Below are 57,671 nucleotides of genomic sequence, written 5' to 3' on the forward strand. Positions count from 1 at the left end.
TATGACGTCTGGCTTCAACATCCTCGCCAATCTTATTGCCTCTCTTCCATTGGACGCTACTTCGATGACTTTGATGTTCTTATCTAATTCAACCAAGCTTTTTATTGCCCTTTGCATTAGTGGTGAATCATCAACTACCAAAACTTTTATGGGCTCTTTATCATCGTTATAAGAACTGCGGTACAAGGGATCACCCTCTTTTCTTCGACCTTTTCTCCTTCTTAGCTTGAGAGCTGTGTTTTTCTATCTCTTTTATAATTAAATCTTTGAAACTGTTAGTTGAAGAGATGACATTTTTCGGATTGATTAAAGGAACGGTAAAGCCTCTTAGTTGCATGAATCCTCTAATTAGCTTTTCTTCGGACTGCATCATTGACGATGTAGTGATTAAACTTGGCTGTGTTTTAAATATGCCTTCGAGCTTGTCTGCTAAGATTCCGACCTTGAACTCGCCGTTTCTTAGTATGATTACTCTTTTGTTTTCTTTGAACTTTTCGTCCTGCAGTTCTTCGATTAATCCTTTGTTGCTTTCAAGCAGGTCGAGAACTATTACGTTCTCCTGCCTATAATTCATTACTCCGAGTACAGCGCTTGGCGCATTGTCAATAGGAGTTATCGATGAAAGTTTCGAGATTGAATCCACGTAATCTGATTCCAACCCAAAAAGTGAATCAGCGATCTTGAAGGCTAAGACGGATATCTCTTCAACTGCTTCCTTTTCATGACTCTCAGTGAATTCAACAAAGTACTGCTCATATTTTTTTAGCAGTGCATCCATACTGAGGATTGGTATAGCCTGCTCCTGTTCTAAGATGACGCCCAAAAGCTCATTTTCATTGCCAATCAAATAAGATTTCCGGTAATAAGTCAAGAGGAGAAAAAATAGAAAAATAAAAAACCTAGTCAACTCTTTGACTTTCAATAACTTAATATTTCACTTTCATTCTTCACATACTTGATTTCGTTCTTTTTACCTATTTCATCGGTACATACGGTACGTTGTTCTTTAGTAAATAATACACTAAATTTACTAATTTCCTTGCAGTTAATATTAGCGCTCTCATGTGTTTGTGTGTTGTTGCTTCTGCGTACTTTTTGCGATAATATTCTTTGTATACAGGATCGTATGTCTTTACTCCGTTCGCTGCCATTACTAGGTATGTTCTTAGATACTTGTTCCCTTTTTTCGTTAGTTGGTTGTTTTCTGATTTGTAATTTCCACTTTGATTGATTGTCCATACAAGCCCTGCGTATGATGCTAACGCTGAGGCTTTTTCGAAACGATTGATGTCTCCTATTTCGGCTATAATTCCAGCTGCAGTTATTTCTCCTATCCCTTTGACTGTTGTTAGTGTGTTCGGAATTACTTTAAGTAATTTACTTATTTCTTTCTTTACTAGTTCGATTTGTTTTTCATAGTGCTGTATCAAATCGATAGTGGAAACAATAGATATTCTCAGAGTGTTTGAAGGATTAACAGACAACCTCAAGGCATCTTTAGCAAGAGTTTGGAGTTTTTCTGCTAAGACTTGTGAAGAGACATTGTGTCTGGAAATTTTCGCAATATATTCAAATAACTCTTCAATTGGCATGTTTGCGATTTCTTCGATTGTATAATCTTTAAGCAGGCATTCGAAAGTCTTATTTAGTTTAAAGTCAAGTTTAGGGAAATAAAGAGAAACATACGAATAGAGCCTAAGTTTCAATCGAGCGATATCTTCGTTGAACTTTAAATAAAGTCTGGTGAGATTACGAAGCTCAGAGATGATATATGAGTTATTGACAAAAGGGACTAAAGACTCAGGAAATTTAGAAGCGATAGAGAAAATAAGTTCAGCATCGATTTTGTCAGTTTTAGGACGATTGAGAATTTTGCGATAGAGCTTAATGTTATCAGTTTTAACCCAAAAGACAGGTACGTTGTTTTGAAAGAAGAAGTTAGCGACATTAAAAGAAAAAACACCAGTTGATTCAAGGACAAGAGAAAAATCGGAAGAAGAAGCAAAAGCTTTGTTAAAAAGTTCAACAATGCCTTGAGGAGAGTTCTCAACAGTCCCACTACCGATGAAATCAGAAAAGAAAGAAAGATAGTTCTTTGAGACATCAATAGCTAAAATAGCCAAAGGAATCACCTCCGGATTGAGTACAGCCTTACAACCTCGCGGTACATAAGAAAACGAGGCAAAACATTTTCCGGCAAGTAAAAAGCTGTACTCTAGTTAGGCAATCTTATTTAAGAGAACAAAGTCTCAAGGAGGGGCAACCTGAAACTATTTTACCAGAGGTGTTAAAAAATATGCATTCAATTTTCAAAGACCAATTTTAATTTTTACCGAACTTATTATACGAGGAGGGTAGTAGATATCCTCTGGCATAAGCTTTACAACGCGCTCTACTTTACTGACTCCTATGCCAAATAATTTATTACCATTTCTGATAATCAAGAACCTTTTTTGTGTTTTATCAGTTTTACCTGCAAGCAAATATTCAGAACTTACGACTGGTACTAACACACCGTCAAATTCAATTTTACCGATCACTTCTTTTGGAGCGTTGGCAACAGTGTGAACTTTTGCGTCCTTGATTATGTACTGAATTTCTGAAGAGCTGACAGCATAACTATTCTTGCCTGATGAAAAAATTACGAACTCGTTTTCAGAAGTTTTTTGGAGCACTTCTTGCTCTGCCTTAATTATTTTTCCTTCCGCAAATTTTTCCTCTTTCATGTATTTTTTAAACAAGCTTTGAACATTCAATATGTTTATAACCACACCTTTTTCGACGTACTGATGCGAAACTATTACCCCTTCTGGTTCATTAGAGTGTTTCAAATTGTTGCCTTCTACCTCCATTATGCCTTTCACTCTGTCGACAATTATCCCTATTTCAAGACCTTCGTTGTTCAATATAACTATTCTTGCGTTTTGAAAGTTCTCCTCTCCACCCACAGCTTTTTCCGAATCTTTGATGAGTATTTTCAAATCGACTACTATCAGAATTTTTCCGTAATAATTTACAAGCCCTGCAACTTCTTCTGTTGCGAGTGGTAACGGTGTTATGTTTGATATTTGAGCAATGCCTGAGACAAAATTCAAAGGAACGGCAAAATCATTTTCTTCTAAAGCAAATACGAGCATCTTCTCAGAGGGCATCTTTTTCCCTCCTACTTAACTATCTTTCGCAAGTTCTCAACGACATCAATTATTTCTTCTGAAACTTCATTTATCACATCAAGACCAGCGAGTTTGTTATTCATTGCCAGAGAGGCTTGCTCAATAGAGAATGCTGAATCTACAATGGCTATTTTCAGTTGTTCGAGCGCTTTGTTGCTTTCCTCTATTGCAGAGTTCACCGAATTCAGCTCGCTGCTCATAGCATTAAATGCGGTGTCAAGTGAAGTTATCTTTTCCTTGAGATCTTCAGTGTATTCAATTGCAAAATTCGACTTCTCAATTTCCTGTTCAGTTTCTTTAATAGAAGATTCTAACAAGTCCCATATTTTCGAGGCTGTTGGCAGGATCTTTTGGAGATGATTTTTCATTTGTTCGGCATTGTTTTCAATTTCCAAAGCCAAATTTCGAATGTCGTTGGAGAGAACGATAAAGTTTTTCTTGTACTCTCCTGCCCTCGAGGCTTCAATGAAACCGCTGACGGCAAGTGTACCTGTCTTTAGTGCGATTTTATCTATCTTCGCGAGTATTCTTTCAACGTCATCGAAGTATGTCCTTATTTTTCCGATGCCTTGAAGGAGTTTATCCAAAATATCATTTATATTAATTAGTTTTGCACTAAGATCTTGTACGGCGGAGAAATTTGCCTCTACAAATCTCAAGAGTTCTGGTATCATTCCTTTATCATTGTTGACCATTTTCGTTATGTCAGTAGATTGATTCACAAGTTTTCCAGCTATATTTGAAAGTTTTTCAACCATCTGACTCAAGAACGAGGACGATTTAGTAAGCTGATTAAGAGCTGCTCCAACTTGATGACTCGATGTTGAAATGTCCTGAACATAATCGCGCAATTCCCTTGCCGCGTTGGAAAGTTTCTGAGTTAGTAAAGGCAGATTTTTCGATGACTTTAACTTGCCCGAGAGAGAAAGCAAATTCTGTGAGTATTTGTTAAGGTTTGCAAAAGTTTTCACCTCTTGATTGAGCGCTGTTGAAGATTGTATAGTAGCACTTGCTATCTGCGATGCCTGTAGCTCAACTTCGAGGAAATTCCTCAGCATTTGATCAGACAGTTCCTTTACGAGATCAAAATCCTCGTTTTGCTTTGAGATGCTGGAAATGAGATCCTGAAATTTGGTTGTTATCTCATCTAAGATTTGTGAAATCGCATCGCCTGTCTTTTTCAAATCTTGGGTAGCACTTGTCAGACTTTCACTGTTGTTTGCTATATCATTTGATGCCTTTTGCAGATTGTCGAAGACTGATTTTGCGGTCTCTGCCTGCTTTTCCGCTTCTTGGGCAAGATTTCTTATTTCATCGGCGACAACGGAAAAGCCTGCCCCCACTTCTCCCGCTCTGTTAGCTTCTATTGCTGCATTCAAAGAGAGGATAGTTATGTCATCCGCTATGTCCAAAACGTCGCTAAGAATATGCGACAAATCAGCCAATTCTCTGCCAAGCGTACTGACAACGTTTAGAATCTCTGTGTTTCTTTTATTAATTATGTTAGCGGTTTTAATTATGTCTTGGATATAAAATGACGTGTTTTGCGATAACGTTTGCGAGTTCTCAGCATCTTCTTTAATTTTGGAGAGAGAGGCTTTTATACTTGCTACCGATTTGTTTATTTCGTTAACTGCTATCTTTGATTCTTCGGCTGTGGAAGCGTATTCTTGAGCCATTGTTGCCAACTGTTCCATTGTTTTTTGTATTTGTTGTATAGCTGCTGCGGATTCTTCGACAGTTGAGCTTAATTGCTCCGCCGCCCATATGATGCGCTCAGCAAAGGCTGTCTGTCTTGCACTCAATTTACTCTCCGATAAAGTTGTTTGCGCTTTCTGAATAGTTTCGCCGACATTCTCAGGTTTTTCCGTGCTAAGTTCTGATGGTTGTACATGAACATCTGCTATCTTCTTCTCACCATCTGGTACCTCGAGCCTCTTTTTATCCATGGTTGCCCTCCACCTCCGGTATTCTATCCTTATTTCTCAGTGACAAAGTCAAGAACTGCCAGAACCTGTCAGGATCAAGAATCAAGGCTACTGTTCCATCGCCGGTAATCGTCGTTCCGCTATAGAAGTTTCCCGGACTGCCGTATGGAAGTTCCATTCCAACATATTCGCCTTCTTCTATTATCTTATCCACAGTTAGCGCAAACCTGCTTTTTTCTGTTTTGACAATCAAAGCGTAGTATTTGCCACGTTTATCAAACGTGCTTTGCGTAGATGGACTACCTGAACTGCTGAGCAAATCTCTTGCTGAGAAGATAGGTATTAATTCCGTCATATATCTGATGAATTGTTGATTCTTGTACGAATGGATGTCTTTGATGTGGATGTTCTGTACGGCCTGGAGGTATTCCATTGGGATGGCGAATTTTCGATTTTCAACTTTAAATATCAGTGCTTTAATGTAGAGTGTATGTAGTGGTATTTTTAAACTTATTTTTGAACCCTTGGAGGGGATCCAGTCAAGATTGACCTGCCCGCCGATTTTGTTCATCGTTGACAATACTATATCCATTCCGTATCCGCGTCCGGAGATCTGACTGACTTGATCCTTTGTTGAAAATCCGGGAAGGAATATTAAATTCGCTACTTCCTTCTCTGAAAGCTTATCTGCTTCTTCCTTGCTAATAAGGCCTTGTTTCACGGCTTTTTCTTTTATCTTTTTCGTGTCAAAACCTCTCCCGTCATCGCTTATTTCAATCATTGCGAAGTTACCACTGTAGCTCGCAGAAATCTTTACAGTACCGGTTTCTGGTTTGCCGAATTGTTTTCGTTCTTCAGGATACTCTATTCCATGATCTACCGCATTCCTGAGCATGTGCGTTATGGGATCCACAAGTAACTCTACGATATCTCTATCAACCTCTACATCTTCACCTTCAACAATAACTTCTATTTTTTTGCCCAAGTTTTTAGCGAGCTCTCGTGTTGTTCTACGGAATTGGTTAAAAAGGTATCTTAACGGTATCTTTCTGACATCCAAAGCTACATTCGACAATTCGTACGTAAGCCTCGAAAACTTTCTCTCGAAATTCTCAATAACTTCTGCTGCATTATCAGTAAAGTGGCTTGTTCTAATAAGATGTCTGAGTTCGTTTTTCATCGTGATGAATTCACTTGCAATTTTGTAAATCTCGTAGATTTTAGTTTTTGCCACCCTTATAGTCTGGAGTTCTGAAGAGATTGGTGATTTTGGCTTTTCTGACTCTATTCGCGTTTTAGGTGTTTCTTGACGCTTTTCAGGTGCGATTCGCGGAGCCTCTTTGAGAATTGTATTCAGTTGTTCTAACGCACCCTTTACATCGCCTGAATCTAAGTGTTCCTTTATACTTGAAACGCGCAATGCTTCTTCTTTTCTGCCAAGTCTTTCAAATGTTTCGCAAATTGTTTCCGCCAAACTCAATGCGATTCGGGAAGTTTCTGATTTTTCAATCGGAGTTTTTGAATCAAAATTGTTCAAAAGATTCATAAGCTCTGAAATCAGGTCATTTATCTGCGATTCTGATAAAGCTTCAGTTACTTTATATGGTTGTACTTTTGGTTTCTCGTGTTCTTTCTTACTGGTTGTTTCTGACAGTCTTTCCAGTAAAACGTTAAGTCTCTCGGTTTCTTCAAAAGGTGTATCGGAAGATATGGCGTTCTGAAATTCTACAATAATATCGACTATTTCATAAAGAATTTCAATATCAGCATTTTCACCCAACTGAATTTTGCTCGACACGTACGTTTCAGCCAAATGCACTAATTCTTGGAGATTTTTGATGTTTTCTAACGACTTTATGATGTTTCCGATTTCTTGAGATAGGGAAAGTACCAACCTTGCACCACCTTTTATGCTGTGAAAAGTTCTCATGATAGAGTGGGCTACGTCCTTTTCAAATGTCTTTTCATAATCCTGGATAAGTCGATCTAATTCCTGTATTCTATCTTCAAGCTCGTCTAAAAAATCTTTAAGAGTACTTTGTGCGAGTTCATGCTCGAATTTTTTCTCCTGTGTACTTGTTTGCTCTTCTTGTTTGCCTTCTGTGTTAGTGTTCTCTTTAACATTTTCCTCATCCTTGCTGTAACTCTCTTCTTTTTGTTCCGAAGGCTCTTCGTTTAGTGATTTTGCCTGAGTCAAAAGATTGCTGAGTTGAAAATTCTCTGGTTTTATCTCTATAAATTCTGTGCTTTCGCGTACTATATCCTCAAGCTGAGAGCATATTTTCCGCACTTCGTTAATGCTGTCAAACATAAAATCGATAAGTTTGTGTGTTGGCTCAACGCCTGAATTAAGAACGTCTTTCAGTGAGCTCTCAATGAAATGTGAAAGTTCTACGACATCTTGCAATTGTAGGAAACCTACAACGCCCTTAATAGTGTGGAAAGCCCTTATCAAGTCAGTCAGCTGTGATTCAGACCACTGGTTTATTACTATTATCTCTTCTGCTTTTGAAAGCAACGTCTCCACCTCTTCAATTATTGCACGAACTATCTCAAATTCTTCTTTTTGGAATTTCATCCTTTTCCTTCCTCCAATATTTGTTTTACCAATTCTATGATGGAGTCTGGTAGAATTGGTTTTATTACGTAGGCACTTGCACCAGATTCCATGGCAACTCTTTGTTCATTCCTTTCATCTACAGTGGTAACAACTATTATCGGTAAATTAAGCGACAGCTCTTTTCGTATTCTTTTTATCATAGTTATGCCGTCGAGTACCGGCATGTTTATATCGGTGATTATACACCTTATTGATGAACTCTGTGGGTGTGATACCAATATTTCAATAGCCTGTGAACCATCCACGGCTTCTAAAACCTCATAACCTGCGAATCTAAGTATATGCGCAAGGTAGTTTCTTGTAGTTTTGGAATCATCGACAATCAGGATTTTAGAGCTCATCTGTCATCACCATTCCTGTAGGTTTTTGATAAACAACCACATTGTTTATCCTTCTTGTGTTGAAAGAAGTGGATATCCGCGCCAAAGACTCTACTTGACTTAAGAAGAGAAAGCCTCCCGGAACAAGCATTCTGTAAAATGTTTGGATGACATCTTTTTTGGATATGTCAGAGAAGTATATCAGAACATTCCTGCAAAATATGAAGTCATAGTTTTGACCAAGCATTAACATTCTTTCAGTGTCCATAAGGTTAACCTTGTAGAACTTTACAAAACGCTTTATTTCGCTATTTAAGACATAAGAGTTTCCATCTTTGAAAAAATACTTCTCCAAATATTTAGACGGTACATTCCTAACATCTCGTTCTTGATAAACACCTCTTACCGCCTGTTTTAATACGTTATCATCAATATCAATTGCATCGACCCAATAGGAAAAATCATCTTCTAACATTTCTCTCAAAATGATTGCAAGTGTGTAGGGTTCTGCGCCATTCGAACAGCCAGCCGAAAGGACCTTGAATGTTCTATTGCCGTTTTCTATTAATTCCGGGATACAATACTCTGCAAATGTTTGAAGCTGTGGAAATTCCCTAAAAAAGTATGTTTCATTGATGGTGATGCTCTGTATCAATTCATTAAGCTCACTTTTATCTTTATCCAAGAATTTTAAATATTTGAGGTATTCCCTGAAATCATCGATTCCAAGAACTTTTAGTCGTTCTTGCAACTTCAAGTTTGTTATGTACAGCTGTTCGTCATTGATGTAGATTCCACATTTCTGATAAACGATATCCCTTATTTCCTTAAATTCTCTGTAGCCAAGTTCCAAAGTCATTCACCCCAGGAGAATATGTTTGAGAAACTAATAGTCACTTTCTAAGTTATGCAATGCCCGCATTGCCGCTACGTACAATGCAGCTTGTTCAAAGCCTTCAAGATTCTTTGATGCATCCTGGATTATTTCAAGTATTCTTGGCTTTACATGTCCGCATGATTTTAGGATGTCTGAATTTGCTGATCCGATAAAATCTAAGACAGCTACGACGATGTATTTGTCTTTGTTATCAAGGAGTTCTGAAATATTTGAAATTAAGTAATCGGGTTCTAAATGAGCCATTAACCGTACAAGTTCGTATTTATTAACAGAAGGCGTTTGCTCAGAGTTGAGTAATTCGCAAGTGTATTTTATAAGCTTCAACTTCTCTGGCTTGTCCAATGAAGCGGCATACTTTGAGGTGTATGATTTGAGGAAGTCTATTAATTCCTTGTAATAAATGTCCTTCTGCTCGATGGCCTTTTCAATGAATTCGATGTCTTCTTTTCTTGATATGGCGCTCAAAAAACGCAAAAAGGAGGGGAGTATTATTGGGGTATAAATATCTATCGGAGAGATTATCGATGGGAGTTTTGTAAAGCAGGTTTCGTCGCAGATTTTCTCAAGTGATTCTAAAGCTGTAGATATAAGCATCGGTTCATTTATTCGGTTCATAACGTCTATTATTTTGTCTACATACTTTGACTCGTAGTATTCGCCTATATATTCGACAGCAGCTATAACGTTGTTCAGCTCCGGATCATCTAATCCTTTTGCAATTATTTCTACCGCATCAGGACTTTGCGTCATGTTTAATATATCGAGTGCATGTTTTCGAATATGCTTGTTTGGATGCTCGACTAATTTTTCCAATGCTTCCCTCGAAGCTGGCCAGATTTGGGCTAATATAACCGACCCAACATTCCTCGCATGTGCATTTTCCGAGAAGAGTAAGGTTGCTACTTTATCCGCTATGTCAGGCGACTGAATCTTGGAAAGGATCAAAGAAGCTCGTTCAATGAGAACTCGTGGACTATCTGAATTTAGTATATTGAGTAGGAAATCTATATCATCGTCCACGTAATTTTGCGTGATAATGTTTTTTTCTATTTTATCAAGCTTTTGAAATGTACCTTCTTCATAGGGGAGCATCCTATCCCTCCTGGGTGTTGAAAGTTCACATGAATATTATATCACTTTTTTATTTGTAAATACAGCTTAACAAAGAGTGCTTTTTTATGATGTATGGTAAAATTATTCAGTAGAATATGTATTCTAATTCAAAAGGTGTGAGTGACTATGAACAGGTACTTATTGCTCGTTGTTGTAGTGATCTTTGCTTCATCTACATTTTTTCCTTACAATGTTTCATTTAAGAACTCCGTCGTTACTTCCGGCGGTCCGGTGACAATGTTGGAACTCACCGAGGCTTCAGACACTGATGTACCACCAGAAGTGCTTGAAAAGATAATCGTTGCATACTTGCCAGTTGGCAATTCGATATTGCTAAACAAGAGATATCTCGTGAATCTAATAAAAAAACGCGTCGGAGTTGTTGATGCTGTAATTGATGACGTGCCTGTCTTTGTACAAGCGAGGGCAACAGAGGTCAATCTTGAAGGCAGACAACAGGATATTTTAGATAGTCACTCATTACCTCAGAGAGTCATAGAAGAGTTATCAAAACACTATCCCAAAGATACCGTTTTCAAGTTGAAGAGCCAGACAGGTCAGTTGTTAGAGCACGATAGTTATCAAATTTCCGTTCAAGTTTCAAACAAAGCGTATCCGTTTGTTAGGGTGACATTCAAAAAGTCCGGCCGGACGGTTGGTTATGTGACTCTACAGTATGATGCTATCTTAATTAGGAAGGTGGCATCTGTAAATAGAAAAGTAGATAAGGGAGAAATTATAGGTGTAAACGATGTAAAGTACGTTGAGGTCAATGTTTTAACCTTAAATAAAGTCCCTGTTTTTGAAGAAGATTTGCCACTCATGACTGATAAGGTCTTTCTCAAAGACGAGATTTTGGATCAAAGGTATATGAAAGATGTCCCGATTATCGTCAAAGGTCAGCTTGTTAAAGCTTATAGTGTTGTAGGTGGAATAATGGTATCAACGTTAGTACAAGCTTTAGAGCATGGGTATGTAGGGAACGTAATTAGATTGAAGAATTTGGATAATGGGGCAATAATAACAGGTACTGTGAAAGAAGACGGAAGTGTGAGCGTTTTGGAGGTGAAGTGACTCGTGAAGAAGATAAACTATCTAAGTTTTGTTGTTTTCTTTATTCTGTTTACATCCGTTGGTTTTTCAACATCTCTTTACACGTCATCCACAAATCCTCAGTTTCAAAATCTTTTAGGTACATACAAACCTTCAAAAGTTGGCGACTACGTAACTATAGCCGTTTATGAATCGCCGAGGATTTCAACTTCCTCGCAAGTTAATTCTCTTACCGGTGCGTTTATAAATGCCATAAACACTGGGACAAAGCTCGTCGGACTCGACCTGAGCAAGTATTTGCCAGCTAATTCATCGAGCACAGACAAGAGGGACAACAAGAGCCAGGCTAATGCTGTCATCGAATTAACCGCAGTCGTCAAGGAAGTGGACGCGACTGGTAAGATGTTTTTAGAAGGTAGAAAGCAGATTAAGGTGGGAAATGACCTAAGAGAGATAATAATTACCGGCTGGGTGCACCCACAGGCGATAAAACCGGGAAATATAGTAAATTCAACAGACCTCATAAACGCACAAATTTGGGAAAACGGAAAGGTTGTTTTCCAGGATGACCCGCAGCAGAGTTCTTGGCTTGGTTTGTTACTCTCTGCCATCGCAGGTTTGTTCAAGTAAGAATAGTAAGGACAAGGAAGTGATAGGTGATGAGAATGAAAAGGACGGTAGTTGTAATTCTAATCGCACTACTCAGCATATCGACAATTTTTGCAGCAAATGTGAGGATAAAAGACTTTGCAAAATTCCGCGGTGCAAGGGATAACCAGCTTTTTGGTGTTGGACTTGTTGTCGGTCTAAACGGTACTGGTGATAGCGGTACTTTGAATTCAACACTCCTGGCGAATATGATGAAAAATTTTGGCATAAGTGTGAATCCAAACGACTTAAAAACGAGGAACGTCGCTCTTGTCATGGTCGTTGCTGATATACCACCGTTCTATAAATCCGGCATGAGGCTCGATGTTGAAATAGCAAGTATAAATGATGCGAAGAGCTTGAGAAATGGGATTCTTGTTCAAACACCGTTGTACGGTGCTGATGGAAATGTATATGCCGTTGCACAAGGTCCAGTTTCGGTTGGTGGCGAAGAAGTTAAAGGGACTGCAAACCTTCAAAAGAGATTTCCGGTTGTAGGCTACATACCGGGTGGTGCTATAGTTGAAAGAGAGATACCAATGAGCATCGTTGATGCTAATTCTATTACGATACTTTTGGATAGACCTGATTTTACAAACGCTGCAAGAACAGCTGTGGCAATAAATACAAAATTCGGAGTTAATATTGCAAAAGCAGTCGATGCAGCGAGCATAAAGGTGAATATACCGAACGTATTCGCTGATGATGTGATTTCTTTCTTGGCGCTCTTAGAAGAGATAGAAGTTCCACTTGATACAATCGCACAGGTTGTAATTAACGAGCGAACTGGGACAATTGTCTTCGGTGGGGACGTGAAGATTTCTGATTTCGTACTTTCTTATGGTAATTTCGTCGTTGTTATATCCAACGGTCAGATAGGCGACAAGCAGGCAACGATTGGAAACCTTGTTACAGCGCTTAAATCACTCGGCGCAACACCACAGGATATTATCGCAATCGTCCAGGAACTGTACAAAGCAGGTGCGCTCTTTGCTCAGCTGAAGATTATGTGATGTGAAACTCTCTGTTATTATGGAGGGAGCGGAAAATGGGAATTGATATAAAGAAAATAGAGCAACTTACAAAGAATTTCAATTCGCCAGAATATCAAAAACAGCTCCGGAAGGTCTCCGAGGAGTTTGCTGCTTGGTACGTGTACGAGGTATTCAAAAAGATGTATGATACAGTACCAAAGAGTGGACTTTTACAGGAAAGCTTTGGCGAGCGCTGGTTCAGAGAGATGCTCTTGCAACAGTACTCACTAAAAGCTGCAAGAACAGACTTAAAGGACTTGTCGGATATGATATACAGAAGCTTGGGCGGTAAGACCTTGAGCGAAGATGTTAACTCGGCTAAGAGTTTCGAGAATAAAATGAATATGTTAAACGCCCTGAACTCTCTGATTTCTCAAAATAAGGAATCTGGAGAGTGACGGCGAGCTGAAAAGTGTGAACTCACCTGAATTTCCTATCACTACGTACTGACTTCCTATCCTGTTAAGTGCACTTCTCAGCAAGTATGCCTTTGTCTTCACTGAAAATTCAGCATTTACCTCGGCGCTGACTGAACCTTTGTATGCAATTGAGCCTTGCTGAGAGACTACAACGATTTCATCATGCCTTGAGTACACCTCTACATCGGAGAACCTTCCTGAGATGAGTGAACGGCGCAGAAGCCTTTGGATTTGTTCTTTGTACACGCGTGCGACAGGTACAATACTCCGCACGACTTCCCTAATTCTATCAGGTGTCCGTTCGGGTTTATCTCCACACATCGTGTAAACATCACCGCAGTATATAAGAAGCTTATCTGAATTTGGGTTATAAGAAAGCTCTATACTATCGGTTTCTTCTGTATCTAATGCTTTTAGAAGATGTCTCGTTGAAACGTATGGAATGCTCAGAGAGAACCTTTCTGGTTTTTCGCCCGTACCATCAGATTGCTCATTTATAGGCCTATTTTCAATCTTTGAATATGCAATCAACCCAAGATGGCTTGATACAATCTCAAGTCGGTCAAAAGCGTAGAATAAATCGGTATAGTTACCTTCTTCAAGAAAGCATGAAACAAAATCAAGCTCAGAGAGGATACGCTTTTTTTGGAAAACTACTTTGTTCTCAAAGCTTGGTAATTTAATCTCTTCTTGTATAAAGTTCATTCTCAGGCGCAAAAGCTCATTTTGGGACTTGAGTGTAAGTATTCCATCTTGGAATGACAACGTGAGTTTACCGTTCAGTTCAGATACGAACTGTTTCACAACATCGAGTGGTATCTCGAACGGATGGAGTGATTTGTAGAAAAATGTGGTGAGAGGGAAGAATCCGGTAAAGCAACCATCTGAAGCTTTCAGATAAAGCTTCTCATTTTCCGCAAAGAATGTGAGCTTTCTCATAGAAGGCTCAAGTGTGCCGCAAACCTTATCTGCCTTTTTGATAGCTTGCCTGATTTGTTCTGAGTCGACCTCGATTATGTAATTTCCCACCTATCTCACCACTTGCTCACCACTGAATTCCTACCATTTTCTTCACCATTCATCTCCAATCATTTCAAAGAGATTTGGCGACGGTTCAAGTCCCAGTCCATCGTTTTTGCCGTCTTCAAGCAATGCCATTCCAGCACGGGCTATCATTGCGGCGTTGTCTGAGCAAAATTCAAGAGGAGGAATGAAAAAGTTAAATTCCAAAGTGTATTCAGCAAGTTTCTCGCGAAGGCGGCTATTCGCAGCAACGCCACCTGCGAGGACTATATTTTCTATTCCGAAATCCTTAGCTGCTTTTGTGGTTTTGTGCAACAACACATCGATCATTGCTTCTTGAGCACTTGCTGCGAGGTCTTTAATCGGAAGTTCTTCAATCCCTGCATCCTTTAATCTCTTGATTTCGTAGAGCACGGAAGTTTTCAACCCGGAGAAGCTGAAGTCGTAGTCGGGATCGTACATCTTCGGTCTTGGAAATCCAAAAGTCTTTGGATTACCATCTTTTGAAATCCTGTCGATTTCTGGACCGCCAGGATATCCAAGTCCAAGCAGCCTTGCAACTTTGTCAAAAGCTTCACCGACTGCGTCATCTACGCTTCTACCGATTATCTTTATGTGCATCGATTCATTGACTTTCAGTATTAACGTATGCCCTCCCGAAACCATCAATACGATGTACGGAGGTCTGAGTTCTGGGTAAGCGAGATAATTGGCATAAACGTGTCCAACGATGTGATTCACACCAACAAGAGGTTTGTTGTATCTTATAGCGAGTCCCTTGGCAAAAGAAACGCCAACAAGGAGTGCACCGATAAGTCCAGGACCTTTCGTAACTGCTATTCCATCGATTTCATTGATGTCTATTTGTGTTTCTTTCACGAGTTGAGAAAAAAGAATCGGGAGCTTTTTCAAATGCTCCCTTGCAGCGATTTCCGGCACAACTCCGCCGAATTTCTTATGAGTTTGTATCTGCGAATAGACAAGGTTAAGAATAACATCGTTGTTGTTAACAAGTGCAATCGATGTTTCATCGCAGCTTGTTTCTATTCCGAGTACGAGCATGTCAGATTCCTCTCATTATGCTGATTCTTTCATATATATCTTCGGCTTTTCGCGTTTTGTTACGCATTCTTCTGTGATGATAACCTTTTCAACCGCTTTGAGGTCTGGTATATCGAACATGATGTCTATCATTACCTCTTCAAACACGCTCTTTAAGGCTCTTGCGCCAGTTCCCCTTCTCAGTGCTTCCTTCGCTATGGCGTACAGTGCCTCTTCCGATATCTCAAGCTCAACGCCATCAATTTCGAAGAGTTTTCTGTACTGTTTAAGAACGGCGTTCTTTGGCTCTTTGAGGATGCGAACCAAGTCTTCAACGCTGAGGTCACTGAGCGTACCTATGACTGGGAACCTTCCTACGAATTCCGGCATGAGTCCGTACTGGACGAGGTCATCAGGCGTGACATGCTTGAGTATCTCGCCAAGGCTTAATTGCTCTTTGCTCTTTATTGGTGCGTTGAATCCGATTGTGCTGCCTTCGATTCTTCTCTTGATTATCTCATCGAGTCCGTCGAAAGCTCCACCGACAATGAAGAGTATGTTAGTCGTGTCAACTTTAATGAATTCTTGATATGGGTGCTTTCTTCCACCTTGTGGCGGAACATTTGCGATTGTTCCCTCGACTATTTTGAGTAAGCCTTTTTGGACACCTTCACCACTCACATCTCTTGTTATAGATGGATTCGGCGACTTTCTTGCAATTTTATCTATTTCGTCTATGTATATGATTCCGTACTGTGCGCGCTCGACGTCAAAATTCGTTACTTCGAGCAATCTCAAAACGACATTTTCGACATCTTCTCCGACGTATCCAGCTTCTGTTAAAGGCGTTGCGTCAGCGATTGCAAAGGGTACATCAAGAATCTTGGCAAGAATCCTTGCCATCAATGTCTTACCGCTTCCTGTTGGTCCGATGAGGATTATATTCGATTTCTCAATCTCGACATCTGACGTGTCTTTACCGAAGAATACGCGCTTATAGTGGTTATATACCGCGACGGAGAGTATCTTCTTAACGCGCTCTTGTCCGATTACGTACTTATCGAGCTCTGCTTTTATCTGCGACGGGGTTGGTAATTCTTTCCTTTCCCTTGTACCTATTCCTGTTGGCTTGATTTTCTTATCACTCTGCAATATATCGTGGAAGAGCTCAACACACTCGCTGCAGATGTAGACATTTCCGGGTCCCGCTATGAGTTTTTCCACCTTATCCGCTGCGCGTCCGCAGAAAGAACAAAACTTTTGTGCCATACCTAACCTCCTTCAAACTTACCTTATTCGATTCGGCTTTCGAACAAATAGCAATACTATTATACGATGATATTATAAACCAAAATAAAAGTTTTTACAAATTCTAAGAAGTTAAGAGTAAATAAAATTTTGTTAATAATAAAAACCGGCACCATTGGTGCCGGGATTTGTTGATTTAAAAAAAACCCTTTCCATTTCCAATCCCTCAAACCCGCATAAACTCTTCATGTCATTTTCTGGGAGGCAATAAAGTTTTTCCGTAATTAAGCTATAATTTAACTAAAATTTACCAATCAAACTTCTATTTTGTGTGAAAAAAGTCTTTCCGAATGGAACAGGGTCAAGGTTAAAAGGAAAAAGGGATAAGTGGCGTAAAACCCTCTTCTCTCAGGGCTTCACCACTTATCCCTTCGTTATTCCTTTACCCTTTATCCTTATCCCTTAATCTATCCTTTTCCCTTTTTCCTCCCCAAATGGAACCACTTTTTTCGCATGCGGAAAAGATTTAAATGAAATATACAACAGGATTTCTGCTTTTTATGTTGATTACTCCACCGTCACGCTCTTTGCCAGATTTCTTGGCTTGTCTGGGTCGTAGCCCCTCTTGTCTGCGATGTAGTAAGCGAACAATTGAATTACCGGCGCGATTATTAGCGGGTACAGGTCTTCATGGACCTCAGGTACATAAAGCACGTCGTGCGATATCTTCTGTATTTCGGTGTCGCCTTCGGTAGCGATTGTGAGTATCCTTGCATTTCTTGCCCTTGTTTCTTCTATGTTGCTCCTCATTTTTTCATACAGGCTGTCTTTTGGTGCTATTGCGAATACTGGGAATGTTGGATCAAGAAGCGCTATAGGTCCGTGTTTTAATTCGCCTGCTGGGTAGCCAACGGCGTTGATGTAGCTTATTTCTTTCAATTTGAGTGCGCCTTCAAGTGCGGTTGCTGTGTTTACTCCTCTTCCGATATACATGAAGTGCTGGTAGTTCTTGTAGTGATCAGAAATTTTTTCTATCTCTTTGTTGGATATAATCTTTTTTATAAGATTTACTGACGAGACTATCTGCTTTGCGATGTTCTTGTGCTCTTCTGTCCACAGGTTTCTTTTCTTAATCATGTAGAGTGCAAGTGTGTAAAGGAGTATGAGCTGGTTGACATAAGTTTTGGAAGCTGCAACGCCTATTTCCGGACCTGCGTTCATGTACAATGTTACGTCGCTTTCCCTTGTTATCGTTGAGCCAACGACATTAGAAATAGCGACGACCTTTCCTCCGGCTCTCTTAACGGCTCTTATGCTTTCAAGAGTGTCAGCTGTTTCGCCAGATTGCGATATGGCTATGGTCAGTGTCTCATCATCAATTCTTATCGGCCTGTACCTGAACTCAGAAGCAACGTCTATCAGGACATCAACGTTGAGATATTTTTCTGCAAAATATTTGAATACCAGTCCCGCATGGTAGCTTGTACCACAAGCAACAAGGAGTATTCTTTTTATCTTTTCTATATTAAATTCATCGAGTTCGTGCATGACTGGATTGTAGTCGTCGTCAAAACGTCCAACTAATGCGCTTTCTATCGATTCTGGTATTTCATTAATTTCCTTGAGCATGAAGTGTTTGAAACCGCCTTTTTCAGCGGCAGATTCGTCCCAGGTAATATTTGTATGTTTTCTTATCACGGTGTTGCCAGAGAAATCTGTGATTTTCATCTTGTTGCCTTCTATGTACACGACATCTCCGTCTTCGATGAAGACAACATCTCGCGTGTACTTGATAATTGGTGTAACGTCAGAAGCTAATACGCAGAGCTCGTTGTTGCAGCCAACAACAAGCGGGCTTCCTTTTCTTGCACCAACCATTACGTTAGGATGGTCTGAATGGATGACAGCTATTGCAAATGCACCTTTAAGGTGTTTTAAGGTATCAAGAACAGCTTTGTATAAATCACCTTTGTAATTTTCCTCTATTAAGTGGGTTATTACTTCTGTATCTGTTTCAGATTTAAATTTATGGCCTTTCTGGATAAGCTCCGTTTTCAGTTCTTGGTAATTCTCGATTATCCCGTTGTGTACAACAGCTATTTTGCCGGTACAGTCTGTGTGTGGGTGTGCATTCCTATCGCTCGGAGCACCATGCGTAGCCCAGCGTGTGTGTGCAATCCCGCCTTTTATGACCTTATTTTCTTCAACAACACTTCTTAAAGTATCAACACGACCAACGCTTTTGCTCAAGAAAAGTTCCTGACCGTTAACAGCTGCCAATCCAGCTGAATCATATCCTCTGTATTCGAGTTTTTTTAGTCCGTCAATTAGATCAGTTACCTTAAATTCATGTCCGATAATTCCAACAATTCCGCACATTTATTTCCACCCCTCAAGTTCCCTTTTCAGATTTTCGTTTAGTCCGCCTTCGACTCCTTTTAAGGCAACATTTAGTGCGTTTTTGATGGCTATTCTGTCAGAATTACCGTGTGCTTTAACAACTATACCATCGACGCCTAAGAAAAATGTGCCACCGTAAGTTCTTGGGTCTAAGCTTTTCTTGACTTTTTTGAGTACTCTTGAAAATAATAAAGCACCTAAGAGCCCATCAACGCTTCTCTTAGCTTCTTGCTTTAATATATGTGAAACGAGTTTTGCAACCCCTTCCATTGTTTTCAAAGCTACGTTTCCAGTGAAACCATCAGTTACGACAACGTCTACAGTTCCAAGAGCTATATCGTTCCCTTCAACATTCCCGTAAAATGTATTATCAAATCGCTGTTTTAAGAGTACGTAGGCCATTTTCTGCATCTCGGTACCCTTATTTTCTTCCGTACCGACGTTTAGTAGACCTACTTTTGGGAATCTTTTCCCGAGAATCTTAGCGTATTCGATGCCCATTGCAGCGAATTGTGGTAAATAATCAGGTTTTATTTCAGCATTTGCACCGCCATCGATTAAGACAGTGAAGCCGTTCAAACTTGGAATCGGGACTGCAAGTGCCGGTCTTTCTATTCCGGGAATTCTTCCAACCACAAGTGTAGCGCAAGCCAATAAAGCTCCCGTATTTCCTGCACTTACAAAAGCATCAATTTTTTTATCTCTGAGTAACTGAGCACCAACATACATGGAGCTTTCTTTTCTTCTGAGCGCGTCCGTCGGTTTGATATCCATAGGCAGGTAATCTCTGACTATTTCGATGGAGAAGTAACTCTTGAGCGGATGGTTCTCAAGATCTTCTAAATTATTTTCAGTACCTATAAGCACGAGGTGGACATGTTTTTTTGATTTTTTAATTTCCTCGGCAAACAACAAAGCGCCGGCTTTCGTCTCTTCCGGCGCCTTATCTCCACCCATTACATCCAGTGCTATGCGAATCATTTCGCTACCTCAAACACCTGCTTCTTGCCGTAGTAGCCGCAATTGAGGCATACTCTGTGTGGTTGTTTTGGAGCGCCACAGTTTGGGCATGTTGTCACTGCAACGCTGAATGCTTTGTAAATCTTTGCTCTTTTATGGTGTGTTCTGCTGTGAGAACGTTTCTGCTTTGGTACTGCCATGGTTATCCCTCCTGTTTATTCTTGATTTTCAACAATTTTTCGAATCTTGGATCTATATTTTCCTTTGGAGCATATTCGCAAACATGGTCAGGCTCTTCGTTCAAATCGGCACCACAATATGGACACAACCCCTTACAGTCTGGGTTGCAAACAAAGACATCCGGCGCACTGCTTACAATGGCCTCGACAATTCGCTCTTCTAAGTCTATTATATCACCATTCAGTGGTATTTCGTTAGTAAGATCTTTGAGTTCCTCGTTTCTTGGAAGCTGTTTCTTCTGAAAAGTATACACCGCTTCGATGACTCCGTCAATGTACATTTCAGATATTTTCAAACATCTGTCACAAGGTCTTTCAACGTATCCTCGGACATATCCGCCAAGAACTATTTTATCATCAGCATGAGCGAGCACCATTCGAACTTTGAAACCATCGTGTAAAACTTTATATGTGCCGGTGTGGAGTTCTATGTTCTCAGGTTTGTAGTATCCTTCAACAACCTTTCTCTTTTCTTTTATTATCTCTTTCACATTGATTTCCCACATTGAAATCACCTCGGAACTTTGGTATGATAATTATAGCCTGTTTTTGGGATTTGTTAAGTGATAAAATATTAATAAAGTGTAAATTTTTGAAAATTTCATGGTATAATTGTCAATTGGCTTGGGAAGTGGTGGTGAATTAATGGACTGGTTTAGAAAATTTTTGGACTGGTTTGCGAATATTCCGAAGTGGTGGAGTGGTATATCAAAGTCGCAAAAGCTAATAATCATCATGATTGCAGCCTCAGTAATATTGGCTGCAGTGTTTCTTGCTATTATAAATGCGCCAAAATACGTGTTATTACTTACAACTAAGACGGAGCAAGATGCAGGTCCTGTTATACAGCAATTAGAGTCATTGGGAATACCTTACATAGTAGAAGCCGGAAACAAGATATTGATTCCTTCAAATTACAACGTATACGAAGTTAGAATGCGACTGGCTTCTGCCGGAGTGCTTGGAGGTTCTACAAGAGGATTTGAAATACTTGATGAAACTTCCCTTGGTGCCACAAGTTTTGACAAACAAGTAAGGTATCAGATAGCTCTGCAGGGTGAACTCGAGAGAACTATTTCTACTATTCAGGGCGTTGACTCAGTTCGAGTTGTTTTAACCTTACCGAAATATACATACTATGTCCGTGGCGAGATGTCGGAACCGCGCGCTTCTGTTATGGTCGTTATGAAACCGGGGCAGAGTTTAGCAAAGGAACAAGTTGTTGGTATAGTCTCCTTGGTTCAGGGTGCGGTCGAAGGTATAAAACCTGAGAATATAAAGGTTGTTGATCAAACAGGTAGAGATTTGAGCGGTCTTTTAAACCTCGATACTTCAACAGCTCTCGCTTCAACTAAAATGGAATTGAAGGTGAATTTGGAAAATTATTACAAGCAAAAGATAAAAGCGCCGCTTGAAAATGTATTCGGACCAGGCCGAGTGGAAGTCATTACAGATGTAAAACTGAACTGGGAGAAGATTGAAAAACAGATTACCACATACACTGCGCCAAACAAGAAAGAAGGGCTTGTGAGGAGCAAAGAAACTGAACAGGAGTATTCTACAAATCAAACAAGTGTTGGTGGTCCAGTGGGTACTGAATCAAATATTCCTCCAACAACATACGAAACAACATCGACGGGTGGTCAAACTACTTATCAGAAATCACATGAAATTGTTAACTACGAACTAAATCAGATTGTTGAAAATATAGTCAAAAATTCTGAAGGAGAAATAGAAAACGTTACACTTTCTGTAATCATCGACGCATCCTCGACGGTTTTAGAGAGAACACCCAAAGACCAAGTTGAGAATCTGATTAGCTCGATAATCCAAAAATCAGTTGACGCAAATACGCCTGAAGGTTCAGTGACTTATGCTATAGCTTTCATTCCGTTTAGCAGAGAAGTCGAAGAAAGCCTCTACCAGCAAGTCCAAAGCATGACAGAATTGCAAAAGATGCGCACAAGGCTTGTTCTCTTATTGCTCGCATCAATCTTGATATTCTTCGCCACGTACCTTGGATTACTGCAATATCGTAAGGTAAAAGCTCGCAAGTTAATGATGCAGCGTTACAAAGCACTCCAAGAAGAGGCGCAAAGAACAATCGAGGAACTTACGCAGGAAGAAATTCCAGCGGGAGCCGAAGAGGAAGCACTCTTGGAACAGCTTAAAGCTTATTTACAGCAGGTTGCAGAATCTGCGCCAGAAGATGTTGCTACTGTTTTAAAGGTTTGGATTGCCGAGAAAGGATGATTATATGGCAGGTAGGTTAACGGGAAGGCGAAAAGCGGCAATATTGTTGGTTACGATGGGTCCTGAAAAAGCTGCTAAAGTTTTGAAAAATCTTGAGGATTCCGAGGTAGAAGCTCTTACAATAGAGATTGCAAATCTTGGGAAAGTAACAAACGATGAACGCAGGGCTGTCCTTGAAGAATTCCAAAACTTAACAAAGGCACGTGAGATGATAATTAGCGGTGGCATAGATTATGCGAAAGAAATGTTAATAAAGGCATTTGGACCTGAAAAAGCAATGCAAATAATAGAACGACTAGTCTCTAACTTGTCTGTCAAACCATTTGAGTTCATGAAAACTGCTGACGTTGTTCAGATAGTAAACTTCTTACAGTCAGAACACCCTCAAACAATAGCCCTTGTCCTGAGCTTTTTGGAACCAAGAATCGCTGCTCAGGTACTTGGAGCTCTGCCGGAGAATTTACAGCTGGATGTAATAAAGAGAATATCTTTGCTTGAAAGAGCATCACCGGATGTTGTAAAAGAAGTAGAGAAGCTACTGGAGAAAAAGTTTGCTGGAGTTGCGACACAGACAATGAGTGCAGTTGGCGGTCTTGATACGGCTGCAGAAATCATGAACAGCCTTGACAGATCAACCGAAAAGACGATAATGGAGCGCTTAACGTACGAGTCGCCTGAACTTGCAGAAGAAATCAGAAGAAGAATGTTTGTGTTTGAAGATATCCTTAAGCTCGATGATAGGTCAGTGCAGCTTGTTCTGAGGGAAGTTAACTCGCAGGATCTTGCTGTCGCTCTGAAAGGCGCTTCAGAAGAGCTCAAAAACAAGATATTCAACAATATGTCAAAGCGTGCCCAACAACTATTAAAAGATGAGCTTGAATTCATGGGACCAGTTCGTGTGAAAGACGTTGAAGAGGCACAGCAAAAGATAATTAACGTTATTAGAAGACTTGAAGAAGCTGGTGAAATAGTTATTGCGAGAGGTGGAGGAGAAGAGTTAATAACATAACCAACCGTGGTTTTTGGACAAAACTTACTAAGGGAGAACAGAATTGTGATCTGGGATGAAAATGTGTACTGCGCTGTTGACATAGAGACAACAGGCATAGACCCTTCTGCTGGAGATCGAATTATCGAAATTGCAATCATACCAGTTTACAAAGGCAAGATTGTCAAAGAATGGATTTACTCATCGCTCGTGAACCCAAAAGTTGGAATACAAACGTATGCTCAGGGTGTTCATAAAATCTCGATAAAGGATATAGAGCAAGCTCCAGGATTGGATGAAATCCTCTCAATCGTTAGGAAGTATTCGAAAGACACGATTTTTGTTTTTCATAATGCAAGGTTTGACCTGACATTCCTTGACTACGCTGCAAAAGAAGTCGGACAGCTACCATTAGATATTTTTTACATAGATACTCTCGAGATATCTCAAAATGTTTACGGAAAACGCAGAAAACTGGAGAGCTTAGCCGTCGAGATGAAAATTAATCATAAGGTTACACACAGAGCATTTGACGATGCTTATGTTACTGCTAATGTTTTTATTAAGTTTTTTGAAAAATTTGGCTGGGAGATTATACACGAATTCTTGAGAAGGTGGGCGGGGAGGGAGTATTAATGGTAAAGAATTTCATACTCGATACAAATGTTTTGATACACGACCCGGAAGCGGTTTACGCGTTTCAAGATAACAACGTTTTCATCCCTTTGCCAGTTCTTGAAGAACTCGATAAGTTAAAACGTGAACAAGGAAGAGTTGGGAAAAACGCAAGGCAAGCAATAAGGGTTTTGGAAGAACTAAGAAATAATGGAAACTTGCACGATGGTGTAAAACTTGAAAATGGTGGTATGCTTTTTATATCGGTACTAAGTGAATCAGATTTTGACAAGCATCAGGTAAAATTCTTATTCGAAAAGTACGTTGACAACTGGATCATTTCCTACGCAATGTATCTCAGGCAGACCAGGAAAGAACCAACAGTGATCGTTTCGAAAGACATTAGTTTGAGGCTGAAGGCCGGAGCTCTTGGGTTACACGCTGAAGATTACCTGACTGATAAAAGTGAACTTTCACGTCTTCCTGTCGGCTACATGGTGGCGGATAAATTATCGGATATTGATAAATCCTTACTGTATCCAAATTTATATGTGGAATGCAATGATGGATTCTTTAGATTCAATGGTGAAGATTTTGAGAAAGTAGATTCCAAAATAAAAGTATTTAATGTAACCCCCAGAAACAAAGAGCAGTTATTCTCGCTTGATGCTCTGCTAAACGATGAGATTAAACTTGTTTCGCTTATCGGTATAGCTGGAACAGGTAAAACTTTTCTTGCGCTTGCAGCGGCTCTGCAAAAGATTTTGACAGAGGGTGTTTACGATAGGATTATCGTTGCGAGACCATTAATTCCAATGGGCGGGAAGGATATAGGTTATCTGCCTGGAGCACTTGAAGAGAAAATCTCGCCTTGGATGAGCGGGGTTATGGATAATCTCGAGTATCTCTGCAGGTTGAACAGTATTAGCTTTAAGGAATTGATGAAGAAAGATGTTATTGAGCTCGAAGCTCTAACATATATCAGAGGACGTTCGATACCAAGACAATTCATAATAATAGACGAAGCTCAGAATCTTACACCACTAGAAGTCAAGACGATTTTAACACGAGCTGGAGAGGGTACGAAGATAGTTCTTACTGGTGATCCGTATCAGATAGATACCCCATATCTTGACGAAAGCAGTAACGGTTTGGTCCATGCAGCTTCTAAATTCAGAGGCAAGGAACTTGCTTGTCACATAGTACTTAGTAAAGGTGAAAGGTCTGATTTGGCAAGTTTGGCCGCAGAATTGTTGTAACACAATGCAGAACTTCTGGATAAAGGGGAGGAATAGGTGTGTTAGTTGAGGTTAACAATTTAGCTTTATACGATGTTTATAGCGGTTTTTCCAAATACAGTGAGCAGATATTCCAATGCAAGGTCAATTTGTTGATAAAGCTCTCGAAAACCTATCAAGATGCGCATTTTGTTTTCTATAACGTAACTGGACAGTATGGACTTTTTGAGGATGTATATAGGATTCTTGAGGATCTATTCGATTCTTTCGAGATTTCAAACGACTCAGTTGATAAATTCAACTCCTCCCCAATCAACAATTTTCCAAAAATTAGGGTTGATGGTAACTTGGTAGAAATAAATGACTGTGAGACGATAGGTTTAAAGAAGATATTGAAGGTTGAAAACCTGAAATGTGAGTACAGTACATGCTATTATTACTTAGAAAATCCAAGTGAGAAAGATTTGGATGAGAAGATTTTCGGTATAAAAGTTGAAATTTTGCCGAAGAAATTTATAGAATCAGACCTTTTAAACTCACTGGATAGTACTGGCAAACGTTATCTTGTTTTGAAGCTTCTCAGAGGTGAAGAGATATGTTTGTAAGAAAAATTCATATTGACGGCTTTGGAAAGTTTGTTGATAAAGACTTTCAGTTCGGTCCGGGTTTAAATGTTGTCTATGGTCCAAACGAGAGTGGAAAAACTACACTCTCTAAATTTTTACTTTATTCATTGGCAAGAATAAATACAAATGTTTCTAAGTACAAACCATGGGGATTAGATGTCTTTGGGGGTTATGTTGAAACCTCTGATGGAAGGTACATATTTGGAGATGATGAGAACACGGCTCAGAAGTATGAAATGTCTGTTCTTGAGAACGTTGCATTTTTGCTTGAGGATGATGATTTGGAAACCATCCAAATCGATAAAAATATTTTAGAAAGCTCTCTTAGGAAGAAAACAGAGAAAAGCGAAGAGGGAAGATTAATCAAAGAAGCTATAAGACGTGCTGAGCGTTTGAATCTAAATGCTTGCTTATCCGGTTTGAATGAAAAGCTTAAAGAGGTAGAAAACGAAATTTCCGCAATCAGTGCAGAAATTAAGAAAAAAAACGAGGTTTTCGTCCAAATAAGAAAGTTGTTGGAGAGCAGTAGAGAGGTTGAAAGAGAGATAAATGAACTCAACATTGTGCTCGGCAATTTAAGAGAAGGACAGAAAGCAGAACTCCAAAGTAATATCTTTGAATTGAGAAAAGAACTTGAAAGCATTAAGTTGGAACTTTCAAAGTATTCTTGGATCGAGAGTATGGAGCCATCTGTGGTTGAAGAAATACAAAACCTTATGTTGCGTTCCAATTCCATCAGTGCTCAGCTTGATAGTGTTGAAAACGAAGAAAGGATTTTAAGAGAAAAACTTGAGCAGAAGGAAAGAAAAATAGAAGATAAATTGAGAACCTTAGGAGCGACTTCACAAGAGGAGTTGGAAAGCGTTGGTTTGCGCCTGAAACATTTGAATTTGTTATCGAGAATGTATAGTGAAAGGGTCCAGAACGTTAGTGAAGAAGAGCCTTTATGGAAAGTGTTCCTCGAAAATCCAAACATACTTGACGATGTTGAGGAGGAAGAGCAAAGATACCGTGAAGAAGTCTCAACAATCGAATCCCAAAAGCTTGCGATCCAAGATGAGATCGAAAGGAACGAAGCAAGAGCCAAGTATTCACGGGACTTAGCCGTGCTTTCCACAAGCGCTGGAATCGTACTCTTTGTTCTCGGTCTCCTCTTCAAGAATCTTTCAATCTTCATGTACGCTCCTTCCGCACTTTTCCTACTGCTTGCGGTTTTATTAGCAATAAATTGGAAAAGGAAGATATCATTAGTTTCTGTACTTCAAGAAAAGCTGTTGCAGGTTTCAATGAGTACTCCAAAGCAACCTCAAACTCTGAAAATTCTCAGTAGCTATGGAATAGGCAATATCAAGCAACTGCGCAAGAAGTATGCGGAATTCTTAGAATGGAAAGTTCAAAACGTTGAGAGGCAAAGGCAAATAAATGAGCTTAAAGACATTGAGCAAGAGATAATAAGGGAGCTTTCAAAATTTGGCGTTACTGGGGCGGCGCAGATGATAGTGTCCGCTGTTGAGAATTTACAGAGAGTATTTAATGAACTCCAAGAAGTTCTATATGAAAAGGAAACTTTGGAAAGGAAAATTACTCAACTTCGTGGTGAATATCTCTCGTTGCAGAAGGAATATAAGAATATTGTAGAAGTCATTTCTGCTAAGCTTGAAAATTACAAGATAGGCAAAGAAGAGATTGAATTGTACAGAGCAAATTATGAAAGATACCAGACATTAAAAACAAGACACAGCGAACTGACTTCTTTAATAAGGCAGTTAAATGAGGAACTGGACAATGAGGATGTAAATCCAAAAATTCTTGAACTAAAAATTATCTTAGGAGAGCAGATAAGAAGAAAAGGAGAGATTGATAAAAAGATTGGTGAGCTGAATAGCCTCTATTCTTCGATAACAGTTGACAAAACAAAGTTGAGTGAGCTTTTTGCAGAGAAGGATATTTTGGAGCTCAGAATTGGCATAATCGGCAATTTAATTGCAAAACTCGGAGAGGTCAAGGAATTCTTGAACGAAAAGTTTGAAGCATTTGTTCAGGCTTACCATACAGTTTTTAACGACAAGTTTGTAAGATTCTTCGATAGAATTTCCGGAATGCCAAGGAATTTTGTTGTGATGCCAGATCTTTCTATCAAAATTGTTATTGAGGGGGACGTTAAAGACCCGGGAGAATATTTGAGCGGCTCAACGAAAGATTTGCTAATTTTTGCAATAAAGGACGCTCTTTATAAAACATTCTACGATGGAAACTTGCCACTTGTCATAGATAATACGCTAATTCGCTTTGATGATGACAGGCTAAAACGAATCTGTGAGTTCTTAAGGACTGAATCTGATTACAGGCAAATAATCCTGTTGACAAGCGACAGAAGGATACTTGATATATTCAAAGACTCAAACGTTCATATGATAAATCTGGAGGGGTGAAAATGTACAAGCGTGTCTTATTAAAACTCAGTGGTGAAGTCTTGAGTGGGGAGTCACAAAAAGGATTTAGTGAAGACCATGTTGAATATCTTATAAGGGAAATTAAAGCGGTCTCTGAGTATGGAGTTAAACTCGGAATAGTTATAGGTGCAGGTAACCTTTTCAGGGGTAGAGATTTCGAAGGTCTTCGGCCGACGATATCTGATCAGATAGGTATGCTTGGAACAGTAATAAATGCGCTGTATCTTAAAGATAGGTTCGAGCATGCTGGGATAAGAACTGTTGTTGTTTCGCAAATAGTCAGCCTTCCAAGCGTAAAACTTATAAATTATGATGATATAGATCTTTACTTTGATGCGGGGTATGTTGTGATCTTTGCTGGTGGTACGAGCAATCCTTTCTTCACAACTGATACTGGTGCGGCGTTGAGGGCAGTTGAAATGAAGGCAGAGCTGTTAATTAAGGGCACAAAGGTTTCAGGGATCTATGATAAAGATCCGAAAGTATACAACGATGCTGTTAAGTACAGCGTTATAACCTACGACGAAGCGATTGAAAAAGGTCTGAAAATAATGGATACAGAAGCATTCTCGATATGCAAGAGGTACAACATGAAGATTCTTGTAATGAACTTTTTCGAAAATAATAATTTGATAAAAGCTATTCGTGGAGACAATGTTGGAACCCTTGTTGTTCCAAAGTAATTTTAGGAGGTAAGGTAATCCCTGATGGATGAAAATAAAACAAGCATATGGTATCCTGGGCACGTTCAAAAAGCAAAAAGGCAACTCAAAGAAAACTTAAAGAAAGTTGATATAGTTGTTGTGGTGCTTGATGCTCGAGCTCCTGTTGCCACAACAAGTTTTGAGTTAAAAATATTCAAAGATAAGAAAGTAATAATACTGTTAAATAAATCTGATCTGGCTAATGAGGAACTTAATAAAGAATGGCAAAAGGAGATATCAAAATATTTTCCGGTAATTCTCGTAAACAAGAATACCGATAGAAGGAACATAATCCGCCTTATTAAAAGTGTTCCGGTAAAATCTCCAAATCCAAGAATAGTGGTTGTCGGGGTGCCAAACGTTGGAAAATCTACCATAATAAACAAGATAATCGGACGGCACAAAGCAAAGACGGGAGCACAGCCTGGAGTTACTCGTGGAGTTCAGTGGATAATGGTGGATGGGTTTACAGTTCTTGACTCTCCGGGGATTCTTTTTTCTGAAGTTTTTTCAAAGGATATTGCAGCTAAACTGCTTCTAATAGGTTCTGTTCCTGTTGAGAATGTCACAGATGAGATATATAATCGTGCTTTTGCAATATATGCCGAGGTAGCAAATGTTGGGGAAGATATGGATATATATTTGAGAAACTTCGGAAAACAGCGTGGATTCTTGAAAAAGGGTGGAGAAGTTGATATTGAAAGAGCTAAGAATCTGTTTTTCAAAGAACTTTCCGAAGGTAAGTTCGGAAGGTTTACATACGATGTTGACATCAGCAAATTCGAGGAGGTGCTTTAAATGGTCGACGTAAGGATAGTTAACTCTGTTTTGGCTTCTGCGCAAGGAACATATGAAGCGGTGTTGCAGATGCAAGCTCAATTTGGTAAGCCACAAGCAGTTAAGGATATAACCCCTAAGTACAATATAGTTACAGTCATAGGTTTCCTTGGTGATATTGAAGGTAATTTTGTCTATTCATTTAGCGAGACGACAGCGTTAAACATAGTTTCTAAGATGATGGGAATGGAATATAATACTTTAGATGAGCTTGCTCTAAGTGCAATAGGGGAGCTTGGTAACATGACTTCAGGCAGTATAGCAATGAACCTTGAAAAGCTCGGCTACAAGATCGACATTACGCCACCAACGGTAATTACAGGTAAAGATATGAGGATTACTGCTGAAGGGTTAATAATTAGACTTCCAGTTTCGCTATTTGAAACAGAGGATTTAGAACTTCACATTGCTATACGAGGAGGTAAGTGAACCTCAAATAAGATCAGTGAGTTTTCACTGTTTGACATTGTTGAATATTCTTTATTGAAGAAAACGAGGTGTTATATAGATGGTCGTTGTGACTGGTGTGCTGAAAGAAGAAATAGTGGGCGTTTTTAGAGAGATGTTACCTCTGCTTGAGAACGGCGAACTGATAAAAAGAAATTATGCACGTGGGATAATCGGTGGAAATGAGGTAGTCACTCTCTACGGTTTAGTTGGTAAGGTTGAGAGTGCAATGCTTGCACAGGCGATAATAGATAAGTTCAACCCAAGGTACATTATACACTGCGGTTCAGCTGGAGCCATTCATCCTGAACTGAAAATTGGAGATTTAGTCTGCGGTAATGTGTACTTCGAGCATGATTTTAAATCAGAAAAGAAAGTTCCTATAGAAGCATCAACAGCTCTAATAGAAAAAATATCGGACGTTTACGACAGTATAAACTTTGGACCTATAGTCAGCGGAGACGTTTTGGTAAGTGACAAGGAAACGAAGATGAGGCTTTACGAAACTTTTGGCGCGTATGCTGTTGATATGGACAGCGCAGCCATTGCAAAGGTTTGTTACCAAAATGGGGTTGAATTCTGTTCACTTAAGGTCATCGTTGATACAAGCGAAGAACAAGCTCGCATCGAGTATGAACAAAATTTCAGAAAGTTTGCAAGCTTACCCTCAACGATCATTTCTGAATTGCTTGATAAACATCTTTTGTGAAGAAGTACGAATCAGCAACGGGGTTGAATATATGAGAAAAATTCGCACTAATAAGTCGGAAACTGAAAGTACAAATATCGATTCTGATTCCAAGGTTTCGTCAAACGTATTTATTGTTGACGAAAGTAATTATTTTTCGCGTATTGACAAATTCCTGAGGAACGCGCTCAAGAATGTTCCGCTGAGCGCTATTTATAAAATCTTGCGAACAGGAAAGGTATACATCAACGGCAAAAAAGCAAAAGAGCCTTCGGAGAAGATCGAAATAGGTGACAGAATAGAAATAAGGGGCGAAGATGTATCAAAGTATAACCGAGATTTCAAAGAACTCAGACCCGCAAAGATGAAGCTGAATATACTGCTTGAAGATGAAGATATAATAGTTCTCAACAAACCAGCGGGGGTATCTGTCCATCCTGGAAAGTTCGTTAATAAACCATCACTCATAGAAGGTCTCAAATACTATGGTGAGAAGAATGGATTCGAACCCTTTCTTGTGCATAGATTAGATAAGGACACTTCAGGTGTCCTTATTGTTGCTAAGAATCGACAAGTAGCACGAGAGTTAAGTGAACTCATATCCTCACGAGATGTTGAAAAGGTTTACATCGCATTGGTGTTTGGAATAGTCAAACCTCAGAGGATCACACTGCCTGTTGATGGACAAGAGGCGGTTAGTGTTGTTAGCCCGATTAATACATTCAAATCGAGATTATCCTCAAAAGCACAGGATTTAACTCTACTGCGTGTTGAGATTGAAACTGGGAGAAAACATCAAATTAGAAAGCACCTTGCTGGAATTGGCGCGCCAATTGTTTGTGACAACGATTACGGAGACTTCAGAATGAACAGAGAATTCGAGAAGAAGTACGGACTTAAGAGACACTTTCTGCACTGCAATAGAATGTCGTTTTACTTCAAAGGTAGGTACTACAATTTGGAAGCAGAGTTGGGCGATGATCTAAAACATGTTCTAAAAGTAGTGGAATCAGAAAACTCTCGAAATCCTAAGAGGTGATAAAAATTGAAACTCCCGCTCTTTCCTAAAAACGAGAAATACGTAAATACAGTCATAACAGTTTTTGCGGTACTGGCTTCGATTTTCATTATATTTCGAATGCCGAACGATAAGGCTAATCTTTCCGTAGCGGTTTATTTTGAAAATGATAAAAGCATATTGTTTTATTCAGGCACTGAAAAAATACCAGACACTGTCAAAATAGTAGTGCCTGTTGAAGGGATAAAGGACTCTCCAAAAGATTTTTTAGAAAAGGTTAATAATAAATACGTTGGAGTTATGGAATTTTATGGCGATACGAAGTTCATACAGGAATTCTACAGAACCACCGGGTACAAGAATATAGTAAAGGTTCATTACGTAAAACCTCAAGAGCTATCGAGGTATAATTCTTATACACTCTTCAAGAGACTTTGGAGAGCCGTTATGGAGAGAAGCATAAATGTGATAATTCTGCCGGAAGGGGAATTATCCACACAGGCTCTAAGCGAGTTCAAAAAGTTCTTTCAAGTTGAGTCTAACATACCAAAACCAGATGATACGACTTGGAAAAACAAAGTATTTGGAATCGTACTTGCAATGTATGTGATTGCCCAAGCACCTATTGGTGTTTTATCATTTCTTTTCTTCAATAATTATTGGCTGTTTGTCAGTGTTATTAGCATTTTCGGAACGGTAGTGGCATATTTTATTTCCCAAAACAGATTTACAAAAGTCGCAAATGTGTTTATCTTGGGAGTCTTAACGAATTTCGCTTTGTACAAATTTGAATATCTGAACGATATAGAAGTGTACAGAGGTGTAAAACTTTCCCTGACTGTCCTCCCCTTTATAGTTGCTCTAATAACGTTTCGAGATTTGTACAAAGAGAAATCTATAAAAAGGTGGCATATTATAACAACTGGTGTTGTTGGAATTGCAGCAGTTGGTTATATGCTTTTGCGCAGTGGTAACTATGGCTATGTTTTGGACTTTGAAGAAAATCTACGGATAATGCTTGAAAACATGTTCATTATCAGACCGAGGATTAAAGAGTTGTTATTCTTACCGATGTTTTTCATTGCGGGAAATGTTGAAAACAAATTCATTAGCGGTATCCTTACCTTTTTCGGCACTTTCGGTTTTGTCTCGATATTCAATTCATTCTGTCATTTAAAAGCACCGATATACATAGTTTTTTATAGGGAATTTACCACCGTTCTTGTCTCGATCGTGGTATACTTGGTACTTACTATTTTCAAGAGTCTTCTCATGATTTGGACAAACAAAAAATAAAAGCGGCTAAAAGCCGCTTTTTTATTTGTGGTGGGTGTGGTAGGAATTGAACCTACGACCCCTTCCTCGTGAGGGAAGTGCTCTTCCACTGAGCTACACACCCTGAGAAACTAAGGCTACGTTTATTTTATCATATACTCTCCAAATTTCAAGTATTTAAAGGAGATTAACTGAGGTTAGCTAAAGCAACTTTCTCTTCGCTGGTTAAAAGGCTGTCTACCTCAAGAGTCAAAATCATCTCATTTGGAAGTTTTATAACTCCTGAAATAAACTTCGCATTAGCCATTCCGGCAACATGAGCAGGTGGTTCGTCTATAACATCCTCAGTCACAGTCAAAACTTCCCTGACATCGTCTACGAGGAATCCTACTTTCTTTCCGTTTTCGAGCTTCACAACAATGACTTTAGTTTTTTCTTTATTATCAAAATCTTCAAGCATGAACTTTTTTCTAAGATTAATAATTGGAATAATCTCACCCATAAGATTTATTATTCCTTCAACATAGTCCGCTATATTTGGCATTCTTGTTGTCTTTTCGTACTCTTTAACTCTTTCTACTTTCATTATATTGATAGCAAAAACTTCTCTACCGAGATGAAACGTTAAGAATTTCAGTTCCATAACCCCACCTCCAAAAATTTGTGTAAATTGATGCACATCATATATTCTATCACAGGTGTGGGGGAAAAGTGAATATTCATTTAAAAAGCGAAATTATTACTGAAAGTGCAAATGAAATACCAGCATACATCAACCAGCGAAATCCAAGAGCATTGCTCTCTTTCGACTTTCGTTCGTTTTGGTTTCTATATGCTCGAAGTCCGATTTCAAAAAATACTATCGCCACTACCATAGCTGCAACAAAGGCTATGAAAAAAATATTTGAAATAATATATGATATTCTCATATCATCACCCAAATAGTCGTAGTTTAGAACGCAAGGTTTATCTTCGGTTTGTTAACATCTATCTGACTCGCAGTACTACCTGCAAGTTTCATAGCTTCACGCCATGTTGTGAGCAAATCTTCCAGCAACACCTTTACATCATCGAGCTTCTTTTTATCTTTCTTGATATTCGCTTCTACTAGTGTTCTAAACATGTAATTGTAAAGGGCTCTTAAATTGTGTGCTATTTCTCCGCCTTTCTCCATGTCTAATGAGAGGTTCAATTCCATAATTATATCCTGAGCCCTCACAATCTTTGCGTTAGCGTTGTTGAAATCTTTTTCGTCTATAAGCCTCTTTGCTTCTTCAATTACGCTTATACCTTTTTGAATAAGAAGCTCTATAAGCTTTGCCGGACTTGCGGTTAAAACCATCTGTTCTGTGTAATCCATATGTCATACCTCCTTGTTCAGTTTACATGTTCAATAGTTTCGAGTACTTTGGAAAAGTATTCTATATAGTAATCTAACACGTCTGGGATTTTATTTTCGATTACATCAGAAATCTCAAAATTATCCCTTCTATCAAGGACTTCGACAAGCTCTTTCAGAATCAGTGTAACGTCTGATTTATTTGTACCAAGTGCGAGTTCGTTGTCACTGAGCTTTGTAATCTGAATCGTAGAATTTCTAAGGTTTTCCATCGCTGAAAGCCCTTCAGCGAGATCCTTTATCGCCTTCCACCCTGCTTCTTCACCAGTAAGTATGCTGCTTGCAACTTGCGGTAGCAAAGTCTTGACGTGTTTTATATATCCTAAAACATCATTCAAGGTTTCTTTCAGAAAACTCATCGTATCTTGCGTTTCTAACTCGATGAGAAGCTCTTCGTCCAATCTTGCTCCTTTCAGCTCATCTACAAAAGCTACAGGAATGTCCTTACTGTTTATTCTCAGGGTCTTTAAGACATGTCCCTCTGGCAAAACACTTTTCAAAAGCTCGCCAAAACTCTCAAAGAGCCCCGATTCGAACTCCTTTTCAATACCGTTCAGAATGACTTTAACCATCCTTTTCACCTCTTCAAATACTTAAATCTTTTTCATTTCCTTGAACTTAAAGTAAGCCCTCATAATACCCGCAACTGTCTTTGCGTCAGTTATCTCGCCACTTATACATTTCTGCACAACATGTTCGAAATCCTCAATCTTTGTTTCAATTATCTCATCTTCGTCCGGATTAGAATCTCCGGGCGTTAATCCCTGCGCCAAGTAAAGATGTATTACTTCATTTGAAAAACCGGGCGTTGTGTGTATATAGCCTAAATAAGTATAAGATTTTGCTGTGTAACCGGTTTCCTCCTCCAGTTCACGCTTGGCACATTCAAGAGGGTCTTCACCGGGCTTGTCAAACTTACCTGCAGGGATTTCCAATAGTTTTGACTTTATTGGATATCGGTATTGTTCAACGAGAATAACTTTTCCATCATCGGTTACCGGGACAATAGCAACTGCACCCGGGTGGAGTACGTGTTCTCTTGTGCTCATCGCTCCATTTTCAAGGACCACTTCGTCTCTGAGTACAGTCAAAAGCACGCCACTGAATATCACCTTTGAACTTATCGTCTTTTCCATACGTTTTCTTAACCTCCTACATTTGAATTTTCTAAAAATTTATCATCGATTTTACATCAGTTGTCAGAATATTCTTACCGTCAGTTGTTATTATCAATCCAAGAGATTTTGAAAGCGCAATCGATAACACGGACTGCCTGAAATCGGAATAGGTACCTATGCTATTATAATTCTCATCCCATACTTTGAGAAGATTATCAGAGCCTGCGGTAATTATTTTTCCATCGTAAAGGATAACCTTGAATATAGTTGAATTGTGCCCTTTAAAGCTTTTTATGTCTTTCAGTTCCTCGTTCAAAACAAACACCCTACCGTCCCAGCCAGCAGTATAGATTCTTACTTTTCCGTTTCCATCAGCCACACCTTCGATAGTCCAAAGTGTCTGCGGTGACAATTTCAGGCTGGAGATTCCCTTATTGCTAACTGACACAACGTACCCTTCCAGAGTGGAGATGTATGCTGTTGAGCTTGAATAGGACCAAATATCAGTTGCAGAGAATTTTATGTCGTAAATTGCTTTCAGAGAATAATCCTTCAAATTCCAAAATAAGACCTTCCCATCCCAGCCACCGCTTATGAGCGTATCTCCCACAACGAACAAACTCCAGACGTATCCAGTATGCCCAACCAACGTTCTTTTCAGCTTTCCTGTCTTCAAATCCCAAAACTTTATAGTTCTATCGTTGGAAGCGGATATAACTGTATCTTTGTATCTCACAACTTTCTTTACCGAATCTGCGTGGTCATCAAGTACCATAGATAATTCTAACTTCCCGCCGACGTACTTCCATACGCTCACTTTTCCATCTTCATGTCCACATACGATTATGTCATCAGCATATATAGTAGATATCTTCCCAATATCGCCTGAAAATTTCCTGCTGGGCATAACGTTAGTGAGCTCTACAACCACACCGTTTGACAGAACCGCATACAGAACATTGCTTGCCTTTTCATCTTTTACGACATCGAGAACAGGTGCTTCGAAACTCAGAGATTTATCTTTAATCTTGATACCGTTCCCTACCAAAATAAGATCTTTTCCGGATAAATATACACTGTAGAGTGGAGAAATTTCGGAATTCTTGAGCTGCCAGCTCTTGCCGTCAAAGATAGCGTATTTGCCATCGAAGAAGAAAGCATAAAGACTGCTATTCACCATCAAGATAGAAACAGCACAACTTGGATAGTTGTAAATTCTCGAAGCCTTTCCGTTTTTTGTATCAAAAGTGTATACATTTCCCGCGTTTGTGCCTATGTATATCACATTGCCACTGTATGATAGAGCCGTTATCCACTCGCCCTCGAGTTTTAAGACAGGTTTAATGCTCCACCTGTCTGTTTTCTCGAGCAAATAGACTTTTCCGAGTGAGCCTACGTAAAAGAGATTATCTTTGAGCTTTAGGTAACTGATTAAAGCGTCTTCAGTTACGATAGACGCAGTCAATTTTCCGCCTTTCAATAAAAAGAGCTTTCCAGAGCCTGAGCCGACTACGATTTCATCCTTTGCCTCAGCAACGAATCGTGCAGATGTGCCTATATTGTATGACCATTTAAGCAAACCCGTTTGAATGGAATAATTCTCAACATTTCCATTTTCCCTTGCAACGATAAGTTCATTATTCTTGTAGGATTTTATTATCTTGGCTGAAGAGAAGAAATGCCTTGGCGACTTAGCTTTATAATCACCCGTAATTGAATATGAATATATCTCCCCCTGCCTGTTGCCTGCAAAAATCGTTGCTCCAACAACCTTCAGAGTACTTACCTCCGATGGCGAAACATTAATCTTACGCATCTTCTTAAAAGATCCAGCTTTCTTCTCAAATAAAAAAACACTGCCCAACTGTGAAACATAAAGATAGTTACCTTGACTATCGATTGCCTCGACAGGTGAATCCAAAGAAAGTACCTTTCTGTATTTAACATCCCTGCCAACTATCTGAAACTCATAAACAGTACCATTTGCTGTTCCCACGATGAGAGAACTCTCCATAATACTCATCGCATTAACCATAGAACCCAACTCGAACATTTTCACCAAAGAAAAATCAGCTATGTTGGAAAAAACAACACGCCCATTCTCATCTCCGCTGACTAAGAAATCACCAAAGACAACGATCTTGCGTACCCACGCATCGTGGTACTTCAAACGTTTAAAAAGCTTGAAATCTTTCCATACCAAGATACTGTTGTCCGAACCGCCTGAAAACAGATAGTTCTTGTAGAAAGATAGCGTAAAAACAGAAGCTGTATGCCCCTTTAACGTATAGAGGAATTTTAGGTTCGATTTATCGTACACCCTAATCTCATTATCTGGCTTATACCCTCCAACAGCTATATATTTATCACTCAGCGCAACGCACCTTGCCCAGCTACTGTGAGTTGTAACTGTGTTTAGGAGCACGAGCTCCTTACTCCACACTTTTAACGTTCCATCTGCGCTTACTGAATAAATCAAATTACCGTCTGTTTGGAGCTCCCAAACGGCATCTTTGTGACCAAAGAGGACGAAATCGAGGGGGAATGAAAGTGTTGTCAGCAAAATAACGAAGACGAAAATAGCAGGAAATGGACTTCTCTTCATCTCGTACAACCTCACAATGACAATCATAGGGATATTCACCTTGTTCAGAGTTATTATACACCTATTGTTAAGAATCTAACTTTATCTCTAAGCAATATAAAGATTTCAATAAAATTAATTGTGATTGACTTTAACAAGTCAAAAGTGATAAAATTCATATAGATATAAACTGAAACAGGCAAAGTGAAACAGTATTGTATCTGAAAGGGGATTGATATTATGTCTCTTGATTCGCTAGTTGGTTATATGATGTTTTCTGTAATTATCTCTGTTGTTACTCTAGTACTTGCAATTGCCTATGGCGTCGTGATTTATTTTGCCATAAGGAAAACAAGAGAAATGTTGTTAGAAATTCATTCATCATCAAAGCAATTATTCGAAATTGTTCAGCGCATTGAACAAAGGAGTGAAGTACTAAATACTGTGGACTTAAGGTTACAAGCCATAGAGATGCGACTGAAGGAGCTCAAGGAAGCTGTTTCTAACCAATTCTATGAAACAAAAACAAACTTATCAGAAATAGGTAGCTCCTTAGATGATACCATGAATCACATAGGGGAGATTGATTCTAAACTTATTAGACTAAACCAAATTTTCGAACAAAATAAGGAAACTATAGAAAGACAGCTGAAAGAAATCGGAGAAAACGTTTCTAAACGATTTGATGAAACAAAACTGAATATATCCAAAATAATTAATTTCTTGGATGAAACTAAGAGTCGAATAGAAGAAGTAGATTCTAAATTATTAAGGCAAAACCAAATTCTTGAACAATACCAAGAAACTCTAAAAGAGTTACTTGAATTAAATACTAGAACGAGCGATTTGATTTCACAAACGGAAATGCTAAAGATAGAAATTCAAAGACTCAGGGACGTTCTAAACGAACCATTAGATCTCTCAGAGTGGGTTGATGGAAATGGAACAAGCAAAGAATGAGACTATAATAAATTACATAGCCTATTTACGTGACATAAGCAGGAAGATCGGAACCAAAACAGATTTTGCTAAGATTTTTACGAACGCCCTTAAGAGAAGGGGAATGGGCAGCTACGTGATTCCGATATCTAACAGTCAGGAGTTTAAAGTGGTATCAGAAGATACTGTTGATATCAGGCGGAATAGTAGACTTTATGAAGCACTCCTCAAAATCTATCCGACGTTGGAAAAATATTCAGATAAGAAGTTGTTTCTCGGTGTAGGAGGTGTATTTGGTCAAAGGAAATATGCTGGTCCATTTTTAGTTGCTGAGTGCGAAATTGAAGCTTATAAAGGAAGTGGTTTTTCTTTATACATAGACGTTTCATCGTCAGTACTCAACTATGACCTAATTTCAAAGTTACTTGACAAAAAACGAGTTGTTGCGGATGATGAGGAAGAGTATGTTGACCCCGAGTTAGAGAAAGAAATTGAAGCTATAAGTGACATAGAGGATAAATTATCAGTCATAAGCGGAATTTCCGAGCTCTTAGAATTTGGTCAAAAAGCTTTCAAACTATTACAAGACAGTCTGAATGATTTCAAAGACATATTTGATGTTTCCAAAACGTGTTTAATCAATTTACCTGAAAATGATACCTTACATTCAAAAGATTTTGAAGATCATGAATGGATTGATAGATTGGATTTTCTTTACAAATCAAGCAAAATTCTCTTCTTAAACGAAGGATATTTATTCATGGCTCAGGTTCCCAATGAAATATCTACCTATCAATCTTTAAGCCGATTGATCGATGAAGTTAGAAAAAATGAGAGCTTTGAGAATAGAGTGCTTGAGAAATTGCTGAACGGTTCCTTTTTCAGCGATATTCAACGTACCGAGTATGAACCAGAGGAATTTGAAAATATATCAACAGTTATAGAAAAACTTATGCCAATTCCCTTGTCACCGGCACAAGTGAGAGCCTTGCAAAATGCTTTCAGCCACGATATGAGCTACATTCAAGGTCCTCCAGGTACCGGAAAGTCTCACACGATTTCTGCAATGGTTTTAGCGGCAATATTAACAGGAAGAAAAGTCCTTGTTGTATCACAAAAACCACCGGCAGTAAAAGTTGTAAAAGAAAAAGTAGAAGGTGTTTTGAAGGATAATGACTCTAACTTAAAGATTTTACCGCTCATATACTTTGACAAACAAACAAAAGCTGATCTTAAAGATTCATTGAAATCTCTACTGAATGAATATTCTAATCCGTATTACTTGGAATCGAGAATTAAGACTATAAGAACCAAGAAGCAAGAAATAGAAAATCAACTTCAGTCAAAGATTACTGATCTTAATAGGATTCAGAATGAGTATGAAGAAAGTTTAAGAAAACAGAAGCACTTTATCAATTTAAGCAATGAGCTTCAAAAGATGAAAGACAAGTTCAGATATGCTTATAACTATGATTTGTCAAAGGAGGTGTTAGCAAACGTATCTGATGACAACTTGAAGAAAATATCAAAGCTATCTGTGCTAGCGAGAAAGCTTGACAACATTTCAGAAAATAGGGTCACAATACTTTACAAAATAAACCTTGGAAAGGTTGTCATGAAAATATCACCTGTTAAACTTAGTGGAAGAGTAATATTAAACATTCTCAAAAGAAGGATTTTCCACCAATTTCTTCAAGACATTATCAACGTTGGTTCTCTGAATCTAAGTATTCGTCGCACAACAATTAAGGACCCGGCCTTTTTACAAGAGGAAATATCAAGGATAAAGAAAGAGCTTTGGGACTTGAAAAGGCACTATATAGTGCTGGAGAATCAAGTTAGAATCTTGGAAGGTATTCGTACATCTCGTGAGCAGATAGAGTATTTTTCAAAGCTTTTATCGTACAAGAAACCAACACTAATTAAAGAATACCAGTCATATATCGACTGGGAAAAGATATTGGAAGTATTTCCTGTGTGGATTTCTGAAATCAGGAATCTCACAGAGATTTTACCGGTGAAAGCAAATATGTTCGATTTAGTTGTAGTCGATGAAGCTTCACAAGTTAACTTAGCTGAAATTATTCCCGCTTTTTATAGGGGAAAGAAAATATGTATAGTTGGTGATCATAAGCAACTCAACCTAAATGCCACAGGGTTAGATTTTCTTATTAGCAAGAATCTTGACAGACTGACGTGGGAAAAGTATCGTCCAAACAACCTGACATATCAGGAAGCTCGTGCAAAACAGCTTACTGTAACAACTTCTTCAATATTAGATTTCATAATGCAGGACGAGAGAGCTTTAGCACTTCCTCGTACGATGTTGGATGAGCATTTTAGATCCCTACCCGCCTTGGCTAAATTTAACAACGAGAAGTTCTATGAGGGAAAGCTTAAAATAATGACTGAAACACCTGAAAAGATTTCATTAACGTGTTTCTTCCCAATAAAGGTTAACGGAAGGAGACAAAGCGATAAAACTGTTATTGAAGAGGCTGAGAAAGTAATAGAGATTATTACTGAACTTATCAAGTATAGAAAATGCAAAGACTTTGAACTCCATCATTTGGTACCAAAGGATTTTACCATAGGTGTGGTATCGTTTATTAGAAATCAAGTAGAACTAATCAAAGACCTAATTTATGAAACATTCGACCCTGATACTACAGGAAAACATGATATTATTACAGGAACTCCTGAAGAGTTGCAAGGTCATGAAAGAGATATAATGATACTTTCATTGGCTTTGGATGAGAGTTCATCGAGGAGTTCAACATTCTATGAGAATAAAAATCGATTTAACGTTGCAACTAGCAGAGCTAAGTACGTTACCTTTGTTGTTTATTCAAGTGTACCTGATAATTTTGCTTTAACGAGAGCATATTTCAGCAATTTTGGATTTGAACCCAATGTCTTTGGTAGTACCGAGCAACAGAAATTTACATCACCAATAGTTTGGAAGCTGGACTTAATGGCAATGGAATCGGAATTTGAAAAAATCGTATTCAAATACCTAAATGAGTACATACAAGGGAGAAAAGAAGTATCTGAACTTAAAATATTCAATCAGGTAAAGTCTTGTGGTAAGAGGCTGGATTTTGTAGTTTATAATCCTCGAAATGGTCATTATGTTGCGGTAGAAGTTGATGGAGTACATCATTTTGTTGAAGATGGTCGAAACTATTCAGAAAGCCATATCGAAAGGATGGAAATGCTCAGAAGGGCTGGTTGGAAAATAATTAACACGCCGTACTATAAGTGGTACAATCATGGATGGCTTGATGAAAATTCTGAAATCTTAAAAAGAGAAATAGAAAGGATCTATAAGGAACTTGATAAATCGCTTGGCATAAGAATAGATTAAATTATCGAATTTGGAGCTGCAAATAATTCTAAGCCCTGGATTGTCCAGGGCTATTTGTTTAATCTTAACCTGAACGGCGATCCAAATGTTTGCAATAAGCAGAAGAATGTGATTAAATATTATAAGCTTCAATAACTTCTTTCTTCAAGGAGCTGGTCTTACGAAACGATACTGGGTTAAACTGAATCCTATTGTCTACATCGTATTTGGCGGATTACTGTTTGCCAATTTTCTTATCTACAACAAATACATATGGCTACTCGATATAGCTGCCGCAGGTTTCGTTTGGCATTACCTTAACCTGCTTAACACTGCAAAGAGAGTCGCAGTAAACGTAAAAGCCAGGGCAAGGGTTTTTGCAAATGAACCTTTTGAGCTAAGCATTGAGTTAATCTCCAAGAACAGAAGTAGCGTAACCATTGAAGTGATTCCGCCCGTGATTATAAAAAAAGAGCCAGTCTTCATCACGCTTCAACCAGATAAAAGAGAAGTCGTCACATTCACAACGGCATTCGGCACGAGAGGAATCAAGAAGTTGGGGGCTTATTCTGTTAGAATCAAGAGTTTCACAGAACTTTTCAGCATTTATATAACAGAGGAAATAAATTCAGACGTGAGGGTACTGCCAAATCTGGAAGAAGCCGACGCCTCGGTTGAGAGGATATTGGAAATGTTGCCCGTTTTGAAGAGCAAGTACAAACTCGCAGAGGATATTTCGTACATAAAAAACATACGGGAATACCAAAACGAACCGATGAACCGCATCCACTGGAAACAGAGCGCAAGGATGGACAAACTGATGGTGAAGGAGTACGAATACTCAGGAACTGCGAAAAATTACATCGTCTTGGATTTGAATTTACCGGGTGGGATATATTCAAAAGAAGCTTGGAGATACATCCATAAAAAATATCAAGAAGAGTCCATCAAGGCAGTTGCGGGTTTGGTTAAGCACTTCTCCGAAAGGCACGAAAAGACTAATCTCTTCATCTCGCACTCGAAAGGCATATACGACATCACAGACAGCGACTACGTCTTCTTCTTTGACTACCTTTCGGAAGTTGAGGGAGCTATCGATAACAATAATTCCACCACGGAACTGCTCGAGCATATCATAGAAGGCGTTCAGCCGACTGATACGGTGCTGGTAATAAGCATGTTCTTGACGAAAGAGGAAGTGGAGAAACTGATTAGACTGCGTTCAAGATGCGGCAGGGTTCTTGTCCTACTCATGCCGTATGGATATCGCGAAGCGACAACGAAAAAATTCAAGTCGTACTTTGACGTCCCGGTTGAAATCAGAGAACTCTACAAATTCGCAAGAACACTGGAAGAGGAGAACATAATCATCCAGATATGGCACGAGAACACGAGCTTGGTGGAAGGGCTGTTGAAGATATCAGGTTCTGAAATGTGAACAGAAGGTGAGCTGATGATATTATGACATTAGCTTTATCAAAATTCTTAATTATGTTCTTTTCATTTGCCAGTATTGAAAAGAGCTTAATACTCAATATCCATTTTTGGATATACTTAGCTCTTGCCATAATATCAATCATATTTATGTACAACAAAAAGAAACTACTCACTTCAATTTTTTCGATTGTAACAATACTATTCAGTATCTCTTTCTTGGAAACATATGTACTTGCTTGTATATCAGCACTGTTGCTCGTTTTAGCCTCGCTGAGCAAAAAATACTCGAACAAATGGTTGATAAGCTTTATCTACATATTTATCCTCAGCTTAACGCACCATTCACTGTCTCCGATTCTTGCTCTGATCTACATCTTGCTGACATTCCCTGAATTGATGCAACCTAAGAGAAATGGAGAAAATAAAATATGGATATTTGTATTGTTGATAGCATTAATCTTTATTGCTCCCTTACCTGATTTAAGGTTCAACACGGACGCTTTGAAAGAAGATAACGGTGTTGTGTATACACCTAAGGATTTAAATGTTACTCCAGAACAAAGCGGAAATACTCAAGCAGTGCAAACAAACAAGAAAAACACCGCTGAGAACTTGAACAAATCGGAAAGCTTAACTGCAGATGCTTATGCGGAGAGAATTTCGCTAATCAGAAAAATAGATTATTTTATCAACATTGACTTCATTGTCGGACTCGTAATAGGCTTGATATTCATAGCATACATCTTTACATCTGTCCTGAGAACTTCGGACAGCAAGCAGAAAAAGAAATTGGTAAAATCACTTGTCCTAAGCTTAGCAGTTTTGATAACCTTCTTTGCAATTTTTCCATTTGTTTTGAACATAGCTGGAAATAGAACAGTAGAGAATATAAACCAGATGAGAACTGCAACGAACTCAACATCATCAGGAACATCAGGCTTAAATTCTGTTGCGCAAATCCCAAAAACTTCACAAAATAACACTGCTGAGATTACTAAGAACAGCTTGAACGATGAACTCAACAAACTAAGGCTCATACTCATATTCAAATTCATCACAGCGGTGATTGGAGTGGCTTCTCTAATTTGGATTGGGAAATCTTTCGTAGAGATGTTAATGACAAAAGAAGTAGCACAAGAACAGGCGGAAAGTGCCAACGCTCAGGGTGAGGCTACCGGATACAGAACACCGCACAGTTACGATGAGATATTAAAAATGAACGGTGCACAATTCGTGCACCATGCGTACCACTATATACGCCAGACATTTTATCCAACGCTCAATCACTTGACGCCGTATGAGCTGCTTGAAAAATTCCCTTCAAAAGAATTGAGGAACTTAACCGATGCATATGTCTTGGTTGAGTATGCCTTTAAAGTTAATGTCGAAGATGAAAATATAGAATCTCTTAAACTCAGCTTTTCACACTTTATAAAAGAAATGGAAGCATTGCTATTTGCAAGAGATGACAACAGAGAACAATTCATTTGATAAACTCATTCTTTGCTTATAACGGCAACCTTACTTAGTATACTTTCTATAATCTCCTCTTTCGTTTCCCTAAGAATTTTCGATTCTGTAGTTTGGATTATTCTGTGGACAAGTACGTACGGAGCAACGTTTTTAACATCGTCAGGCAAGACAAAGTCGCGGTTGTTCAAGTAAGCCCACGCCATGCTCATGTGCATCAATGCCAGACTGCCCCTTGGGCTCGCGCCGTATTTGAGTGATTCGTGATTTCTCGTAGCATCGACTATGCTGACTATGTATTCTTTCACCTCGTCGCTAACTCTTACGCTTCTTACTTTGCTTTTTTCCTGTGCAAACAACTCACCGTTACCAACAGGTTTGAGTTCTTCAATTGGATGTCTAACTTTTTGCGATTCCAGAACTTCCATTTCACTTTCTTTATCGGGATACCCAATGCTTATGCGTACCATGAACCTGTCAAGCTGAGCTTCTGGCAGAGGGAAAGTGCCTTCGTATTCTATTGGGTTCTGGGTTGCGATGACAAAGAAGTTGTTCGATAGTTTTCTGGTTACGCCGTCTACTGTGACTTGTCTTTCTGCCATCGCTTCAAGTAGTGCGGATTGTGTTCTTGGCGTAGCGCGGTTGATTTCATCGGCTAAGAGTATGTCTGTGAATATAGGTCCTTCTTTGAATGTGAATGTGTCGTTTTTCCTGTCGTAGATGGACAAGCCTGTTAGGTCTGTGGGCAACAAGTCGGGAGTAAACTGGACACGTTTGAAATCCAGTCCTAAGGATATCGCAAGTGCACGTGCGAGGATTGTTTTGCCTACGCCCGGGACGTCTTCCAACAAAACGTGCCCGCCAGCGTACATTGCGGCAAGTACGAGTCTAATCTTTTCGTCTTTTCCCTTTATTACTTTCTTGACGTTTTCTAAAACTTTTTCATGCAATTTTTCCATTATTTTCTTCCCCTGTCTCTTATGAAGTTTTCAATCGACCTGTCCCAAGTTCTTTCCCCTTCTTTTGTGAAGAAGCAACCCGGTATTTCGCCGAGGCTTCTGTGATAAGCCACACACTCGCAGCACTTTCCTCTTTTGTCGCACGATGTGTAGGTGCATGTACAATTCTTGAGGTTCCTTTCGAGTGATGGACAACCTGTCGGCATCGATATTCCCCCCATTCTTGTTTTCTTACTTTGTAACAATAGTTCATATATTATTATATCGAACCTTCTAAAAATTCCAAGTCTTCTTTATGTTCAGTTCTCTATCAACTAACACAAGCCTTGCCGGATATCCTTCTGCGATTCTTCCACCTTTCAAGTTTAAGTCTATGCACGTGTTGTATGAGCTTACCTTTGCAAGCTCTGTCAGGGAACATTTGGTAAATTTTGCGAAGTTCTTGAGTGCCTGAGAAAATCTCAAGGTGCTACCTGCAAGTGTGCCATCCATTAGTCTTGCAATTCCATCTTTTACTTCAACAGGCAAATCACCAAGGACATATTTTCCATCTTTCAATCCTGCAGCTGAGATGCTGTCTGTTACAAGCATTATCTTGTCAGCGCCTTTTATTTTGTAAACTAATGCAACAAAGTCTGGCGATGAATGTATCCCGTCTGCTATTATTTCAAGCGTGAAGTCAAAATACAATCCAGCACCAGTGACGCCAGGTTCTCTGTGGTGGAGCGGGCTAAGTGCGTTTGGGAAGTGAGTTATTCTCTTAAAACCTTTCAGAAAGGCTTCTTTAGCTTGGCTGAACGTTGCGTTTGTGTGACCTATGGAGATCCTTATTCCCCTATCTTCGCAACTTCTTGCGAACGATTCGAATGTATCGTATTCTGGGGCGACGGTTATCATACTGATTTTAGATAAGTCGATGTATTTTTCGAGTTCTGTGATGTCATGTGGTGGCTTTCTGATATAGCTTTGGTTGTGAGCTCCTTTCTTGTCTGGTGATATGAAAGGTCCTTCTATGTGTAATTTTAGGTCGTCGCATATCTGAATTTCTGAGAGTTTTTCAATGGGGCATGTCACTGTGGTCGGCTGGAAATACCAAACGCCTTCGAGCGCTTCATATTCTTTGAATTTTCCATAGTCTTCCAAAGAAGCGGTCATGGTATCGATGCCTTTGATACCATGTATGTGCGGGTCTACGAATGCAGGTAGAAGAATGTGTTCGTATGATGTCTTGTTCTCTTTTTCAATTTTCAGTATGATATCGTCAAACTCAACTGAACCTACGTATTCACCATCGACAGGATCGACGATGAGGACGTTCTCAATAACCATCCGGATCCCTTCTTTCAAGAGATTTCAGTTATCCAAAATCACTGACTTGCTCAATCCCTTCGGTTTATCTGGATTTAAGCCTTTGAGTATCGCTCTTTTGTATCCTAATAGCTGACCATAAAGAGTCAAGAATTGAACCTCAAACTCTGGTCTGTCTGTCATCGCGTTCAGTATATGCACACTGCCTCCTCGACTTACAATATCGTTAGCCAGGTCTGTCTCCAATTTGTGTGGCTTGCGATATTTGGAGAAGATTACCACATGCGTGCGAGGTGATAGCAATGCGATAGGTCCGTGCCTGTATTCGAGAGTTTCGTAAAATTCTGTATGGTCCAGAGACATCTCTTCAACTTTCAATGCACTCTCTTTTGCTACATAGTATCTTTCTTGGCATCCTAAGAAGACGAAATGAGATTTTTCTTTCAGCAATTCTTCGCTTAGGAGTGAATCATAGCTTTCTAGATATTCATCAGGTGATATTGGGTATCTCTCAATTCCGTTGAGAAATAATCTCAAAATCGCAGAAAAACTCGAAGTCATTACAACGGATTCTTCATGTGCAAAATCGAGTTCGTAATTCATATCACACAAGGCACTTAAAGGGCTATCCTTTTCACAAGTGATACCTATGCTTTCTATCTTACCTTTCAGCATTTCAGCAACCTTTAACGTCTCCGTTGTTGTTCCGGTGCGCGACAACAAGAAAGCTACATCGAACTTTCTCGCAATTTCATCAGCGGTATTTTCCAGCAACACTTCACCAGAACTCGCAGCCTCTGCAAAAATCCCTTGTTTTTTCAAAATTTCAGATAAGATTAGCCCGGCGTTATACGAACTTCCACAGCCGATGAAGATGTATTTCTTACTTTTTGAAAAGCTTGGTGGGGTCAAGTTATTAGCCATACCAATTAGATTGTTGACCCTTATGATTTCTTCGTAAGTTTTGTAACCGAAATCCATGTCTTAACCTCCTCTAATTTTAAAGTGGCAAAGCTAATTTGCCGAGAATTGATGTTTTCATTGCTCCAGTAACTACTTTTTCATGAGCCAAACCCCTTAGGAATAGCTCTCCCAAGAACGCAATTGCTGTTGCTTCTCTAAAGTCTATCAACCACTTGTCAGGAACAGTAATTTCATAGCCAAGGGTTTTTATATCCCAGAGCAGTGTTTTGTTGTATGCTCCTCCGCCAACAACTACAAGTTTCTGTGTATTTGGCAGGTGTTGTTTTAAATTAATTGCTATCATCTCTGCTGTAAAGCGCGTTACCGTTCTTAATAGATCTTCTTTAGATGTTGAAACGGGTGTTTTTAGAAATCCTTCGTTGTAAACTTCTCTTCCAGTTGTTTTAGGTGGCTTTTTGTGTATGTAGTCAGTATTTTTTTCAATCAAGTATTCCAACAGTTCATTATTTATCCTTCCTTGTGCTGAGAGTTTGCCATTATTGTCATATCGGATGTTGAAATGTTTTTGGCAAACTAAATCAATCAAGCAATTACCTGGTCCGGTATCAAATGCCACAAGATTGTTGTTATTGTCATATGCTGTAACATTGGAGATTCCACCTATATTCAATACAGCTGTTTGTTGGTCCGTTAGCAAGAAAACTGAATCTAAATATGCACTAATAGGTGCTCCTTGCCCGCCTAAAGCTACGTCCTTTTTTCTAAAATCGTAGATCACAGGTTTTCCAAGCTGTGTAGCCAAAACATCGGCTTCTCCTATTTGAAGTGTTGCCCCATGCTCTGGTAGGTGGTAAATAGTTTGTCCGTGGTATGCTACAAAATCATAATCCCAACCCAGCTGGTTAATCATTTGAGCGTGTATCTGTGCGAGTTCAAAGTTTAGAAGTGTTATATTTTCAACATTGGAAAGAGATTTATTGTATGAATCCACTATCTTTTTTTGAAGTTCTTCTTCATATGGAATCGTTAAAGCACTTTCTACACGAAAGTTTATAGCCTCGTAGTTGTATGTAAAAACAACATTGGCAATATCGAGACCATCTGCAGAAGTACCGGACATCAAACCGAGTACTTTATGCACAGGCTTGTTGATTGAGCTGAGGAACTCGTTCCAATCCCAGATTTTGATTAGCTTGTTCAATCTCTTCACCTCACTGAAAGATGCATACGCGTTAGCGTAGTAAACGAGAGAATATAACGTTATGTAGTAGAGTGCGGATTCTTTGGATTCTGTCGTCCCATCGATTGTAAAAGACTTTGTTGGTTAGGAAGATTACGTGGAGTCCTTCTTTGGTAATCCAGAGGCTTGTTCCGGTGAAGCCTGTGTGGCCGAACATGGTCTCGTTTCCAAAATCGCCTGTGCTACCACCCTTGACAGGTGCCATCCATCCTATGTGCCTTTTGAAACTCGGGTCAGCCGGGTCTTGAACCAAAGTTTGAGTGAAGAGTCTTACAACGTTCTTCGTTACGTATTCTCCACTGAGCAGTCTTTTAACAAACGTATGTATGTCTCTGACTGTGGAGAAGAGTCCGGCGTTTCCACTCACGCCACCGAGGTAGTACGCAAGTTCATCATCAGGTTCGCCTCTAAGCCTCTTGCCCTCTCTTTCACTCGTCGGTGCACAGCATTCTATATCCTTAGGTTTGAAACACGTATCTGGCAAATTAAGTAATTTACTTACATAGGAATCAAAACTTTCGTTGGTGATTTTCTCTACAATCGCCATTAGGGTTATGAAGTTCAAGCATGAATACTGCATCTTACCTTTGCACGTAGGCTGTATCCTGAGCACTTCTCTCTTTAGATCTTCACCCTTCAGTATACGCCATAAGTCGCTGTAAGGTTGCATTCCGGAAGTGTGTGTTAAGAGTTCGAATATCGTGATATTTGCTTTTTCACCTTCAACGTCTAAGAAATGCCCTACCTTGTCATAGAGGTTTAAATACCCTTCTTCAAATAATTTCATTATTCCAGTAGTCGTGGCGATGACTTTTGTTAGACTCGCCAAGTCATAGATTGTGTTCACATCGGTTGATTTAATTTCATCAACGGTGCCGTACGTCTTTTCATAGAGAGTCTCGTTCTCAGTTCCAACGAGCAGAACCGCACCTGGATAGATTTTACTTTCAATGCCTGATTGTATGATTCTATCGACGTTGCTCCAAAGATTAGCAGATGCCACTTCAAACACCTCTTTTTTCTGAGCTGCTCTTTTTATGTTCCCTGCGGAAAGTAGCAAGCCACTTTGTGGTCTTCTCCTAATAACTGTGGTTTTTCTGACTTACATATATCCTGTACGTATGGGCACCGCGGATGGAATGGACAACCTGACGGTGGGTTTATTGGACTTGGTGGTTCTCCTGTCAAAGTTACTTTGCTGAACTTTCTCTGCCTCGGATTCCAGCCCGGTACCGCTTGAACGAGAGATATTGTATAAGGATGCTGAGGATTCGTGAAGATTTCCTCCGCCTTACCCTCCTCAACCACACTGCCAAGGTACATGACGTATATTCTGTCGCTCAAGTACTGCACAACATCCAAGTTGTGCGATATGAATAGATAGCTCATCTTGTATTCGTCGCGGAGCTTAAAGAGTAGATTAATTATCTGGTTTTGAACTGACACGTCGAGTGCTGAAGTTGGTTCGTCACAGAGAATCAGCCTTGGTTTAAGTGCTATGGCACGAGCAATAGCTATTCTCTGCCTTTGACCACCTGAGAATTCATGTGGGTATCTCTCTAACATATCGGTGTTCAGACCGACTCTTTCTAAGAGTCCTTTTACGTAATCTTTCTCTTCGTTTTTGTTATCAAAGAATTTGTGCGCTCTAAGAGGTTCTGATATTATATCGTAAATGCTCATTCTCGGGTCGAGCGAATCGAACGGATTTTGGTATATCATCTGAACGTCTCTTCTGAACGTGCTGTGTATCCGCCCGAGCTTGTAAGTTATGTCGTGCTCACCATTCTTGTGAAATATTATCTTTCCATCTGTCGGCTCGTGTATTTTTACTATCAGCTTTGCAAGGGTTGTTTTACCGCAGCCTGATTCCCCCACAACGCCTACAACACTATTTTCTTCAATCGACATGGTTACATTTTCTAATGCTTTAACCCAACCTTGCACTTGTAGAAAGACTCCACCTCTTATTGGAAAGTACTTTCTAAGATTTATTACATCAATGATTTTCATCTAATTTCACCTCACAAGATCCATTAAACTTCGGCTCTTTCTTTGGTATAAAGATGGCAACTGACAAATTGTGAGTTCACACGTGTTATCTCTGGTTCGACATTTTTGCAAACGTCCATAGCGTGTTTACACCTCGGGTGGAACGGGCAACCTTGGGGAATCTTTGTTGAGCTTGGCACGAACCCGGGTATGTACGGTAATTCCTTGCCCTTCGCGGAAGATTTTATATTCGACTCAAGAAGTCCGCGCGTGTAAGGGTGGAGAGGTGATTCGAAAATGCTATACACACTGCCTTGCTCAACTATTTTGCCGGCATACATGACAATAACTCGGTCAGCAATCTCGGCAACAATTCCTAGGTCATGGGTTATGAATATCGTGGACATTTTAAATTCTTCTTTTAATTCACTCATCAGGTTTAGCACTTGAGCCTGAATTGTTACGTCGAGTGCTGTTGTTGGCTCGTCTGCGATGAGAATTTCTGGATTTGTTATCAGGGCTAAAGCTATCATTATTCGCTGTAGCATGCCACCGCTCATTTGGTGTGGATATTCATCATAGCGTCTTTCTGCATCTGGAATGTGAACCTTCTTAAGCATTGAAATTATGAGCTCTTTAGAGTCTTTTTTCTTTATACCGAGGTGTTTCTCAACAACCTCTGCTATCTGGTGTCCAATGGTGTAGAGAGGGTCAAATGATGACATTGGCTCTTGGAAGATCATAGTAATGTTTTTTCCACGAACTGAATTCACGACTTTCTGAGAATCTAGCGGCGTGGATTTGAACTTAATTTCCCCGGAAATTATTGCCGGTGGGGATTTCAATAATCCTATTATGGCCTGAGCTGTTACGCTCTTTCCACAGCCTGATTCACCTACTATGGCCAAGGTCTCCTGTCTTCCGAGAGCGAAGGATATTCCATTAACAGCTCTTACGATTCCTTCGGGTGTCTTGAAGTGTACTTTCAGGTCTATTACTTCGAGAATATTTTCAGAATTCTTGTTTTCGTGTACTGTCATAGGCGACATCCTCCTATACCTTTTCAACGGTCCTGTATGGGTCGATTGCGTCTCTTAAGCCATCACCCATGAAGTTGAAAGCCAAGACAGAAATCATAATGAATGCACCTGGAATTATAAGCCACGGGTGTACTGCAATCTCCGTGAGTGATTGAGCGTCTTTTAGCAATAATCCCCAGCTTGTCATTGGTTCTTTGATTCCAAGCCCAAGGAAGCTGATAGTGCTTTCACCTAGTATCATCCCGGGAATCGATAGAGTCGCGACGACTATTAAGTAGCTCGATAGGTTTGGTATGATGTGTCTTGTTATGATTTTGAAATCTTTAGCACCGCACACCTTTGCAGCGAGGACGAAATCCTTTTCTTTTAGGCTCAAGGTCATTCCACGTACGACCCGCGCAACTCCAGTCCAGCCAATGAACGAGAGAACGATTATTATTCCAATGTATACCCAAGTGCTTGGCCAGCTTGGAGGGAGGATAACTGATAGAGCAAGCCAGAGCGGAATGCGTGGGAATGACCTCAATATCTCAATAAACCTCTGGATAGCTATGTCTATCCAGCCACCGTAATATCCCGAAATCGCACCTATTATCGCTCCTATGACCAAACTAATGAACGTGCCAAGTAGACAAGCTGTCAGAGAAACTTTCGAGCCGACGAGTGTTCTTGAGAAAACATCTCTTCCAAACCTATCCGCACCGAATAAGAGTATCATTGCCTCCTGAGGGTCTGCCTCAAGTCCGAAAAGATGCAACTGACTCTTAATTCCGAAGAATGAATATTCTTCGCCTTTTACGAACAGTCTTATCTTGTAGATCTGAGACTTGTCCTCTTGGTAGTTGAGCAGAAAGGTTATTGGGTCTCGTTCTTTCTTCAAACCGTACACAAATGGACCTACGAACTTCCCCTCGTGGAAGAGATGGATCTTCGTTGGTGGAGCGTAAGAAAACTTTGAATGAGTCGTCTTGTAGCTGTATGGGGCTATAAAATCGCTGAAAATCATCAAAATATACAAAAAGACGACTATCCAAAAACCGAAAACGCCGAGTTTGTGTTTTTTAAATTGTCTGATTACTCTCTTAGAAATCATCGTTTCCACCCCTTAAGCAACCCTGATTCTTGGATCCACAAGGGCTAATGTTATATCAGCGAGTAAATTGCCTATCTGTGTTATCAGAGCGATGAACATGAGAAATGACATAACTAAATATTGGTCATGATTGAGTAGGGCATTGTAAAAGAACGGTCCTATCGTTGGCAAGTTTAAGACAATAGATGCGAGGATTGTTCCGCTAAAGACATTCGGAAGTTCCATTCCTGCAATGCTTACAAGCGGGTTTAGTGCATTCTTTACCGCATGTCTTCTTACAGTTCTTTCATCCAGTCCCCTCGCTCTGAGTGCGTTTACGAATGGTGAGCCAACAGTATCGAGCAGATTTGCACGCATTACACGATACAAACCTCCGACGCCACTAACACCGATTACTATAAGTGGTATCCACAGATGTTTTAAAAGGTCAATGAATTTAGCCACTGACCACGGTGTGCCTATGAATTCTGGCGAAAATAGTCCACCTATGTAGGTATATCTTGCGTTGAGTGCGAAAAACATTAAGAGCAGTGCCAAGAAGAATTCTGGAATAGATATACCAACAAAGGCGATAACGGCAAAAGTGTAATCCCAAAAGCTGTAAGGATGGAAGGCCGAAAAAATTCCAAGAGGAATAGCTATAACCCATTGGAGAAGTATGGTCATTAAGGAAATTCCAACTGTCCAGCCCATTCTTTCCCATATCAAATCAAAGACAGGCCTCTGGTAAGAAAAGCTGTAACCGAAATCCAGCTTCGTTACGATATTCTTAACCCACAGCATGTATCGATAGTAAGCGGGCTTGTCAAGACCAAGCTCCTGGCGTAATGCTTCAATCTGTTCAGGAGAGATTCTCGGATTGTCAAGGTACTGAGAAAGGAAATCACCCGGTTGAAGCTCGGTTATTATAAAACATATTATCGAAATAATTACCATCATTGGAATCATTATGAGTACCCTTCGAATAATGAAGCTTGTCAAATTGCTCATCCAATTCCCTCCAATGTACAGCTTCTTAAAAAACGAGGGGAGCGAAGCTCCCTCTCTTTTGGTTAACTTCGCATATTGTGGATCCTTTATTTTCTAAATGTTGTCCATATGGTGAATGTTGGTAATCCTTCCTTCGATTGGACAACATTTCCTATACTCTTGTGACAGCCAAAGAAGTTCATCTGCCTTGCTACGAAAATTACTGGTAAGTACTTGTAATACAGTTCCTGCCACTCATCGTATAGAGTTTTTCGCTTTTTTTGATTCATTTCGATCTGTGCTTTTTCAAATATGTCCCAAATTCGTTTCTCCCAATCAAACATTTCAGAGAATACAGGTGATGGAGGATTCGTATTCTTATCCATTGTTGAATAGTGCCAGTAGTACAGCTGCTGACCTGGTTGCCATATTGCTTTCCTAAGCTGTGGGTCTGGTTGGTTACCGAATGCGCGGATACCACATTCGAAGTTACCTGCGCCGAACATTTGTCCAACGACTGACGAATCAAGTATTTGGAGATTTGTTTTAACGCCTATTTTCTTAAGTTCCTCACTGAATACATAAGCAATTTGTTGGTAATCTTTTGGTTGGTTTTGAACAAGTATTGTGAATTCAAACGTTGTGCCGTCGGGGAAGTCTCTTAAGCCGTCCTTGTTTTTATCAACTAACCCGAGTGAATCAAGAATGCTCGCGGCTTTCTTCAAATCAAACGACCTCATCAACTGCTCAACCTTTGGATTGTAGAACGCTTTATTCGTCGGTAGTACAAGACCACCACCAGGAATTGCGAGGCCATTGTAGATTTCTTCAATTATCCTTTCTCTGTTTAAAGCATATTCCATAGCTTCTCTGAATTCAGTTTTCCTGAACAACTCTCTTAGCTTTGGATTAGCGACATCAAAGTTGAAAGCTATGTGGACTGGGCTTGGAGTAGAGCCTATTGGTTTGGAAGCAAATAGTAGATATGGGGCATTCCCAGCAACTTCGATTTGCTTTAGTCTTGGATAATCTGATGCCGAAACAGCAGTGTAATCTATTTCACCAGCAATAAATTTAGCTAATCTTATCTCTGCGTCCTTTATGATTAGATATTCCAGCTTATCGAAGTAGGGAAGCTGGTTGCCGTATTTATCTTTTTTCCAGAAATAAGGGTTCTTCTCAAGGACGATTTTCTGGTCAACTATAACTTGTGAAAGTTTATATGGTCCATTGACTACGATCTCAGAAGGAGGGGTATTTGTTAGCCAGAGTTTATTAACAGATGCTAAGTCGTTCTTATCAATAAGGGGTTCGAGCTTGTGTTTTGGATATATGTACACGGCGGTTAAGACTGTTAAGAATGCGCCATATGGTGATGGTAAGTCTGCTCTTACAACCTTGTTGTTAATCTTCGTCCATGTGACGGGTTTATTCACGCCCTTTTCATCTGGTATCGTGAACCTGTCGACCGAATTACCGCGAGCATATTTGTTCATGACAAAGTATTGCATCGTAAATATCACGTCATCTGCCGTTATCGGTTTGCCATCAGACCAGTATGCATCTCTTATGTAAAACCATACTTGCTTTCCATCACTTGAGACAGTCCATGATTTTGCAATTGCAGGTCTAATCTCGTTTGTTATAGGATGGTATTCAACGAGTGGGGACATAAGTGGTCCCATGATAACACTGTACGCCGATGAATCAAGCGAACCGTAGAGCAGGAATGATTCAGGTGTTGAAGGCAATGCTAATCTTAAAGTACCACCGAGTTTCGGCTGAGCAGAATTTGTTAACATTGCGTCTTCTATGAAGAAATCCGTTGCCGTGAAAACCACCGCTATCAGAATCCACAGAACAAAGAGAACCCTTTTCATGCCCCTTCACCTCCAAAGTGAGATAGTCAAACTTATTATATTCCCTATCCCACTTTTCTCAAAATAAAGAAAAATTGAGAGAAGAGGAGCTTATGAACAATAATTGACCTTATTTTTTGATTTCTTATGTTATGTCAAAAAAGCAAGAAATTGTTAAAAGATATAAATGTTATATCATTAAGATATACGTCTGAAACTCTGCCAATCACTTCTTTGGCCTTGATTTAGATTTGACCTGAAATCGTAATGTCATACCTTTGAATACGTTTTATGCTTTAGAAAGATTTAATTTTACATATATGAGTGTAGTAGTAAGTAGTAATAGGTAAGGTATGCACGCTTTTTACGGTTGATGTTATTTCCGATCTGAAGGAATGGTTCTTTGGAGCGCACTGCGTCGATAGTACGAATAGTCAAGTTTGTTTTGCAATCAAACAGTCTCAGATATTGTCCATGCTTCTTGAGATAAAACTGGGGTGAAATAACTAGTGTAGATGGTAAGCCAGTAGACACTGTAGTTTATTTTTAGACATCTGTGGATTCATGTTAAATTCGAAAGAAGTATGAAGTGAGTAGAACGGCAATTTCCGAAGTTCAGCCGCACCTTATCTGAAATCAGACAAACAGCACTTTAAGTGCCGAAAGAGATGAATCCTTCTGGTTGAAGTTCTTTAAAGGATTTTGGGTAGTGGAAAAGAAATTGTTCAATTCTTG

54 protein-coding genes and 1 tRNA gene (2 of these 55 only partly in view) are annotated in these 57,671 nt (G+C 39.4%); 21 read left to right on the forward strand and 34 right to left on the reverse strand.

Translation table 11 applies throughout. The features are described from left to right. From IB67_RS09045 to IB67_RS09085, 9 genes are all read right to left on the reverse strand, one after another. A protein-coding gene (locus IB67_RS09045) for a protein-glutamate methylesterase/protein-glutamine glutaminase (RefSeq protein WP_072758759.1) crosses the window boundary here: on the reverse strand, nucleotides 1-186 show its 5' portion. Its footprint begins 954 nt before the window's first position; the window shows 186 of its 1,140 coding nt (coding positions 1-186); it begins with the start codon at nucleotides 184-186; its stop codon lies beyond the left edge, outside the window. Nucleotides 187-190: 4 nt separating this feature from the next. Next, nucleotides 191-847, reverse strand: coding sequence for a chemotaxis protein CheW (locus tag IB67_RS09050; protein ID WP_072758757.1), 657 nt, complete (start codon nucleotides 845-847; stop codon nucleotides 191-193). A 127-nt stretch (nucleotides 848-974) separates the two neighbouring features. Beyond that, nucleotides 975-2,123: an IS110 family RNA-guided transposase gene (locus tag IB67_RS09055; protein ID WP_164542215.1), complete on the reverse strand. Its 1,149-nt coding sequence runs from the start codon at nucleotides 2,121-2,123 to the stop codon at nucleotides 975-977. Nucleotides 2,124-2,309: 186 nt separating this feature from the next. Further along, nucleotides 2,310-3,152 carry a chemotaxis protein CheW gene (locus IB67_RS09060; RefSeq protein WP_072759926.1) on the reverse strand — a complete coding sequence of 281 codons (843 nt, stop codon included), beginning with the start codon at nucleotides 3,150-3,152 and terminating at the stop codon, nucleotides 2,310-2,312. Nucleotides 3,153-3,163: 11 nt separating this feature from the next. Further along, the gene (locus tag IB67_RS09065; protein WP_498875281.1) at nucleotides 3,164-5,122 is read right to left on the reverse strand and encodes a methyl-accepting chemotaxis protein; all 1,959 of its coding nucleotides are present in this window, start codon (nucleotides 5,120-5,122) and stop codon (nucleotides 3,164-3,166) included. Beyond that, nucleotides 5,115-7,679: a chemotaxis protein CheA gene (locus IB67_RS09070; RefSeq protein WP_498875282.1), complete on the reverse strand. Its 2,565-nt coding sequence runs from the start codon at nucleotides 7,677-7,679 to the stop codon at nucleotides 5,115-5,117. The genes IB67_RS09065 and IB67_RS09070 overlap by 8 nt, the downstream gene beginning before the upstream one ends. Beyond that, on the reverse strand, nucleotides 7,676-8,062 hold the full coding sequence (locus IB67_RS09075; protein ID WP_498875283.1) for a response regulator: 387 nt from the start codon (nucleotides 8,060-8,062) through the stop codon (nucleotides 7,676-7,678). Before IB67_RS09075 ends, IB67_RS09070 begins: the two co-directional genes overlap by 4 nt. After that, nucleotides 8,052-8,894: a CheR family methyltransferase gene (locus tag IB67_RS09080; RefSeq protein WP_084634399.1), complete on the reverse strand. Its 843-nt coding sequence runs from the start codon at nucleotides 8,892-8,894 to the stop codon at nucleotides 8,052-8,054. The genes IB67_RS09075 and IB67_RS09080 overlap by 11 nt, the downstream gene beginning before the upstream one ends. Nucleotides 8,895-8,927: 33 nt before the next feature. Beyond that, nucleotides 8,928-10,031 carry a HEAT repeat domain-containing protein gene (locus IB67_RS09085; protein WP_339746567.1) on the reverse strand — a complete coding sequence of 368 codons (1,104 nt, stop codon included), beginning with the start codon at nucleotides 10,029-10,031 and terminating at the stop codon, nucleotides 8,928-8,930. A 147-nt stretch (nucleotides 10,032-10,178) separates the two neighbouring features. Here IB67_RS09085 and flgA point away from each other — a divergent pair, with 147 nt between their 5' ends. Genes flgA through IB67_RS09105 form a run of 4 tightly spaced genes read left to right on the forward strand, consistent with a single transcriptional unit; the run spans nucleotide 10,179 to nucleotide 13,185 of the window. Further along, nucleotides 10,179-11,126, forward strand: a complete 948-nt coding sequence (gene flgA, locus IB67_RS09090; protein WP_072759936.1) for a flagellar basal body P-ring formation chaperone FlgA — start codon at nucleotides 10,179-10,181, stop codon at nucleotides 11,124-11,126. A gap of 3 nt (nucleotides 11,127-11,129) precedes the next feature. Continuing rightward, entirely contained in the window at nucleotides 11,130-11,735 is a 606-nt protein-coding gene (locus IB67_RS09095) for a flagellar basal body L-ring protein FlgH (RefSeq protein ID WP_072759939.1), read from the forward strand. Nucleotides 11,736-11,770: 35 nt separating this feature from the next. Beyond that, nucleotides 11,771-12,766: a flagellar basal body P-ring protein FlgI gene (locus tag IB67_RS09100; RefSeq protein WP_072760101.1), complete on the forward strand. Its 996-nt coding sequence runs from the start codon at nucleotides 11,771-11,773 to the stop codon at nucleotides 12,764-12,766. 35 nt (nucleotides 12,767-12,801) lie between these two features. Next, nucleotides 12,802-13,185: a rod-binding protein gene (locus IB67_RS09105; protein ID WP_072759953.1), complete on the forward strand. Its 384-nt coding sequence runs from the start codon at nucleotides 12,802-12,804 to the stop codon at nucleotides 13,183-13,185. Here the strand turns inward: IB67_RS09105 and IB67_RS09110 are convergent. The 7 genes from IB67_RS09110 to IB67_RS09140 all read right to left on the reverse strand — a co-directional run bounded on the left by IB67_RS09110 (nucleotide 13,135) and on the right by IB67_RS09140 (nucleotide 20,623). Then, nucleotides 13,135-14,235, reverse strand: a complete 1,101-nt coding sequence (locus IB67_RS09110; protein WP_498875284.1) for a hypothetical protein — start codon at nucleotides 14,233-14,235, stop codon at nucleotides 13,135-13,137. The two genes, IB67_RS09105 and IB67_RS09110, sit on opposite strands and share 51 nt — an antisense overlap. Before the next feature lie 42 nt (nucleotides 14,236-14,277). Beyond that, nucleotides 14,278-15,291 (reverse strand): tRNA (adenosine(37)-N6)-threonylcarbamoyltransferase complex transferase subunit TsaD, encoded by a 1,014-nt coding sequence (tsaD, locus tag IB67_RS09115; RefSeq protein ID WP_072759958.1) that lies wholly within the window; start codon nucleotides 15,289-15,291, stop codon nucleotides 14,278-14,280. A gap of 15 nt (nucleotides 15,292-15,306) precedes the next feature. Beyond that, nucleotides 15,307-16,539 (reverse strand): ATP-dependent Clp protease ATP-binding subunit ClpX, encoded by a 1,233-nt coding sequence (clpX, locus tag IB67_RS09120; protein WP_498875285.1) that lies wholly within the window; start codon nucleotides 16,537-16,539, stop codon nucleotides 15,307-15,309. Nucleotides 16,540-17,085: 546 nt separating this feature from the next. After that, the gene (gene glmS / locus IB67_RS09125; protein WP_498875286.1) at nucleotides 17,086-18,897 is read right to left on the reverse strand and encodes a glutamine--fructose-6-phosphate transaminase (isomerizing); all 1,812 of its coding nucleotides are present in this window, start codon (nucleotides 18,895-18,897) and stop codon (nucleotides 17,086-17,088) included. Then, nucleotides 18,898-19,899 carry a phosphate acyltransferase PlsX gene (gene plsX, locus IB67_RS09130; RefSeq protein ID WP_498875287.1) on the reverse strand — a complete coding sequence of 334 codons (1,002 nt, stop codon included), beginning with the start codon at nucleotides 19,897-19,899 and terminating at the stop codon, nucleotides 18,898-18,900. It lies immediately after the preceding gene. After that, complete coding sequence (gene rpmF / locus IB67_RS09135) at nucleotides 19,896-20,078, reverse strand: 50S ribosomal protein L32 (RefSeq protein ID WP_072759965.1); 183 nt, start codon at nucleotides 20,076-20,078, stop codon at nucleotides 19,896-19,898. The genes plsX and rpmF overlap by 4 nt, the downstream gene beginning before the upstream one ends. A 2-nt stretch (nucleotides 20,079-20,080) precedes the next feature. After that, nucleotides 20,081-20,623, reverse strand: a complete 543-nt coding sequence (locus IB67_RS09140) for a YceD family protein (protein WP_498875288.1) — start codon at nucleotides 20,621-20,623, stop codon at nucleotides 20,081-20,083. A gap of 139 nt (nucleotides 20,624-20,762) precedes the next feature. On the opposite strand from IB67_RS09140, the gene fliF reads away from it, so the two are divergent. The 12 genes from fliF (at nucleotide 20,763) to IB67_RS09200 (ending at nucleotide 33,280) form a co-directional block, all read left to right on the forward strand. Beyond that, complete coding sequence (gene fliF / locus IB67_RS09145) at nucleotides 20,763-22,370, forward strand: flagellar basal-body MS-ring/collar protein FliF (RefSeq protein WP_339746550.1); 1,608 nt, start codon at nucleotides 20,763-20,765, stop codon at nucleotides 22,368-22,370. Between the two features lie 4 nt (nucleotides 22,371-22,374). Continuing rightward, nucleotides 22,375-23,379 carry a flagellar motor switch protein FliG gene (fliG, locus tag IB67_RS09150; protein WP_072760103.1) on the forward strand — a complete coding sequence of 335 codons (1,005 nt, stop codon included), beginning with the start codon at nucleotides 22,375-22,377 and terminating at the stop codon, nucleotides 23,377-23,379. A 45-nt stretch (nucleotides 23,380-23,424) separates the two neighbouring features. Beyond that, a complete protein-coding gene (locus IB67_RS09155; RefSeq protein WP_072760104.1) occupies nucleotides 23,425-23,994 on the forward strand; it encodes a 3'-5' exonuclease in 570 nt (189 codons plus the stop codon). Then, on the forward strand, nucleotides 23,994-25,232 hold the full coding sequence (locus IB67_RS09160; RefSeq protein ID WP_434223407.1) for a PhoH family protein: 1,239 nt from the start codon (nucleotides 23,994-23,996) through the stop codon (nucleotides 25,230-25,232). Before IB67_RS09155 ends, IB67_RS09160 begins: the two co-directional genes overlap by 1 nt. A 38-nt stretch (nucleotides 25,233-25,270) precedes the next feature. Further along, a complete protein-coding gene (locus IB67_RS09165) occupies nucleotides 25,271-25,816 on the forward strand; it encodes a hypothetical protein (RefSeq protein WP_072759971.1) in 546 nt (181 codons plus the stop codon). Beyond that, a complete protein-coding gene (locus tag IB67_RS09170) occupies nucleotides 25,807-28,269 on the forward strand; it encodes an ATP-binding protein (protein ID WP_498875289.1) in 2,463 nt (820 codons plus the stop codon). The genes IB67_RS09165 and IB67_RS09170 overlap by 10 nt, the downstream gene beginning before the upstream one ends. A gap of 2 nt (nucleotides 28,270-28,271) precedes the next feature. Next, nucleotides 28,272-28,973: a UMP kinase gene (gene pyrH, locus IB67_RS09175; RefSeq protein ID WP_072759976.1), complete on the forward strand. Its 702-nt coding sequence runs from the start codon at nucleotides 28,272-28,274 to the stop codon at nucleotides 28,971-28,973. Between the two features lie 24 nt (nucleotides 28,974-28,997). Then, nucleotides 28,998-29,792 carry a YlqF/YawG family GTPase gene (locus IB67_RS09180; protein ID WP_072759989.1) on the forward strand — a complete coding sequence of 265 codons (795 nt, stop codon included), beginning with the start codon at nucleotides 28,998-29,000 and terminating at the stop codon, nucleotides 29,790-29,792. Next, the gene (locus tag IB67_RS09185) at nucleotides 29,793-30,260 is read left to right on the forward strand and encodes a chemotaxis protein CheX (protein WP_424695122.1); all 468 of its coding nucleotides are present in this window, start codon (nucleotides 29,793-29,795) and stop codon (nucleotides 30,258-30,260) included. Between the two features lie 79 nt (nucleotides 30,261-30,339). Next, nucleotides 30,340-30,987, forward strand: a complete 648-nt coding sequence (gene mtnN, locus IB67_RS09190; RefSeq protein WP_072759994.1) for a 5'-methylthioadenosine/S-adenosylhomocysteine nucleosidase — start codon at nucleotides 30,340-30,342, stop codon at nucleotides 30,985-30,987. Nucleotides 30,988-31,018: 31 nt separating this feature from the next. Then, complete coding sequence (locus IB67_RS09195) at nucleotides 31,019-32,005, forward strand: RluA family pseudouridine synthase (protein WP_084634400.1); 987 nt, start codon at nucleotides 31,019-31,021, stop codon at nucleotides 32,003-32,005. A 6-nt stretch (nucleotides 32,006-32,011) separates the two neighbouring features. Further along, nucleotides 32,012-33,280 carry a DUF5693 family protein gene (locus IB67_RS09200; protein WP_072759996.1) on the forward strand — a complete coding sequence of 423 codons (1,269 nt, stop codon included), beginning with the start codon at nucleotides 32,012-32,014 and terminating at the stop codon, nucleotides 33,278-33,280. Nucleotides 33,281-33,308: 28 nt separating this feature from the next. On the opposite strand, the gene IB67_RS09205 is transcribed toward IB67_RS09200, so the two are convergent. The 7 genes from IB67_RS09205 to IB67_RS09235 all read right to left on the reverse strand — a co-directional run bounded on the left by IB67_RS09205 (nucleotide 33,309) and on the right by IB67_RS09235 (nucleotide 38,381). After that, nucleotides 33,309-33,383, reverse strand: a tRNA-Val gene (locus IB67_RS09205). 63 nt (nucleotides 33,384-33,446) lie between these two features. After that, the gene (locus IB67_RS09210; RefSeq protein ID WP_072759998.1) at nucleotides 33,447-33,902 is read right to left on the reverse strand and encodes a chemotaxis protein CheW; all 456 of its coding nucleotides are present in this window, start codon (nucleotides 33,900-33,902) and stop codon (nucleotides 33,447-33,449) included. Nucleotides 33,903-33,978: 76 nt separating this feature from the next. Then, on the reverse strand, nucleotides 33,979-34,188 hold the full coding sequence (locus IB67_RS09215) for a hypothetical protein (protein ID WP_072760000.1): 210 nt from the start codon (nucleotides 34,186-34,188) through the stop codon (nucleotides 33,979-33,981). 23 nt (nucleotides 34,189-34,211) lie between these two features. After that, the gene (gene fliS, locus IB67_RS09220) at nucleotides 34,212-34,619 is read right to left on the reverse strand and encodes a flagellar export chaperone FliS (protein ID WP_072760002.1); all 408 of its coding nucleotides are present in this window, start codon (nucleotides 34,617-34,619) and stop codon (nucleotides 34,212-34,214) included. Between the two features lie 17 nt (nucleotides 34,620-34,636). Next, on the reverse strand, nucleotides 34,637-35,230 hold the full coding sequence (locus IB67_RS09225; protein ID WP_072760004.1) for a DUF8042 domain-containing protein: 594 nt from the start codon (nucleotides 35,228-35,230) through the stop codon (nucleotides 34,637-34,639). A 21-nt stretch (nucleotides 35,231-35,251) separates the two neighbouring features. Next, on the reverse strand, nucleotides 35,252-35,794 hold the full coding sequence (locus tag IB67_RS09230; RefSeq protein ID WP_072760006.1) for an NUDIX domain-containing protein: 543 nt from the start codon (nucleotides 35,792-35,794) through the stop codon (nucleotides 35,252-35,254). Between the two features lie 31 nt (nucleotides 35,795-35,825). Further along, nucleotides 35,826-38,381 carry a PQQ-binding-like beta-propeller repeat protein gene (locus IB67_RS09235; protein ID WP_424695121.1) on the reverse strand — a complete coding sequence of 852 codons (2,556 nt, stop codon included), beginning with the start codon at nucleotides 38,379-38,381 and terminating at the stop codon, nucleotides 35,826-35,828. A gap of 219 nt (nucleotides 38,382-38,600) precedes the next feature. Between IB67_RS09235 and IB67_RS09240 the strand changes: the two genes are divergently transcribed. The 4 genes from IB67_RS09240 to IB67_RS09255 all read left to right on the forward strand — a co-directional run bounded on the left by IB67_RS09240 (nucleotide 38,601) and on the right by IB67_RS09255 (nucleotide 45,573). Next, nucleotides 38,601-39,320: a hypothetical protein gene (locus IB67_RS09240; protein WP_498875290.1), complete on the forward strand. Its 720-nt coding sequence runs from the start codon at nucleotides 38,601-38,603 to the stop codon at nucleotides 39,318-39,320. Next, nucleotides 39,301-42,666, forward strand: coding sequence for an AAA domain-containing protein (locus IB67_RS09245; RefSeq protein WP_464309244.1), 3,366 nt, complete (start codon nucleotides 39,301-39,303; stop codon nucleotides 42,664-42,666). Before IB67_RS09240 ends, IB67_RS09245 begins: the two co-directional genes overlap by 20 nt. Nucleotides 42,667-43,102: 436 nt before the next feature. Next, the gene (locus tag IB67_RS09250; RefSeq protein WP_238374578.1) at nucleotides 43,103-44,083 is read left to right on the forward strand and encodes a DUF58 domain-containing protein; all 981 of its coding nucleotides are present in this window, start codon (nucleotides 43,103-43,105) and stop codon (nucleotides 44,081-44,083) included. Between the two features lie 23 nt (nucleotides 44,084-44,106). Further along, on the forward strand, nucleotides 44,107-45,573 hold the full coding sequence (locus IB67_RS09255; RefSeq protein ID WP_011994513.1) for a hypothetical protein: 1,467 nt from the start codon (nucleotides 44,107-44,109) through the stop codon (nucleotides 45,571-45,573). Between the two features lie 5 nt (nucleotides 45,574-45,578). Here IB67_RS09255 and IB67_RS09260 read toward each other — a convergent pair whose 3' ends face one another. The 11 genes from IB67_RS09260 to IB67_RS09310 all read right to left on the reverse strand — a co-directional run bounded on the left by IB67_RS09260 (nucleotide 45,579) and on the right by IB67_RS09310 (nucleotide 56,957). After that, complete coding sequence (locus tag IB67_RS09260) at nucleotides 45,579-46,511, reverse strand: AAA family ATPase (protein ID WP_011994514.1); 933 nt, start codon at nucleotides 46,509-46,511, stop codon at nucleotides 45,579-45,581. Then, nucleotides 46,511-46,717, reverse strand: a complete 207-nt coding sequence (locus tag IB67_RS09265) for a DUF6485 family protein (protein WP_011994515.1) — start codon at nucleotides 46,715-46,717, stop codon at nucleotides 46,511-46,513. Before IB67_RS09265 ends, IB67_RS09260 begins: the two co-directional genes overlap by 1 nt. A 67-nt stretch (nucleotides 46,718-46,784) precedes the next feature. Next, entirely contained in the window at nucleotides 46,785-47,840 is a 1,056-nt protein-coding gene (nagA, locus tag IB67_RS09270; protein ID WP_072760034.1) for an N-acetylglucosamine-6-phosphate deacetylase, read from the reverse strand. Nucleotides 47,841-47,864: 24 nt separating this feature from the next. Further along, nucleotides 47,865-48,800 (reverse strand): SIS domain-containing protein, encoded by a 936-nt coding sequence (locus IB67_RS09275; RefSeq protein WP_498875291.1) that lies wholly within the window; start codon nucleotides 48,798-48,800, stop codon nucleotides 47,865-47,867. A gap of 19 nt (nucleotides 48,801-48,819) precedes the next feature. Beyond that, nucleotides 48,820-49,944 (reverse strand): anhydro-N-acetylmuramic acid kinase, encoded by a 1,125-nt coding sequence (locus IB67_RS09280; protein ID WP_218587317.1) that lies wholly within the window; start codon nucleotides 49,942-49,944, stop codon nucleotides 48,820-48,822. A 31-nt stretch (nucleotides 49,945-49,975) separates the two neighbouring features. Next, nucleotides 49,976-50,986, reverse strand: a complete 1,011-nt coding sequence (locus IB67_RS09285) for a serine hydrolase domain-containing protein (protein WP_072760036.1) — start codon at nucleotides 50,984-50,986, stop codon at nucleotides 49,976-49,978. A 32-nt stretch (nucleotides 50,987-51,018) separates the two neighbouring features. Further along, nucleotides 51,019-51,996 (reverse strand): ABC transporter ATP-binding protein, encoded by a 978-nt coding sequence (locus IB67_RS09290; RefSeq protein ID WP_072760037.1) that lies wholly within the window; start codon nucleotides 51,994-51,996, stop codon nucleotides 51,019-51,021. Between the two features lie 23 nt (nucleotides 51,997-52,019). Further along, nucleotides 52,020-53,015, reverse strand: coding sequence for an ABC transporter ATP-binding protein (locus IB67_RS09295; RefSeq protein WP_072760038.1), 996 nt, complete (start codon nucleotides 53,013-53,015; stop codon nucleotides 52,020-52,022). 13 nt (nucleotides 53,016-53,028) lie between these two features. After that, complete coding sequence (locus IB67_RS09300) at nucleotides 53,029-54,108, reverse strand: ABC transporter permease (RefSeq protein WP_072760039.1); 1,080 nt, start codon at nucleotides 54,106-54,108, stop codon at nucleotides 53,029-53,031. Between the two features lie 12 nt (nucleotides 54,109-54,120). After that, on the reverse strand, nucleotides 54,121-55,098 hold the full coding sequence (locus IB67_RS09305; RefSeq protein WP_245789618.1) for an ABC transporter permease: 978 nt from the start codon (nucleotides 55,096-55,098) through the stop codon (nucleotides 54,121-54,123). Between the two features lie 86 nt (nucleotides 55,099-55,184). Beyond that, entirely contained in the window at nucleotides 55,185-56,957 is a 1,773-nt protein-coding gene (locus tag IB67_RS09310) for an ABC transporter substrate-binding protein (protein ID WP_464309243.1), read from the reverse strand. A 688-nt stretch (nucleotides 56,958-57,645) separates the two neighbouring features. On the opposite strand from IB67_RS09310, the gene IB67_RS09315 reads away from it, so the two are divergent. Further along, nucleotides 57,646-57,671 carry the 5' end (the start) of a hypothetical protein gene (locus IB67_RS09315; RefSeq protein WP_143145301.1) on the forward strand. The gene runs 178 nt beyond the window's last position, so only the first 26 of its 204 coding nucleotides appear in the window; the start codon lies at nucleotides 57,646-57,648; its stop codon lies off the right edge, out of view.

The organism is Fervidobacterium riparium, from assembly GCF_025370035.1.
Taxonomy (GTDB): Bacteria; Thermotogota; Thermotogae; order Thermotogales; family Fervidobacteriaceae; genus Fervidobacterium; species Fervidobacterium gondwanense.

Coding starts and splice junctions, on each gene's coding strand:
- IB67_RS09060 (WP_072759926.1), bottom strand. CDS start 3,152: ATGCCCTCTGAGAAGATGCTCGTATTTGCTTTAGAAGAAAATGATTTT.
- IB67_RS09065 (WP_498875281.1), bottom strand. CDS start 5,122: ATGGATAAAAAGAGGCTCGAGGTACCAGATGGTGAGAAGAAGATAGCA.
- IB67_RS09070 (WP_498875282.1), bottom strand. CDS start 7,679: ATGAAATTCCAAAAAGAAGAATTTGAGATAGTTCGTGCAATAATTGAA.
- IB67_RS09075 (WP_498875283.1), bottom strand. CDS start 8,062: ATGAGCTCTAAAATCCTGATTGTCGATGATTCCAAAACTACAAGAAAC.
- IB67_RS09085 (WP_339746567.1), bottom strand. CDS start 10,031: ATGCTCCCCTATGAAGAAGGTACATTTCAAAAGCTTGATAAAATAGAA.
- flgA (WP_072759936.1), top strand. CDS start 10,179: ATGAACAGGTACTTATTGCTCGTTGTTGTAGTGATCTTTGCTTCATCT.
- IB67_RS09100 (WP_072760101.1), top strand. CDS start 11,771: ATGAAAAGGACGGTAGTTGTAATTCTAATCGCACTACTCAGCATATCG.
- IB67_RS09105 (WP_072759953.1), top strand. CDS start 12,802: ATGGGAATTGATATAAAGAAAATAGAGCAACTTACAAAGAATTTCAAT.
- tsaD (WP_072759958.1), bottom strand. CDS start 15,291: ATGCTCGTACTCGGAATAGAAACAAGCTGCGATGAAACATCGATTGCA.
- clpX (WP_498875285.1), bottom strand. CDS start 16,539: ATGGCACAAAAGTTTTGTTCTTTCTGCGGACGCGCAGCGGATAAGGTG.
- glmS (WP_498875286.1), bottom strand. CDS start 18,897: ATGTGCGGAATTGTTGGAATTATCGGACATGAATTTAAGGTAACTGAT.
- plsX (WP_498875287.1), bottom strand. CDS start 19,899: ATGATTCGCATAGCACTGGATGTAATGGGTGGAGATAAGGCGCCGGAA.
- rpmF (WP_072759965.1), bottom strand. CDS start 20,078: ATGGCAGTACCAAAGCAGAAACGTTCTCACAGCAGAACACACCATAAA.
- IB67_RS09140 (WP_498875288.1), bottom strand. CDS start 20,623: ATGTGGGAAATCAATGTGAAAGAGATAATAAAAGAAAAGAGAAAGGTT.
- fliF (WP_339746550.1), top strand. CDS start 20,763: ATGGACTGGTTTAGAAAATTTTTGGACTGGTTTGCGAATATTCCGAAG.
- fliG (WP_072760103.1), top strand. CDS start 22,375: ATGGCAGGTAGGTTAACGGGAAGGCGAAAAGCGGCAATATTGTTGGTT.
- IB67_RS09160 (WP_434223407.1), top strand. CDS start 23,994: ATGGTAAAGAATTTCATACTCGATACAAATGTTTTGATACACGACCCG.
- IB67_RS09170 (WP_498875289.1), top strand. CDS start 25,807: ATGTTTGTAAGAAAAATTCATATTGACGGCTTTGGAAAGTTTGTTGAT.
- pyrH (WP_072759976.1), top strand. CDS start 28,272: ATGTACAAGCGTGTCTTATTAAAACTCAGTGGTGAAGTCTTGAGTGGG.
- IB67_RS09180 (WP_072759989.1), top strand. CDS start 28,998: ATGGATGAAAATAAAACAAGCATATGGTATCCTGGGCACGTTCAAAAA.
- IB67_RS09185 (WP_424695122.1), top strand. CDS start 29,793: ATGGTCGACGTAAGGATAGTTAACTCTGTTTTGGCTTCTGCGCAAGGA.
- mtnN (WP_072759994.1), top strand. CDS start 30,340: ATGGTCGTTGTGACTGGTGTGCTGAAAGAAGAAATAGTGGGCGTTTTT.
- IB67_RS09195 (WP_084634400.1), top strand. CDS start 31,019: ATGAGAAAAATTCGCACTAATAAGTCGGAAACTGAAAGTACAAATATC.
- IB67_RS09210 (WP_072759998.1), bottom strand. CDS start 33,902: ATGGAACTGAAATTCTTAACGTTTCATCTCGGTAGAGAAGTTTTTGCT.
- IB67_RS09215 (WP_072760000.1), bottom strand. CDS start 34,188: ATGAGAATATCATATATTATTTCAAATATTTTTTTCATAGCCTTTGTT.
- fliS (WP_072760002.1), bottom strand. CDS start 34,619: ATGGATTACACAGAACAGATGGTTTTAACCGCAAGTCCGGCAAAGCTT.
- IB67_RS09225 (WP_072760004.1), bottom strand. CDS start 35,230: ATGGTTAAAGTCATTCTGAACGGTATTGAAAAGGAGTTCGAATCGGGG.
- IB67_RS09230 (WP_072760006.1), bottom strand. CDS start 35,794: ATGGAAAAGACGATAAGTTCAAAGGTGATATTCAGTGGCGTGCTTTTG.
- IB67_RS09235 (WP_424695121.1), bottom strand. CDS start 38,381: ATGAAGAGAAGTCCATTTCCTGCTATTTTCGTCTTCGTTATTTTGCTG.
- IB67_RS09240 (WP_498875290.1), top strand. CDS start 38,601: ATGTCTCTTGATTCGCTAGTTGGTTATATGATGTTTTCTGTAATTATC.
- IB67_RS09245 (WP_464309244.1), top strand. CDS start 39,301: ATGGAACAAGCAAAGAATGAGACTATAATAAATTACATAGCCTATTTA.
- IB67_RS09255 (WP_011994513.1), top strand. CDS start 44,107: ATGACATTAGCTTTATCAAAATTCTTAATTATGTTCTTTTCATTTGCC.
- IB67_RS09260 (WP_011994514.1), bottom strand. CDS start 46,511: ATGGAAAAATTGCATGAAAAAGTTTTAGAAAACGTCAAGAAAGTAATA.
- IB67_RS09265 (WP_011994515.1), bottom strand. CDS start 46,717: ATGCCGACAGGTTGTCCATCACTCGAAAGGAACCTCAAGAATTGTACA.
- nagA (WP_072760034.1), bottom strand. CDS start 47,840: ATGGTTATTGAGAACGTCCTCATCGTCGATCCTGTCGATGGTGAATAC.
- IB67_RS09275 (WP_498875291.1), bottom strand. CDS start 48,800: ATGGATTTCGGTTACAAAACTTACGAAGAAATCATAAGGGTCAACAAT.
- IB67_RS09290 (WP_072760037.1), bottom strand. CDS start 51,996: ATGAAAATCATTGATGTAATAAATCTTAGAAAGTACTTTCCAATAAGA.
- IB67_RS09295 (WP_072760038.1), bottom strand. CDS start 53,015: ATGACAGTACACGAAAACAAGAATTCTGAAAATATTCTCGAAGTAATA.
- IB67_RS09300 (WP_072760039.1), bottom strand. CDS start 54,108: ATGATTTCTAAGAGAGTAATCAGACAATTTAAAAAACACAAACTCGGC.
- IB67_RS09305 (WP_245789618.1), bottom strand. CDS start 55,098: ATGAGCAATTTGACAAGCTTCATTATTCGAAGGGTACTCATAATGATT.
- IB67_RS09310 (WP_464309243.1), bottom strand. CDS start 56,957: ATGAAAAGGGTTCTCTTTGTTCTGTGGATTCTGATAGCGGTGGTTTTC.